The organism is Heyndrickxia sp. NPDC080065, from assembly GCF_050281185.1.
In the GTDB taxonomy this organism is placed as follows: Bacteria; Bacillota; Bacilli; order Bacillales; family Bacillaceae_C; genus Heyndrickxia.
This window is the reverse complement of sequence record NZ_JBNNWS010000004.1, coordinates 115,344-173,014: the sequence shown is the minus strand read 5'-3', so window position 1 is coordinate 173,014 and position 57,671 is coordinate 115,344. Positions and strand designations below refer to the sequence as shown.

Below are 57,671 nucleotides of genomic sequence, written 5' to 3'. Positions count from 1 at the left end.
ATAAAGTAAACCAGTTAATGAGTGAAGGACAGTACATTCAAGGAATAGGAGAGATGATATCAATCATTACTGCAATTCCGAAAGATAGTTTAAAGCAATTGAAACCTGAATTGTTTCAATTTGCAGCTAATACTGCCAATGTAACTGCAAGTAATGCCGAGCAAATGGATCTATCTATAGCAGATCTTAAAAATTTGGCTGATCTTAAAGAGAATATTCAGGATTTGATAACAAAATTAGAACAGTTAACAAATGGTATTCAAAATAAAAATGGGATATTACAAAATGCATTTAATAAATGGGAAGTTAATCAAAATGGCAAAGTACTGAATGCAGAAGGAAACAGAAAACAGCAAATTCAAGAAACCTTCAATCAATCGGTTCAAGCACAGCAGATCTCAAAGATTGAACAATTTGTACTACATGTGAGTAAAGATTCAAAAACAGTTGATTATCAGCAATTTGTTAAAGATTTTACTAATATATTAGGGAAGTCTCAATTTATAAAGGCAAATGGTGCAAATAAGCTATTAATAAAATTGTATCCTGAGCATCTGGGATCAATTAGAATTGAAGTGCTGCAAGATAAAGGCATGTTGACGGCTAGAATGTTGGCTTCCTCAGGTGCAGCAAAAGAAATACTAGATTCCCAAATCCATCAATTAAAAAATGCTTTTACACAGCAAAATATACAAGTAGACAAAATCGATGTGATATATGGAGAAGCTGAGGCTCAAAAGTTTGATCGTGGACAATCTGAGGAGCAATCGTTCAATCAGGATCAGCAGCAAAAAGATAAACATGAGAAAGAAAAGGAAAATTCAGTTCAATTTTTAGATGTTTTAAATGATCATTTATTAGAAGAGAAAATATAGGTGATGAAATGGCAAACACAATCGATCCTAGTTTACTGTATGAAAATGCGCAAAAAACTCAAAGAAAAACGGGTCAAGATATTCTAGGAAAAGATGATTTTTTAAAAATATTAATGGTTCAACTGCAAAATCAAGATCCATTAAATCCTATGCAAGATAAAGATTTTATTGCACAGATGGCTACCTTTTCTTCATTAGAGCAGATGACAAATATGAATAAGTCAATCGGAAATCTTGTGGCTATGGAGCAGCAAAATCAATTAGTGACTTATACACAATTTGTTGGAAAAGAAATTACATGGCATAAAATTGTTGAAAATAAAGATCCAAATAAGACCCCAGAGATTTCCCAAGGAAAAGGAGTAATCTCAGGCGTTCGTTTTGTTGATGATTCAGTTAAATTTATTCTCCAGGATGGAACAGAGCTTTCTCCTGCTAATATTTCTCAAGTTAACACACAAAGTAAGGAAAACTCTTTAATTCAAGCGAGTTATTTAATTGGGAAAAAGGTAACTTGGGTAGATGAAGAGAAAAATGAACAAACAGCTACTGTAAAATCAGTTTCAGTTAAAGATGGGAATACTTGGTTTACTCTTGATAATGAAGAAAAAATAAAAGCTGATCAAATAATGAAAATAGAAGGATAAGGAAGTGGTTTAATGGATCGACCTATGTTTAGTCAAATTCCATTACAACCAATTACGTCTAGAACGGTTCAAGGACCAAATAAACAAACGAAACAAATTCAAACATCTTTTACTAAAGCATTTAATCAAGCACTAGCAAATGAATCTAATCATTTAACGATTAGTAAGCATGCTAGTGAAAGGTTACGGCAAAGAGGAATTCACATTGATTCAAATCAATGGGGAAAAATTAGTGCGAAAGTGGCTGAAGCAAAAGATAAAGGTGTAACCGAATCACTTGTTATAGTAAAAAATGCAGCATTGGTTGTTAGTGCAAAAAATGAAACAGTTATTACAGCAATGAATTTACAAGAGGCAAGTGAGCAAATTTTTACAAACATTAATGGAGCTATCATTGTAAACTAAATAACTCGACTGGACCGTAGAGGAAGTCGATAGCTGTTGATTGACAGATACAGCTAAACCGATTTGAAAGGGGAAATTAACATGCTACGCTCAATGTATTCAGGAATTAGTGGAATGAAAAACTTCCAAACAAAACTGGACGTAATTGGTAACAATATCGCGAATGTAAATACGTATGGATTTAAAAAAGGCCGTGTCACTTTCAAGGACACAATGAACCAAATGATCTCCGGTGCAAGTGGGGCACAAAATAATCGCGGGGGTAAAAACCCGATGCAAGTTGGTTTAGGTTCTACCTTGGCATCCATTGATTTAATTGATACACAATCAAGCATGCAAACAACTGGACGTGCACTTGACCTAGGGATAGATGGAGATGGGTACTTTATTGTCAGCCAAGGAAATCAAAATTACTATACTCGTGCAGGGAACTTTTATTTAGATAATACAGGTACATTGGTTAATGCAGATGGGTTAAAAGTTCAGCAGTATGATGAAACAGGTCGTTTAAAAGACATTGTAGTTGATGTGAATTCAGTTTTGCCTTCTCAAAAAACAAAGGAAATCGAAGTTGTAGGAAATCTTCCTAGTAGTGTAAGTGGAAATACAGAACAAACTCAGCAGATTGAGGTTGTTGATGCAAATGGAAAAAAACATGTCCTTGACCTAAAAACATCTTCAAGTAATGGAACCACATGGACACTTACATTTGAGGACAAGACGTTAGATCCAGCTGTAACATTACCTGTTACATTAACATATGATTCTGTAAATAAAAAGTGGAATAATGATGGATCAACTATTACATTGCCAATTAATAGTGGAAATGGTACACCAAGTTATCTTTCAGTTAAATTAGATCTCTCCAAACTAACCTTTGGCGGGGAAGAACTGAAAGCAGTTGTCACTCCAGATGGACAGGAACAAGGCTCACTTGAAAGCTTTAATATTGGTTCAATGGGAGAAATAAATGGTGTGTATTCAAATGGTAAAGTCGTTGAAATCGGTAAGCTTGCCATTGCAAAATTCAGCAACCCAGCTGGATTACAGAAAGCAGGAAGTAATCTTTTGTTAGCATCTGTTAACTCAGGAACTGCAAATTATGGTGTACCAGGAAATGGACGTGGAACTTTGACACCAGGCGCTCTTGAAATGTCGAACGTTGATCTATCAGAGGAATTTACAGATATGATTGTTGCCCAACGTGGTTTCCAAGCCAATACGAGGATTATTACAACTTCTGATGAAATTTTACAAGAATTAATGAATTTAAAACGATAGTTAGGAGGGACAGGACTAAGTGATTATCCTTAGTCCTGGCTATAATCATGATTACCGTCACAAGATTAAATGGTAAGTCTTTTATGTTAAATGCCCTTTATATTGAAACAATCGAAAGTTTTCCAGATACAACCATTACATTAACAAATGGCCACCAATACATAGTACTAGATAAGATAGAACAGATTCATGAGCGTATTCAAGCATTCTATCAATCTATAAATTTATTTGGCAAAATGAATCAGGAGGTCACCCAACATGAAGAATAAAATGATTACTACGATGGTGTCCCTTTTATTAGTGATTTTGTTAGCCGGTGCAATTGCAATTATTATTATCATTTATAATGGCGATCATAAAGCTGGATCGGCACCTTCAATCGATGAAGTATTAAAAAATTCTGTAGATGTTCCCGAAATAACAACGAATTTAAAAAGTAATAATTACATTAAAATCTCTTTAAAAATTGAAACAGATAATAAAAAAGCAAAAAGTGAATTGGAGAAAAGAGATTTTCAAGTAAAAGATTCCGTTATTAAGGAATTATCCGAAACATCTGCATCTGAGATGGATGGTATAAAGGGGAAAGAAAAGTTAACAAATATACTCAAAAACAAAATTAACAGCTACATGCAAAATGGAAAAGTTATAGAAATATACATAACCTCCTATGTAATACAGTAAAAAAATCAATAGATCTTAAAGGAGGTGTATGCCTTGTCAGGAGAAGTATTATCTCAAAGTGAAATTGATGCCCTGTTAAGTGCTTTATCAACCGGTGAAATGAATGCGGATGATATTAAAAAGGAAGAAGAAATAAAAAAAGTAAAAGTTTATGATTTTAAAAGGGCATTACGTTTTTCTAAAGATCAAATAAGAAGCTTAACAAGAATACATGAGAATTTTGCAAGGCTTTTAACTACATATTTTTCGGCTCAATTACGAACGTATGTGCAAATTTCTGTGGCATCTGCTGATCAAATACCCTTTGAAGAATTCATACGTTCCGTTCCGAAAATGACGATATTAAATTCATATGATGTTCCTCCGTTGGATGGAAGAATATTAATGGAGATCAATCCTAATATCGCATATTCAATGTTAGATCTTGTACTTGGTGGAAAAGGTACCAGTGTTAATAAGGTGGATAATTTGACGGAAATTGAGAAAAAAATAATGTCAAATTTATTTGAACGTGCTTTTGAACATCTTTCAGAAGCTTGGGCAAACATTGCTGAGATTTCTCCGATTTTAGCAGACTTTGAAGTAAACCCACAGTTTTTGCAAATGGTATCACCAAATGAAACTGTCGTTGTCATTTCTATGAATACAGTGATTGGTGAAACAAGTGGAATGATTAATTTATGTATTCCACATGTAGTTTTAGAACCAATTATTCCAAATCTATCAGTTCATTATTGGATGCAAAATAATAATCATAAAGAAAAAGAGCCTATAGAAACTGAAAATATTGAGAAAACAATTAAGAATGCACGTATACCTCTTATAGCTGAGCTAGGAAGTACAGATATTACGATTGATGATTTTTTAACCCTTAATATTGGGGATGTTATCCCATTGGAACAAAAAATTCGCGACCCACTAGTCGTAAAATTAGAAGGTATCCCTAAATACCAAGCTCAAATAGGAAAAGTGGGTAAAAAAATGGCAATACAAATATTAAATGATGTGAAAGGAGGAGACGATAATGAATAACATGCTCTCACAAGATGAAATCGATGCTCTATTACGCGGCACAGCTGATGAGGAAGAGGAGAGTAATCAAATAGTAGTAGAAGATTATTTATCCTCTATGGAAAAAGATGCACTAGGTGAGATTGGTAATATCTCTTTTGGAAGTTCTGCAACAGCATTATCAACTCTTTTATCACAAAAGGTGGATATCACAACCCCAACGGTTTCAATTATTGAGCAATCAAAATTGAAAGACGAGTTTCCACATCCTTATGTAGCTATTCAAGTGAAATATACAGAAGGTTTTTCGGGAATGAATTTGTTGGTTATTAAACAATCGGATGCGGCGATAATTGCAGATTTAATGCTAGGCGGGAATGGAATTATTACTGAAACTATTTTGGATGAAATCCAACTCAGTGCAGTTCAAGAAGCGATGAACCAAATGATGGGTTCTGCGGCTACTTCGATGTCAACTGTGTTTAATAAGCGAGTAGACATCTCTCCACCTCTGATTGATTTCTTGGACCTTAAAGCTGGTGCAGGAGCGGAAAATATTCCAGTCCAAGATTTGCTAATTAAAATTTCTTTTCAATTAAAGGTAGGAGAATTGATAGATTCCTCAATTATGCAATTATTACCTTTAGAGTTTGGTAAAAGACTAGTAGAAGACTTATTCCATGCTAGTGAAACGGAAGAGACAAAGGCTTCGAAAAATAATGAACAAATTGAAGCTGGCCCAACATATGTCGATTCAACAGAAAAACCTATACCTGTAAATCATTCTGAAATATATGAAACAAATCAACCCCAAGTAAATCAGCATAGCAATCATTCAGATAGAAGTATTATGAATGAGAACAGGGGAAATAGTATACAAAATGTTCAGCCAGCTGTATTTTCTAATTTTGAAGAAGTATCAACAACAATTCCGGAAACAAGAAATCTGAATATGCTGCTTGATATTCCTCTTCAAGTCACTGTAGAGCTTGGAAAAACAAACCGCTCTGTAAAAGATATACTTGAGCTGGGCTCGGGCTCGATTATTGAATTAGACAAGCTTGCAGGGGAACCTGTGGATATATTAGTAAATAAACAGCTTGTTGCCCAAGGTGAGGTTGTTGTAATTGACGAAAACTTTGGTGTAAGAATTACTGATATTGTAAGTCAAAGAGATCGAATTAAAAAACTATAAAAATATTTGATGGAGGTTCGATAATAATGGCGAATAGAATACTAGTTGTAGATGATGCTGCATTCATGAGAATGATGGTAAAAGATATACTAACAAAAAATGGATTTGAAGTGGTTGCAGAAGCAGCAGATGGAGCTCAAGCAGTAGAAAAATATAAAGAACTAAAACCAGATCTTGTGACAATGGATATTACTATGCCGGAAATGGATGGTATCACTGCACTTAAGGAAATTAAGAGTATTGACCCAGATGCTAAAATCATTATGTGTTCTGCGATGGGACAGCAAGCGATGGTAATTGATGCTATTCAGGCGGGAGCAAAGGATTTTATTGTTAAACCATTTCAGGCTGACCGTGTTATTGAGGCAATCCAAAAAACACTAGCTTAATAGTTGATAAGAGGGTGTACTAAATTTGCAAAAATTTCTACTAAAAATAATGACACTCATTTTATTAATTACACCTCTGTGTGAGCAACAACTAGTGGCTCATGCAGAGTCCTTAAATGGGAATGTTCATGACTTTCTTGAGAATCAAAAAGAAATGAAAAAAGAAAATCCCCAAAGTGTAAAAAAAGCAGATAAGGTTGAAACAACAAATAGTTCTATCATTACTTTTTGGGATGGAGCTAAAATGGTTTTTGCACTTATATTTGTCATAGGGTTATTATACTTTTTATTGAAGTTTATAAATAAAAAAAGTCAATCTTATCAACAAAACCGATTAATTCAAAACTTTGGGGGAACTCCTTTAGGAGGGAATCGCTCATTACAAGTGGTTAAAGCGGGAAATCGTATTTTGATTTTAGGTGTAGGGGAAGACATCACCTTGCTAAAGGAAATTGAAGACAAAAAAGAAATAGATGAATTTATCCAATTTTATAAGGATCAATTAGATCATTCGCTTGAACCTAGAGATATCATTTCAAAGCTAACCAATCGAAATAAAAATAGTAAAAGTAATAATTTATCATTTCAAAATATATTAAATAATCAACTAGCAAACATGAAAAAGGATAGAAAAAATGTGATGAGTAAGTTTGACCAAAAGGAGCAAAAAACGGATGAATGATTTTATGCAGTTTTTTAATAATAGTTCACCTGACACTGTTTCGTCAGCAGTAAAGCTTCTCTTACTCCTAACAGTTTTATCCTTAGCACCAAGTATATTAATATTATTGACGTCGTTTACAAGGATTGTCATTGTCCTATCGTTTGTACGAACATCCATGGGAACCCAGTCGATGCCGCCAAATCAAGTAATTATAGGGCTTTCATTATTTTTAACCTTTTTTATCATGGCGCCAACTTTTAGTGAAGTAAATCAACAAGCATTGACACCTTTGTTTAACGATAAGATTACTTTAGAACAAGCATATGAGAAGGCATCTGTTCCTTTTAAAGATTTTATGAGTAAATATACAAGACAAAAAGACTTAGAGCTGTTTCTTGATTATTCACATGCGGAAAAACCAAAAAAGATAGAAGATATTCCTATTACAGCCTTAGTTCCAGCATTTGCTATAAGTGAAATTAAAACTGCCTTTCAAATCGGTTTTATGATATTTATTCCTTTTCTTGTAATTGATATGGTCGTTGCTAGTATATTAATGTCTATGGGAATGATGATGTTACCACCTGTAATGATTTCCTTGCCATTTAAAATATTACTATTTGTTTTGGTAGATGGATGGTATCTTGTAGTCAAATCATTATTACAAAGCTTTTAAAAGAAGGTGGATGAAAATGAATTCAGATATGGTTATTTCTCTTGCTGAAAAAGGAATATATATTACTTTAATTGTTGCTGGGCCACTTCTTCTAGTAGCTTTGATTGTTGGATTGATCGTAAGTATCTTTCAGGCAACAACACAAATTCAAGAACAAACTTTAGCGTTTATACCAAAGATTGTGGCGGTTTTAATAGGGCTTGTCGTTTTTGGACCATGGATGCTAAGTCATATATTGTCATATGCTACAGATATTTTTTCAAATTTAACACGATATGTAGGTTAAGTAAATGGAACATCTTATTCCATCTTTTTCAGTGTTTTTATTGATTTTTGTTAGAGTATCAGCATTTTTTGTGACAATGCCATTATTCTCATATCGAACGATTCCCGCTATTTATAAAATTGGATTAGCCTTCTTCTTAGCTTGGTTAATGTATTACACGATAGATATTCAAGGTTTTGAAATTAATGGGAAATATTTTATGCTGTTAATAAAAGAAGCGATGGTAGGTCTTTCTATTGGATTTATCGCCTATCTCCTATTATCAGCGATCCAAATTGCTGGAGGATTTATTGATTTCCAAATGGGTTTTGCCATTGCAAATGTCATTGATCCACAAACCGGAACTCAAAGCCCGTTAATGGGACAATATTTATATAGCTTTGCATTATTACTTTTACTCGCATTAAACGGTCATCATATTATTTTGGATGGTATCTTTTATAGTTATCAATTTATACCTATTGATAAAGCATTATTTTCATTCGGTGACGCAAATCTCATTGATTTCGTCATTCGTACATTTGGTAAAATGTTTGTTATTGCCTTTCAAATGTCGATTCCTGTAGTAGCTGTTATCTTTCTAGTTGATGTAGGTTTGGGAATTATCGCCAGAACCGTGCCGCAGCTAAATATTTTTGTTGTTGGTTTTCCGGTAAAAATAGCAGTCAGCTTTATTGTTTTATTCATCGTAATGGGGGTCATCTTTTTAGTTTGTCAGCAATTATTTGAATATATGTTTTATACAATGAGAGATGTAATGAAATTAGTAGGTGGGCAATGATGACTTGGATTTCGCTAGATTTACAGTTTTTTGCTGGAGAAAAAACGGAAAAAGCAACCCCGAAAAAACGTCAGGATGCTAGAAAAAAAGGACAAACCGCTAAAAGCTCAGATATAAATACGGCAATTGGTCTCTTAGCTGTTTTTCTTTTCTTAACTTTCGGTTCTTCTTTTATCGGAAGTCACATATTTAATTTTTTTCGCTATGCCTTTCAACATTATATGCTAATAGATTTAACAGAAAATAATTTGAAAATGATTGTTATTGAAGTATTAAAAGAAGTTGCCATTATTCTAGGACCAATTTTGCTCATTGCATTTATCGCTGCAATTGCTTCGAATTTTGCTCAGATTGGTTTAATGTTTTCAACGGAAAGTATAGCCCCTAAACTCGAAAAGCTTGATCCAATTAAAGGATTTAAACGTATTTTTTCGATGAGGGCAATTGTTGAAATGTTAAAATCAATCTTAAAGATTTCCTTTGTTGGAGCAGTTACCCTAATCGTTTTATGGACAAGAATTGATGAAGTATTGGGTCTATCGTTTAAGTCTGTCTCTAATTCAATCAAAATTATTGCTAATCTAGCATTGCAAATGGGTTTAGCTGCATCCGTTTCGTTACTATTCCTGGCCGTGTTTGATTATCTTTATCAGCGTTTTGATTTTGAAAAAAATATAAGGATGTCTAAACAGGATATAAAAGATGAATATAAGAACAGCGAAGGGGATCCATTAATAAAATCGAAAATAAAGCAAAGGCAAAGAGAAATGGCGATGCGGAGAATGATGCAAGAAGTCCCAAAAGCGGATGTTATCATTACCAATCCAACTCATTTTGCTATTTGCTTGAAATATGATGAAGAAAAGTATGATGCACCATATGTAATTGCTAAAGGTGTCGATTTTTTAGCAGAAAAAATAAAAAAAATTGGCAATGAACATGAAATTATTATGGTAGAAAATCGGCCATTAGCGAGAGCACTTTACGATCAGGCTGATATTGGTGATGTAGTTCCAGAGGAGTTTTTCAAAGTAGTAGCAGAAATATTAGCCTATGTCTATCGTATTAAAAATAAAATCTAGGAGCGAAAGAGTATGTCAACAAGAGATTTATCAGTTTTATTTAGTGTTATTTTAATAGTTGCGATGTTGATCATACCATTTCCGCCAGGGCTATTAAGTTTTCTTATCATTATTAATATTTCTCTAGCATTACTCGTCTTATTAACATCAATGAATATGACAGAGCCTTTGCAATTCTCAGTCTTTCCATCTCTATTATTATTACTAACTTTGTTTCGATTAGGATTAAACGTCTCAACAACAAGATCCATTTTATCGAGGGGAGAAGCAGGCGGAGTAGTTGAAACGTTTGGAACGTTTGTTGTCGGTGGAAATGTGATTGTAGGACTTGTTGTTTTTCTTATCTTAATTATTATTCAATTTGTTGTCATTACGAAAGGATCTGAACGGGTTTCAGAAGTTGCTGCCCGATTTACCCTTGATGCAATGCCTGGGAAACAAATGAGTATTGATGCAGATTTAAATGCTGGAATCATTTCTGAGCAAGAGGCTCGCCAAAGAAGGGAAAAGGTAAGTAGGGAATCAGATTTTTATGGTGCGATGGACGGTGCCAGCAAGTTTGTGAAAGGTGATGCAATTGCAGGGATCATTATCGTCCTTATCAATTTAATATTCGGGATTATTATAGGAATGACGCAGCAAGGTTTACCGATTGCTGAAGCAGCTACAAAATTTTCCCTCCTCACCGTCGGGGACGGAATTGTCAGTCAAATTCCTGCATTATTAATCTCAACAGCAACAGGTATTGTGGTGACTCGAGCAGCTTCAGATGGTAATCTTAGTCAGGATATTATCTCCCAGTTGCTAGCTTATCCCAAAATGCTATATATTGCTGCGGGAACGATCTTTTTACTAGGGATAGCCACTCCAATAAATGACTTAGTTACGATACCAATAGCTGCGGCACTGGCACTCGGTGGATATAGACTTTCTAGAGTTTCAAAAAATGTTGATTCCTCTATGGATGAAATAGAAGAAGAAGTTCAAACCGAGGAATTAAAAAGTCCTGAGAGTGTGATCAATTTATTAAACATTGATCCAATCGAATTTGAATTTGGATACGGATTAATTCCTCTTGCAGATGCCAATCAAGGTGGAGATTTACTCGATCGTGTAGTGATGATTAGACGTCAGCTTGCGTTAGAACTTGGTATTGTCATACCAGTAGTAAGAATACGGGATAATATACAACTACAGCCTAATGAATATGTTTTGAAGATTAAAGGAAATGAAATGGGGAGAGGAGAGTTACTGCTCGATCATTATTTAGCCATGAGTCCTGGTATAGGTGATGATTCTATAGAAGGTATAGAGACAGTAGAACCATCCTTCGGTTTACCTGCAAAATGGATTACAGAAAATACGAAGGAACAAGCAGAAATACTCGGTTTTACTGTTGTTGATCCTCCTTCAGTTGTTTCTACTCATATTACGGAAATATTAAGGACAAATGCTTATGAACTGTTGGGCAGACAAGAAACAAAGCAATTAATTGATCATATCAAAGAATCATATCCAATTTTGGTTGAGGAAGTAACACCTAACCCTCTATCCGTAGGAGAAATACAAAAGGTTTTAGCGAAACTTTTAAAAGAAAATGTATCGATTCGCAATTTGACTATTATTTTCGAAACACTAGCTGACTTTGGAAAAATGTCGACAGACACGGATTTATTAACTGAATATGTCCGACAAGCATTAGCAAGACAGATTACCAATCAATATACGGAAGACGGAGAAACATTAAAGGTAATTACCGTTTCGGGAAAAATTGAAAAAATCATTGCTGATGGCGTTCAACAGACAGAACACGGCAATTATTTATCAATTGACCCAAATGATTCACAAAATATATTGGAGGCTGTTGCAGCACAAGTGGAACAATTATCCTTAGTCGGTCATTCGCCTATTATTTTATGCTCTCCTGCAGTAAGAATGTATGTACGTCAAATGACTGAACGATATTTTCCTCGTGTTCCAGTTCTTTCTTATAACGAATTGGAAGCAAATGTTGAAGTTCAAAGTATAGGGGTGGTGAATGTTGAATGAAAGTGAAAAAATTTGAGGCATTGAATATGTCAGACGCGTTGGAACAGATTCGTAAAGAATTAGGTGACGAGGCTGTAATATTAAATTCCAAAGTCAAACATACAAGAGGTTGGTTTGGAATTTTTAAAAAGAAAAAATTAGAAGTTATAGCTGCCCTTGATACGGAGTTTAAACAAACGAAATTAGTTATGAAAGAAAAGAATCGAGTTTCACCACACCTCTCATTACATACAAAAAAAGAAGAATCCAATCATAATATGCAGGAAGATCTGTCGGAACTGAAGAGAATGGTTCAAGAAATTACGATAACAAATTCTATTCAACTTCAAAATTTTCCCGAACCTATACAGATATTTTGTGAAGGGTTAAAAAAACAAGAGGTAAGTGAGGATATTCTTTATTTTTTAAGTAGTGCTTTGCTGAAAGAATGGAGAAATAGTCCCGTTGAACCATCAATGAAACAAATAAATGATTGGGGAAAAAATTATCTTGTAGAAATACTGTCAGAGGTACAGCATGGCGGGATAAATATTCAAAAAAAATATGTGAATTTAGTTGGCCCGACTGGTGTAGGCAAAACAACTACACTAGCCAAAATAGCTGCAGGTGAGAAACTAGAAAAAAATAAAAAGATCGCATTTATTACAACAGACACATACAGAATTGCTGCCATTGAGCAATTAAAAACGTATGCTAATTTACTGAATGTACCAGTAGAAGTAGTTTACAAACTAGAGGATTTTCAAAAAGCGATCAAAAAGTTTGATGATTTTGATCATATATTTATTGACACAGCTGGCCGGAATTACCGCGAAATCAAGTATATTGAGGAACTTCAAAAACTAATTGATTTTAAACAAAATATAGAAACTTATTTAACACTTTCGATGACAATGAAAGAAAATGATTTAGAAGAAATTATTAAAAACTTTGAATCTATAAGTATAAACAAATTCATCTTCACTAAGTTAGATGAAACAACAACCTATGGTACGATTATCAATTTAGTAAAGCACTGGAAGAAAGGTGTAGCTTATCTAACATATGGACAAGATGTTCCAGATGATTTAGATGAAGGCTCACCAACAATAATAGTAGAACATCTTTTTGCGGGTATGAAAAAATGAGTGATCAAGCAGAAAAGCTACGAAAAATGCTAATGGAAAAATATTCAAAGACCGCTAGGACAATTGCTGTTGTCAGTGGAAAAGGGGGAGTGGGAAAGTCAAATATTACAGTAAATTCCGCAATATCAATTGCCCAAAGAGGAAAAAAAGTTCTGGTTTTTGATTTTGATATAGGTATGGGAAATATTGATGTATTGTTGGGAATCGATTCCCAAAACAATATTTCAAATTATATCAAAAATAACTTATCTATCAATGATATCGTATACACTGGTCCTTATAATATTTCTTATATTTCAGCAGGAAATGGCTTTGCGGAAGTGCTTGAATTAGATCAAACCTCTATTCGGAGATTACTAGCTGAATTAGAGGATTTACAACATTTATATGACTTTATTATTTTTGATATGGGTGCAGGAGCGACAAAAACAAATTTACAGGTATTATTGTCGGTTGAAGATATCATTGTTATTACCACACCCGAACCGACCTCTATTACAGATGCCTACTCGATGATGAAATATATATCTATAAATGCTCCTGAGAATAATTTGTTTTTAATTTGTAATCGAAGTGAAAGGGAAAAAGAGGGGAAATTAACACTTGAAAGATTACAATCAGCGATGAAAAAATTTTTAAATAAGGATATACATAGTCTAGGAATATTGCCTGAGGATTCCCATGTTCGCAAAGCAGTTATCCGTCAGGAGCCTTTCTATTCTGAATTTCCCCATTCACCTATTTCAGCAAAACTAGAACAAATTGTTCAAAATTACTTAGGTGAAAATAAAAAATACGATTTATCACAAACTAACCATTTTATTCGTAAACTACGTAGTTTTTTTGAAAGGTAGGGCGGGTTATGAAGTCAATTAATGTACTTGTGGTTGATGATTCTGCATTTATGAGAAAGTTAATAGTTGAATTTTTGCAAGAAGACCCGCAAATAAATGTTGTTGGAATAGCTAGAAATGGTCTTGACGCAATTGAAAAGGCGAGACGCTTTAGGCCAGATGTCATAACAATGGATATAGAAATGCCTATTATGAATGGTCTTGATGCTCTGGAAAGGATAATGAAGGAGAAACCAATACCGATTATTATGTTATCAAGCACAACAACAGTAGGGGCAGAAAATACGATAACCGCTATGCAAAATGGTGCCATTGACTTTGTGGCTAAACCTTCAGGTCCAATTTCTCTTGATTTAGAAAAAATAAAAATTGAATTAATAGATAAAGTAAAAAATGCCAGTTTGGTAAATATAACTAATATTCATAGGTTATCTGTTGCAAGAAATGATTTTATACATACAAAACAAAATATTGATTTAAATTGGGATAAAAATCGAAAAAAAATTATTTGTATAGGTTCATCAACCGGTGGGCCCAGGGCTTTGCAGGAAGTGATTTCTGCTTTGCCAAGTTCTATTCAAGCTCCAATTCTCATCGTTCAACATATGCCAGCTGGATTTACAAAATCGTTAGCTAATCGTTTAAATACTTTAAGTAATATTCATGTAAAAGAAGCTGAAGATGGGGATATTTTACAGAACGGCACAGCTTATATCGCACCAGGAAATTACCATATCACATTAAAAAAATACGGTTCGAATGTTTCTATTTGCCTGGATCAATCACCACCTATTAAGGGGCATAGACCATCAGTCGATTTTATGTTTTCCTCTGTCAGTAATTTAACTGATTACGATAAGATTGCGGTCGTTTTAACAGGTATGGGATCTGATGGATCGAAAGGATTGGTCGAACTCAAAAAGAACGGAAGAGTCAAAGCGATTGCAGAATCAGAAAATAGCTGTATCGTTTTTGGAATGCCGAAATCTGCAATAGCCACTGATTTAGTAGATGACATTAATGATCTTGAGCAAATTGCAAGTACAATAATGAAATATATGGAATAGAAGGGCGTGGGATCAATGGAAATGGGTCAATATTTAGAGATATTTATCGAGGAAAGTAAAGAACATCTACAATCCTGTAACGAACAGCTATTACTTTTAGAAAAGAGTCCACAAGATTTATCAATCGTAAATGAAATATTTCGTTCAGCACATACATTAAAAGGGATGTCTGCAACGATGGGTTTTGAAGATTTAGCAAATTTAACCCATAAAATGGAAAATGTTCTAGATGCCATTCGTAATGAAAAAATTGTTGTAACTCCGGAGATTTTAGATGTCGTTTTTTTAGCTGTTGATAACCTTGAAACAATGGTTGAGTCTATTGAAACCGGTGGAGATGGAAAAAAAGATGTTTCAGATGTTATTGAAAAACTTCACATCATAGAAGTCGGAGGAAGCGCGGAAGTAGAAAAAGCGATGCAAGAAGTTGCTGCTGCGGTTACAACTGATGGTCAGAAACTAATTAATAGTTATGACCCATATGAACAAACAATTATTCAGCAATCATTGGATCAAGGATATAAATGCTATGAGATGACCATTTCAATAAGACCTGATTGTTTACTAAAAGCAGCTAGAGTATATATGAGCTTTGAAGTTTTGGAAAAATGCGGAGAAATTATTAAATCAATTCCGACAGTAGATCAATTAGAAGCAGAACAGTTTGATCATTCCTTTTCGGTAACTATAGTTACAAATGAGTCATCTGAAGAAATTACAAAAAAAATCATGAAAGTTTCAGAAATAGAAGATGTTCAAGTAAATGAAATCAATCATGTGAATGGTTTTCAAGAAGAAAGTACAGACCCAAATATAATAGTAGAAAATCAAAAAACAGATAAAGATATATCATCATCGAAAAAACAAAAAGAAAATAAACAGGCTGCTTCGAATTCCGCAAGCCATAGTAAAACGATCAGAGTGAACATTGAAAGATTAGATAGTTTAATGAATTTATTTGAAGAGCTTGTTATTGATCGCGGAAGATTAGAAGAAATTTCGAAGGAGCTTCACCATTCGGAACTTGATGAGACAGTTGAAAGGATGACTCGAATTTCAAGTGATTTACAAAATATTATTTTGAATATGCGAATGGTACCTGTTGAAACAGTATTTAATCGATTCCCTAGAATGGTAAGGCAATTAGCAAGGGACTTACAGAAACAGATTAATCTAGAGGTCATTGGTGCAGAAACAGAGCTTGATCGAACAGTTATCGATGAAATCGGCGATCCACTCGTGCATTTGCTGAGAAATGCAATTGATCATGGTATTGAGACACCAGACAAAAGAAGAATCCAAGGTAAACCTGAAGAGGGAACAATAATATTAAAGGCATATCATAGCGGCAACCATGTCTTTATAGAAATTGAAGATGATGGCGCAGGCATTAATCGGGAAAAAGTATTAAGTAAAGCATTATCTAAAGGTATTGTTGGTGAAGAAGAGGCTGAGAATCTAACAGATAAACAAGTGTTCGAATTAATATTAGCTTCCGGGTTTTCTACGGCAGATACAATTTCGGATATTTCTGGGAGAGGTGTCGGTTTAGATGTAGTAAAAGCTACAATTGAATCGTTAGGTGGGACAATCAATATTGATTCCACCGAAGGGAAAGGATCGATATTCATCATCCAGCTGCCATTAACACTATCTATAATTTCTGTCTTGTTAGTGGAATTAGGTCAGGAAAAGTATGCAGTCCCGCTTTCTTCAATTATTGAAACGGCAATTATTAAACAAAGCGATATTTTGAATGCACATAATCAAAAAGTGATTGATTTTAGAGGGAATATTGTTCCACTTGTTAATTTAAAAGAGGTATTTCATGTTCCAGATATAGAAGATGAAAATGAGTATCTTTCTGTTGTAATTGTTAGAAAAGGGAATAAAGTAGCAGCATTAGTGGTGGATTCGTTTATCGGTCAACAAGAAATTGTTCTTAAGTCATTAGGAAACTATTTAACAAATGTATTTGCAATTTCAGGAGCAACAATCCTTGGTGACGGACAAGTCGCATTAATTGTTGATTGCAACGCATTGATAAAATAATTAATTTAAAGGCTTTTTTCTAAACTTTGTTGTTTTTAAACTAATAGCCATAGAAAAATCTACTTTGCATGAGAATAGATAAGAAAAATTTTTAGAAAAAATGCCACGTATTGTTGGTATATTAGAGTTTTGTTTTTTACGCAATAGAAACAATCTTTACGAAAACAGTCTTTTTAAAAAGAGGTTGATTCCTCTAACAGCGATTGGAGTGTAGGGAATGACAAGTACATTAGTAACGGAAAATGTTAAACTAGTTGTTTTTCGATTATTAGATAAAGAATATGCTATTCCTGTTCAACATATACGTTCAATAGAAAAGGTACAACATATTACTAGAGTTCCTCGAGCAGAAAGTTTTGTAAAAGGTGTAATTAATTTACGCGGTGTGGTTTTACCTATTATTGATTTGCAAAAACGATTAAATATAGGAAAAATTTTACCTAATGAGAATACACGGATTATTATTACAGTCATAGACAAAATGGAAGTAGGATTATTAGTAGATGCCGCAAATGATGTTATAGATATTTCAAAAGACATTATTGAACCACAGCCTGAAGTGGTTGATACGATTAAAGCAGAATATATTTCCGGTGTAGCAAAAGTGGATAAGCGACTATTATTATTAATCAATTTAGAACAAGTGCTAAGTCACTAAAATAGGAGTTAATGTCCCATGGAAACAAATGAAAGATTATCACAAACACATTTAGATATTTTAAAGGAAATTGGAAATATTGGAGCAGGCCATGCTGCGACTGCCCTTTCTACGCTTCTGAATAAAAAAATAGAGATGATGGTACCGAGCGCAAGAATAGTTCCTTTCGATGAAATGATGGAACTTGTTGGCGGATCTGAAAATGTAGTACTAAGTGTTTTTTTGAAAATTGAAGGTGACGCCAATGGGAATATGTTTTTTATTCTTCCTATTGAACAAGGAGAGCGTTTTATAAGACAAATGATTGGAGATCCATCATTTTCATTTAATGCAACTCCGCCATCTGAAATAGGGATATCAGCAGCTCATGAACTTGGAAATATCATGGCTGGGTCATATTTAACTGCTCTATCCGATTTTACCCAGCTAGATTTATTTCCCTCAATACCAGCATTAAGTGTAGATATGTTTGGAGCTATTATTAGTTATGGGTTACTAGAGATATCTCAAGTAAGCGATTTTGCTATTGTTATAGATACTGCTCTTTATGAAGCAGATTCATTATCAAGTGTAAACGGACATTTTTTTCTTCTCCCAAATCCAGAATCCTTTCAGATTATCTTTCAAGCGCTGGGAGTGAACTGATGATGGAAACTGTCATTAAGGTTGGGATAGCCGATTTGAATATCGTCCGTCCACCTAATACAATCCGAACAACTGGACTAGGATCATGTGTAGGCGTTATCCTTTACGATTCAACTGAACAATTAGCTGGCTTAGCACATATCATGTTACCTGATTCGAAAATCGCCAAAAATTCTCAAATGATAAATAAAGCAAAATTTGCCGATACAGCAATAAACGAACTTAAGTCTAAACTAATTAAAGAGGGGAGCAAACCGTATAGGCTTAAAGCAAAAATTGCTGGCGGAGCGGAAATGTTCTCTTTTTCTTCTTCAAATGAAACAATGAGAATTGGTCCAAGAAATGTAGCAGCTGTAAAATTAGCCTTACAAAAAGAAAATATTCAGATTGTAGCAGAAGATACTGGAGGAAATAGTGGTAGAACCATTGAATTTGATCCAGTAACATCGATTTTACATATTCGTACTGTAAACCAAGGAAAAAAAGATATTTAAAAAAATCGAACATTTCGAGGAGGGGAACTATGACATATAAAGAAACTACTGAAGAAAAAAAATATTGGGATTTATGGTTACTTTCCCGTGATACACACGCTGGTGATGTTTTAGTTAAAAAATATTTGCCGCTTGTTCAATATCATGTACATAGAATTGCAGTAGGACTTCCTCGAAACGTTTCAAAGGATGATTTGAAAAGTCTTGGAATGTTAGGATTATTTGATGCATTAAATAAATTTGATGCATCTCGTGATCTTAAATTTGATACATATGCCTCATTCCGAATTAGAGGAGCTATTCTTGATGGATTAAGGAAGGAAGACTGGCTGCCAAGAGGTACAAGAGAAAAGGCAAAAAGAATTGAAACGACCATTGAGCATCTAGAACAAGAATATATGAGGACCGTTTCTGCCGAGGAAGTTGCGGACTATCTTGGATTAACTGAGGATGAAGTGTATCAAACAGTAAACGAGCATTTTTTTGCCAACATACTATCGATGGATGAACAAGTAAATGAATTAGAGGATGTAGAAAGTAAAAGTTTTGTTTTAAAAGATGATAAAACACTAGGTCCAGAAGAACAGTTAGTAAAAAATGAACGGATAAAAGAACTAACAGAAGTCATTTCATTATTATCAGAAAGAGAGCAATTGGTATTAAGTTTATTTTATCATGAAGAATTGACCTTGACCGAAATTGGGGAGATTATGAGTTTATCCACTTCAAGAATTTCACAAATACATTCGAAAGCATTATTTAAACTAAAAAAATTAATAGAAAAACAATAGGGATCAATTATGACAACAATTATTCTTTTTTTCTCGGTTATTATAAACTTATTTACAATATTTGCGATTATTATACTATACTTACGTCAAAATCGATTTACAGCAATGGAGTTTTCACAAAAACAAGCCATGAAGGAAATGGAAGATGTATTTACAGCTTATCTAGAAGATTTAAAGGAAGAGAATGAACAATTTATTGAGAGATTGAATAGTTTTCAAAAAATACAGAGTACGATACAACCACTGAAAACGACTCAATCTAATACAACAAAGGCAGACAAACAAAAAGACAACATTGAAGAGATGATTCCTCATGCATATAAGCGACTAAATGCAGTAAAATCTTATAATAATAAAATAGATCTGAACAATGATTCCGCAATTTCTTCTGAACCAGAAACAAAAGAACTCAAGAGTACAGAACCGCTTTCCATTCAAGATCAAGTTGTTTCTTTATCTAAAAAAGGTTTAACCATCGACGAAATTGCTCAAAATTTAAATAAAGGAAAAACAGAAATCGACTTAATTCTAAAATTCATACAAAAAAATTCAGATTAACTTGATTGACACTCTTTTATATGCTATATTATTTCATGGTGTTATTACACACGCTTCAGGATTTAAATAGAGGGTGCTATTAGGAATAAGATCCGAAACTCGGCAAAATCCAATAGTCTTTATTTAGAAATGAATGAAGCGGAGGAAAACAAAAACCATTAGGAGGAAATAAAATGTCAGTAATTTCTATGAAGCAATTGCTAGAAGCTGGTGTACACTTTGGTCACCAAACTCGCCGTTGGAATCCAAAAATGAAAAAATATATTTTCACAGAGCGTAACGGCATTTATATTATCGATCTTCAAAAAACAGTTAAGAAAGTTGAAGAAGCTTACAACTTTGTAAGAGAGCTTGCAGCTGGCGGCGGAAACATTCTTTTCGTTGGTACAAAAAAACAAGCTCAAGAATCTGTTAAAGAAGAAGCAGAACGTGTAGGTATGTACTTCGTTAATCATCGTTGGTTAGGTGGTACTTTAACTAACTTTGAAACCATTCAAAAACGTATTGAGCGTTTAAAAGCCATTGAAAAGATGGAAGAAGATGGTACTTTTGAAGTTCTTCCGAAAAAAGAGGTTGTACAACTTAAAAAAGAACATGAACGTTTAGTAAAATTCCTTGGCGGAATTAAAGATATGAAAAAATTACCTGATGCACTTTTCATCATTGATCCTCGTAAAGAGCGTATCGCAGTTGCTGAAGCTCGTAAATTAAACATTCCAATCGTTGGTATTGTTGATACAAACTGTGATCCAGATGAGATTGATTATGTAATCCCTGCTAATGATGATGCTATTCGTGCTGTAAAGTTATTGACAGGTAAAATTGCTGATGCAATTATTGAAGTTAAACAAGGTGAAGAAGAAGAAACAACAGCTGCTGTTGCTGCAGAATAATAAATTTCTATTAGCGTAATGGTAAAATGTTTGGAAAAGGTGATAAGAAGGCTTCATCCTTATCACCTTTTTTTAAGAATTAGGTCGCAAAAATTATTTATTAGCTTACATATAATTAAAGGAGGAACATCTCATGGCAGTTACTGCACAAATGGTTAAAGAACTACGTGAAAAAACAGGTGCCGGTATGATGGATTGTAAAAAGGCCCTAACTGAAACAAATGGTGATATGGATCAAGCAATTGATTATCTTCGTGAAAAAGGTATTGCTAAAGCTGCTAAAAAAGCAGATCGTATTGCTGCTGAAGGTACTACTTATATTTCAAGTAACGGAAATGATGCTGTTATTTTAGAAGTTAACTCAGAAACTGATTTTGTTGCAAAAAACGAAGGATTTATTAATCTTGTAAAAGAACTTGCAGCACATTTATTACAAAACAAGCCTGCAACAGTTGAAGAAGCATTAGAACAAAAAATGGAAAATGGCGCAACTGTTGCTGATACTATTAATGCAGCTATTGCAAAAATTGGTGAAAAAATCACTCTTCGTCGCTTTGAAGTGAAAACTAAGTCAGATAATGGTGTTTTTGGCGAATACCTTCACATGGGTGGACGTATTGGTGTATTAGCTGTGTTAGATGGAACTGATGATCAAACAGTTGCTAAAGATGTTGCAATGCATGCAGCAGCGTTAAATCCTAAATACATTTCACGTGACCAAGTATCTCAAGAAGAAGTTGAACATGAACGCGAAGTTCTAACTCAACAAGCATTAAATGAAGGTAAACCAGAAAATATCGTTGCAAAAATGGTTGAAGGTCGTTTAAGTAAATACTTTGAAGAAATTTGTATAGTGGACCAAACATTTGTTAAGAATCCTGATCAAAAAGTTGGCCAATTTGTTAAATCTCATGGTGCAACAATTGTTGATTTGGTTCGTTTTGAAGTTGGCGAAGGAATTGAGAAGCGTCAAGATAACTTTGCTGAAGAAGTAATGAGTCAAGTTAAGAAGTAATATTTTTAAAAATAGGGAGCACTCTGTGTTCCCTATTTTTAAAGATGAAATATTACTGAATGAAAATATATTACATACTTAAAAAATTGGAGGTCCACGATGAGCACCCCAAAATATAAACGTGTAGTCTTAAAGCTTAGTGGTGAAGCACTAGCAGGTGAACAAGGTTTTGGAATTAACCCTGCAGTAATTAAATCTGTTGCAGAACAAGTGAAAGAACTTGCAGAATTAGGTGTTGAAGTGGCTGTTGTTGTTGGCGGGGGGAACATTTGGCGCGGTAAAATCGGAAGTGAGATGGGGATGGATCGTGCTACTGCTGATTATATGGGTATGTTAGCAACGGTTATGAACTCACTTGCACTTCAAGATAGCCTTGAACAAAATGGGGTTGAAACTCGTGTTCAAACATCAATTGATATGAGACAAGTTGCGGAACCATATATCCGTAGACGTGCAATCAGACATTTAGAGAAAAAACGGGTTGTCATTTTTGCAGCAGGTACAGGGAATCCTTATTTTTCAACAGATACCACAGCTGCATTAAGAGCAGCTGAGATTGAAGCTGAAGTAATTTTAATGGCAAAAAATAATGTGGACGGAGTTTATTCTGCAGATCCGAAATTAGATGAAAATGCTGTTAAATATGATACATTAACTTATTTAGATGTCATCAAAAATGGTTTAGCAGTAATGGATTCTACCGCTTCATCTTTATGCATGGACAATGATATACCTCTTATTGTCTTCTCAATTATGGAGAAGGGGAATATTAAACGTGTTATAATGGGAGAAAATATAGGTACAATTGTAAGGGGGAAAGAATAATGCCGAAACAAATCATTTCTAATACAAAAGAGAAAATGTCGAAAGCCATCTCAGCATATACTCGTGAATTAAGTTCGATTAGAGCTGGAAGAGCTAGCGCTTCTCTACTTGACAGGATTGTGGTTGATTATTACGGGGCACCAACACCGATTAATCAGATAGCTTCCGTATCTGTTCCTGAAGCAAGATTGCTTGTTATCCAGCCTTATGATAAATCGATTGTTGCTGATGTTGAAAAAGCTATATTAAAATCAGATTTAGGATTGACTCCAAATAATGATGGTACATTAATCCGTCTTGCTATTCCAGTGCTTACTGAGGAACGTCGTAAGGAGCTTGTTAAACAAGTGAAAAAGGAAGCTGAAGCAGCAAAGGTAGGAATTCGAAATATTCGTCGAGATGCTAATGATGATTTGAAAAAGCTCGAAAAAAACGGTGACATCTCTGAAGATGATCTTCGCGGCTATTCGGACGAAGTACAAAAAATAACGGATGAACATATAAATAAAGTTGATCAAATTACAAAAACGAAAGAAAAAGATATTTTAGAAGTGTAAAATAAAATAGACTGACCCTTAAATGTCTGACAATTGACTATTGGGTCAGCCTTTTTTATTTTAACTTAAAATCAAATGGCCAAAACATACATATAATAATGAAAAACTACTCAAACATGAATATATTATTTATAATAGAACTCGCAAATAGAACATATTTTTATGTAAATAAAGAAATTCGAGCATTTTTTTGTTATCATATTATATGAAGATTTTATAGTGTAGCATTCCAGTGGAGGGCCAAATATGTTAAAAAAATTGAAGTTGAGAAAAACTTCTAAAGGAACTCAAAATATTGAAGCAAGAATAGAAAACATAAAAAAACATGAATTGCCTAAACATATAGCAATTATTATGGATGGCAACGGTAGATGGGCTAGCAAACGTGCGATGCCCCGTATTGCAGGACATCATGAAGGAACGAAAAGGGTAAAACCGATTACACGTCTTGCCAATAAACTTGGAATTGAAGTTTTGACCCTTTATGCATTTTCAACAGAAAACTGGATCCGGCCTAAAATGGAAGTAGATTATTTAATGAAGCTTCCGCAAGAATTTTTCGGTACTTTTTTACCAGAGTTAGTTGAAGAAAACGTAAGGGTACAAATGATGGGTCATAAAGAAAGACTGCCTGAACATACATTGAATGTTGTTCAAAATGCAATAGACGATACCCGCAATAATACTGGTTTAGTTTTAAATTTTGCACTTAATTACGGCGGCAGGGATGAAATATTAAATGCAGTACAAAATATCTTACATGATGCCGATAGTGGTATAATTGATAAAGAAAGTATAACCGAAGAAAAATTTACTAATTACCTAATGTCAAACAAATACAAAGATCCAGATTTATTAATTCGTACAAGTGGTGAAATTCGGTTAAGTAATTTTATGCTCTGGCAATTGGCATATACTGAATTCGTTTTTACAGATGTGTTATGGCCGGATTTCAGTGAAGATGATCTATTGAATGCAATTGAAGAATATCAGCGGAGATCAAGAAGATACGGCGGTTTACAAAGTGAGGGAAATCAAAAGTGAAGCAAAGAATTATAACTGCAATTATTGCAGCAGCAATATTCATACCCATTGTAATATATGGAAATCTACCGTTAGTTATATTATCATATTTGATGGGGACAGTTGCCTTATATGAACTTCTAAAGATGAGGAAAATGTCAATTTTTTCATTTCAAGGAATCATTTCATTAATACTATTATGGATTATTTTAGTTCCTAAGCAATATATTAAAGTAATTGAGAATTTGGGATATACAAAATTAGAATATATATTTATAGCTATATTAATATTCTTAATCCTTACAGTTGTTACGAAAAATAAAACAACTTTTGATGATATATCCTTTTTATTGCTTACAATACTATATGTAGGTATGGGTTTTTATTACTTTGTTGAAACGAGATCTTCCGAGTCAGGTCTTACATATATTTTATATTCTTTATTTATCATATGGGCCACTGATTCAGGAGCATATTTTATTGGACGTGCAATGGGAAAAAACAAGTTATGGCCAGAAATAAGTCCAAATAAAACAATAGAGGGTGCATTAGGAGGAATTATCTGTGCAATTATTGTTGGAATTCTCTTCTTTATATTCTCTGACATCAATATCTCTATTATTAAGCTTCTCATTGTATCTGCAATTTTAGCGGTATTTGGACAATTGGGTGACTTAGTTGAATCTGCATATAAACGACATTATCAAGTTAAAGATTCAGGTACGATTCTTCCTGGTCATGGAGGAATTTTAGACCGTTTTGATAGCCTGCTATTTGTATGGCCATTAATCAATTTACTTCATTTAGTAAATTGATTAATCTAAAATAATATTTTTGTATAGGGTTTTATTTAGGAGTTGAACAAATGAAATATATTAGTTTATTGGGTGCAACTGGATCGATTGGAACACAAACATTAGATGTAATTCGAAATCATCCGGATAAATTCCGCTTAGTTGCTATGTCCGTTGGGCAAAATATTGCTCTAACCAGAAAAATTATTGATGAATTTAATCCAGAATTCGTAGTTGTTAAAAATCGAGACGATTATGAAAGCTTGAAATCAGAATTTGGCAGTGATATTCGTTTCTCTTACGGTGAAGAAGGTTTAGTAGAAGCAGCTGTCTATGGAAAGTCTGATGTATTAGTGAATGCTGTGATGGGAAGTGTTGGTTTATTTCCTACCTTACAAGCCATTAGTGCCAAAAAAACTATTGCTCTAGCGAATAAAGAAACTCTTGTTACAGCAGGACATTTAGTAATGAATGCAGCTAGAGAAAACGGAGTAAGTGTTCTTCCAGTTGATAGTGAGCATTCCGCTATTTTCCAATGTTTGCAAGGAGAAGAAAATAATCCGATTGAACGTCTTATCATTACTGCATCCGGAGGAAGCTTCCGTGATAAAAGTCGTGAGGAGTTAACAAATGTTACAATTAATGAAGCATTAAACCATCCTAATTGGTCTATGGGAGCAAAAATTACAATAGATTCAGCAACAATGATGAATAAAGGTTTAGAGGTTATTGAAGCGCACTGGCTTTTTAAACTTCCATATGAAAAAATTGATGTATTGCTACATCGAGAAAGTATTATCCATTCAATGGTAGAATTTCAGGATACAAGTGTTAAAGCTCAGTTAGGTTCACCTGATATGAGGGTTCCCATCCAGTATGCTCTTTCCTATCCTGAGAGGCTTCCATTACAAAATGGAAGTAGATTAAATTTAGCAGAAATAGGGAAATTACATTTTGAGGAAATGGATTTTAACCGTTTTTATTGCTTAAAATTAGCTTATGAGGCAGGTAAGGTAGGAGGAACTCTACCAACCGTATTAAATGCAGCGAATGAAGCAGCAGTAAGTGCATTTTTAAATCGGAGAATCTCATTCTTAAAAATTGATGAATTAATTGAAAATGCATTAGAAAGGCATACTGTGATTAAGCATCCCGATTTGGACACAATTAATAAGATTGATCAAGAAACTAGAGTATTTATAAACTCACTCTTCTAAAAAAGGTGGTTTTACAAATTGACTACTGTAATCGCGTTTATTATTATATTTGGCGCATTAGTGTTTTTTCATGAGGCTGGGCATTTTTATTTCGCTAAAAGGGCAGGAATTTTATGTCGTGAATTCGCGATTGGATTCGGTCCAAAAGTTTTATCTTTTAAAAAGAATGAAACACTTTATACGATAAGACTTTTGCCGATAGGCGGATACGTCCGAATGGCTGGAGAAGACCAGGAAATGATTGAATTAAAAGCGGGCCAGCGGGTCGGACTTCTCTTTAACGAAAAAGAACAAGTTGAAAAAGTTATCATAAACGGTAAAAATAGATATCCCAATATCCGCCTGTTTGAAGTGGAAGAGGCGGATTTTGATCACAAACTCACGATTAAAGGCTATGAAGAAGGGGATGAAGATAGCTTAAAAACCTTTTCTTTAACGAAAAACGCTGTAATTGTCGAAGACCAGACTGAAACTCAGATTGCCCCTTGGGATAGACAGTTTGCCTCAAAATCTTTAGGTCAGCGAGCAATGACTATTTTTGCAGGCCCATTAATGAATTTTGTATTAGCCATTGTTATATTTACAATTTTAGCAATCATTCAAGGTGTACCCGTAAATGATCCGATGCTAGGGAAATTGACAAATGATGGTGCAGCAAAATTGGCTGGACTGCATGCGGGAGATAAAGTAATTAGTATTGACAGTTCTGAAATCTCTAGTTGGGGAGATATTGTAGAGGTCATTCAAAAACATCCTGGAGAAGAATTGATGTTTACTATTGAAAGAAATAATAAAACGATGGATATTGCAGTTACTCCAAAACCTGAAAAAGTGGAAGGTCAAGAAATAGGGAGGATAGGTGTAAATAATCCAGTTGTTAAATCTCCTTTAAAAGTGGCAACATATGGGTTTGAACAAACTTATCAGTGGACAGTTGAAATCTTTCGGATGTTAGGTAAGTTAGTGACTGGTCAATTTTCAATTGATATGTTGTCCGGACCTGTTGGTATTTACAAATCAACCGAAGTAGTTGCTAAATCCGGAATTACGTATTTAATGAAATGGGCAGCACTTTTAAGTATAAATTTAGGAATAATGAACTTATTACCTATTCCAGCTTTGGATGGCGGCCGTTTACTATTCTTTGGTGTTGAAGCATTAAGAGGTAAACCAATTGATCGTCAAAAGGAAGGGATGGTTCATTTCATCGGCTTTGCATTGTTAATGCTGTTGATGATTATAGTCACTTGGAATGATATACAAAGATTTTTTCTTTAAAATAGTAGGAGCAATCGGAACATTTAGCCGGTTGCTTCTTATTCTTAAAAGGCTAATGGGAAAAATAGAATACAAAACATAAGGAAGGGAGAGGAAAACATGTCAAGTAATCCCGACGACAAAAAAGAAAGATTTCGTTTATTATTAGAACAGCTTAATATGACAGATGAGGAAGTACATCACTCTTTTTTAAATGCTGAAATAGAAAAACTTGTTGTGGAAAGGAAAACAAAGCGCTGGCATTTCTATTTTGTACTTGATAAGGTATTGCCTTTTGAGCTTTTCAGTCGTTTTTCTCTTCAGTTACAGCATACTTTCCATCATATTGCACAGATAGATTTTACTATCCGGGTACTGGATCCCTCTGTTTTGGAAGAGACAGTAGTGGATTATTGGAATCATTGTATTAAAAAACTTGATGGAATTTCTCCAATGCTCTTCTCTTTACTAAATGAACAAGTTCCACAATTAAAAGGAAATAAGCTGACTATTCAAGCAAGAAATGATACAGAAGCAAGGACATTGAAACAAAAGTATGGAGAAATGATTTCGAATATCTATCAAAATGTAGGGTTCTCTCAATTTATGCTTGATACAATCATTAGCCAAAATGCGGAAAATGATGAATATAAAAAATTTATTGAAGCAAAGCAAAAAGAAGATGAAGAGCGAGCAAAACAAGCAGTGATGGAAATGCAAAAACGAGATACTGAAACTAATGAATCACAGGTTCAAGATGGTCCAGTAATGATCGGTTTAACAATTAAAGAAGACGATACCTTCCGACGAATAGAAGAAATTTATGATGAAGAGAGAAGAATAACTGTTGAAGGTTATGTTTTTGCAGCTGAAACAAAAGAACTTCGAAGTGGTCGAACATTATTAACTTTTAAAGTTACAGATTATACTAGCTCTATCCTTGTAAAAATGTTTTCACGTGATAAAGAAGATGCCGCAATATTAAATCAGGTGAAAAAAGGTATGTGGGTCCGTGCAAGAGGCAGCATTCAAAATGATACCTTTGTCCGAGACCTCGTGATGATAGCAAATGATATTAATGAAGTTAAACCGAAGCTGCGAGTGGACAAAGCTCCCGAGAATGAGAAGCGTGTAGAGCTGCATCTTCATACACCAATGAGTCAAATGGATGCAGTGACACCAGTTAGTGATTTAGTTAGTCAAGCTAAAAAATGGGGTCATACTGCTATTGCAGTAACAGATCATGGAGTTGCACAATCCTTTCCTGAAGCATTTAGTGCTGGTAAAAAAAATGATATTAAAATTTTATATGGGGTTGAAGCAAACCTCATTGATGATGGCGTTCCAATCACATATAATGATGCGCATCGTTTATTAAGCGACGATAAATTTGTCGTTTTCGATGTAGAAACGACTGGACTATCTGCTGTTTATGATACGATTATTGAATTAGCTGCAGTTAAAATTCATAATGGTGAAATTATCGATCGCTTTGAATCATTTGCGAATCCTCACCATCGGCTATCAAATACAACCATCGAATTAACGGGAATTACAGATGAGATGGTAGAAAGCGCGCCGGATGTTGATATCGTTTTGCGGAAATTTCAAGATTGGGCGGAGGATGATATTTTAGTTGCTCACAATGCTTCCTTTGATATGGGATTCCTCAATGTTGGTTATCAAAAGATTGGCTTACCTAAAGCCACTAATCCTGTTATCGATACTTTAGAAGTTGCTAGATTACTATATCCAGAATTTAAAAATCATCGTTTAAATACTTTAGCGAAAAAATTTGATATTGAATTAACACAGCATCACCGTGCAATATATGATGCGGAAGCTACAGGCTACATTTTAATCAAATTATTAAAAGACGCAAATAATCAAGGGATAGAGTATCATGATCAATTTAATGAACATATGGGACAAGGTGGGGCGTATAAACGTGCACGTCCTTCGCATTGTACTTTGCTTGCTCAAACGGAAGCTGGGTTAAAAAACTTATTTAAGCTAATATCACTTTCACATATCGATTATTTTTATCGCGTTCCAAGAATTCCACGATCACAGCTTCAAAAATATCGAGAAGGTATTCTTGTCGGTTCTGCTTGTGATAAAGGAGAAGTATTTGAGGGAATGATGCAAAAAGCTCCAGATGAGGTGGAAGAGGTTGCGAAATTTTATGATTATTTAGAGGTTCATCCTAAAGAGGTGTATGCTCATTTAATCGAATTAGAGTTAGTTCGAGACGAAAAATCATTAGAGCTTATTATCTCAAATATTGTTAAGCTAGGTGAAAAACTAAATATCCCAGTCGTAGCAACAGGGAATGTTCACTATTTAAATCCGGAAGATAAAATTTACAGAAAAATATTAATTAATTCTCAAGCTGGAGCTAACCCACTTAATCGTCATAAGCTGCCAAATGTTCATTTTCGTACAACAGATGAAATGTTAGAAGCATTTTCGTTTTTAGGATCGGAAAAGGCAAAGGAAATTGTCATTACGAATACGAATAAAATTGCCGATATGATTGAGAAGATTAAACCGATTAAAGACGATTTATATACACCAAAAATTGATGGTGCAGAAGATGAAATACGCAGTATGAGCTATGAAATGGCACACAGCATTTATGGAGAAAATCTACCCGAAATAGTGGAAGCTAGATTAGAAAAAGAACTCAAAAGTATTATTGGTCATGGATTTGCGGTTATCTATCTCATTTCCCATAAGCTTGTAAAAAAATCATTGGATGATGGTTATTTAGTAGGGTCACGTGGATCTGTCGGTTCATCATTAGTCGCAACAATGACAGAAATTACCGAGGTTAATCCTCTACCTCCACATTATGTCTGCCCTAAATGTAAGCATTCAGAGTTTTTCAATGATGGTTCGGTGGGATCGGGATTTGATTTACCTGATAAAAATTGCCCTGAATGTGGTACAAAATATAAAAAGGATGGACATGATATTCCTTTTGAAACCTTCCTAGGATTTAAAGGGGATAAAGTTCCGGATATCGATTTAAATTTCTCCGGTGAATATCAACCGCGAGCACATAATTATACGAAGGTTCTTTTTGGTGAGGATTATGTATATCGTGCAGGAACGATTGGTACCGTTGCTGATAAAACAGCATATGGATATGTGAGAGGATATGCACAAGATAATAATTTAACATTAAGAGGTGCTGAAGTCGATCGTCTAGTTCAAGGATGTACCGGTGTAAAAAGAACAACAGGGCAGCATCCAGGCGGAATTATCGTTATTCCTGATTATATGGATGTGTATGATTTTACACCTATTCAATTCCCTGCTGATGATCGAGAATCGGAATGGAAGACCACACATTTTGATTTCCATTCTATCCATGATAATGTTTTAAAATTGGATATTCTCGGACACGATGATCCAACCATGATTCGTATGCTTCAAGATTTAAGCGGGATTGATCCAAAAACCATTCCGACTGATGATCCTGTAGTTATGAAGATATTTAGTAATACAGAATCATTGGGCGTAGCAGAAGAGCAAATAATGTGTAAAACAGGTACTCTTGGTATACCGGAGTTTGGTACAAGATTTGTTAGACAAATGTTAGAAGACACAAAACCAACAACATTTTCAGAACTAGTCCAAATTTCTGGGCTGTCACACGGGACGGATGTGTGGCTCGGAAACGCACAGGAGCTAATTCATAATGGAACATGTGCACTTCCTGAAGTAATTGGCTGTCGTGATGATATTATGGTTTATTTAATTTATCAAGGACTTGAGCCGTCCCTTGCTTTTAAAATAATGGAATCTGTACGTAAGGGTAAAGGTCTACAGCCTGAAATGGAAGAAGAAATGAGAAATCAAAATGTCCCTGAGTGGTATATAGATTCTTGTAAAAAAATTAAATATATGTTTCCAAAGGCGCACGCAGCTGCCTACGTTTTAATGGCAGTGAGGATTGCTTATTTTAAGGTTCATATGCCGTTGTTTTACTATGCAGCATATTTCACTGTCAGAGCCGAAGATTTTGATTTAGAGGCAATGGTACGCGGTACAAATTCGATTCGATCCCGAATAGATGAGATAAATGCAAAAGGTTTAGATGCTTCCACGAAAGAAAAAAGTTTGTTAACGGTATTAGAGATTTCTCTTGAAATGGTTGAGCGTGGCTTCCAATTTCAAAGGGTCGATCTTTATCGTTCCAAAGCGGCTGAATTTGTGATTGATGGGAACTCATTGATTCCACCTTTCAATTCTATTCCTGGCTTAGGTACGAATGCTGCATTTAATATCGTAAAAGCCCGTGAAGAAGGGGAGTTTTTATCAAAAGAAGATTTACAACAACGCGGAAAAGTTTCAAAAACCATTATCGAATATCTTGATAAGCATGGATGCTTAGAATCATTACCGGATCAGAATCAGTTGTCGCTATTTTAATTATGCCGGGGCAGACCAGTCGCCTTCGCTTTTCGTGATGTCCAGCTGCGGCTCCTAGCCCCTCGGGGTCAAATATCCTTCGACCAATGAAGTCAAAGAGCGGACTTCATTGGTTGAAGAACATTTGCCTGTCGGGGCAGACCAGTCGCCTTCGCTTTTCTAATAATTTGCATATTTTTATCGGTTATGGTATATTTTTATTGGAAATACTACTGATAACTCTTGGAAAGAGTGGGGCTTACCCACTCTTTCGTGTTTGTTACACATCTTTTTTGGAATTTGTTGCATCAATCATTTTCGTTTTTTAAGTCCAATTTTTGCTTCTATGATGCTTAAATTTATCTTTTAACTAATGCAACTTACCTTTGTTATTCAGGAGGATTATTATGAGCAAAGTTACGGACGTTGTAGAGGAACTCGTTACACCAATCATTCAAGATATGGACCTAGAACTTGTAGAAATTGAATATGTTAAGGAAGGAAAAAATTGGTTCCTTCGCATATTTATTGATAAAGAAGATGGGATTGATATTGAAGAATGTGGAATTGTAAGTGAACGTCTTGGGGAGAAATTGGATGAACTTGATCCTATCCCTAATAACTACTTCCTTGAAGTATCCTCTCCTGGAGCTGAACGCCCACTTAAAAAGGAAAAAGATTTTGTAAAGGCCGTAGGGAAAAATGTCAACATAAAAACCTATGAGCAAATTGATGGAGAGAAACAATTTGAAGGCAGACTTCTTGAATTTAATGGTGAAACATTAAAACTTGAAATCAAAATCAAAACAAGAGTAAAAGAGGTCGAAATTCCTTTTGAAAAAGTGGCAAAAGCCCGGCTCGCTATTTTATTTTAATTAAAATGTTAATTTTATTAACATACTTATCCCGTTCTAACGAAATGGTTAGAACCTAATCTTAAACTCAAAAAGTTTTCATTTATATCTGAGGGGGATGACGTTTTTATGAGCACAGAATTATTAGATGCTCTAAATATTTTAGAAAAAGAGAAAGGGATTTCTCGAGATGTAATCATAGAAGCAATTGAAGCAGCACTAGTTTCTGCTTATCGTAGAAATTTTAATCAAGCTCAAAATGTTCGAACTGATTTAAACTTAGAAAACGGAACAATGAGAGTATTTGCTAGAAAAGATGTTGTCGATGAAGTATTTGATTCTCGTCTTGAAATTTCAATAGAAGATGCAACAAAAATTAATCCTGCCTATGAGGTTGGCGATGTAGTAGAAATTGAAGTTACTCCAAAAGATTTTGGACGTATTGCTGCACAAACTGCAAAACAAGTAGTAACACAACGAGTTCGTGAGGCTGAAAGAGGTATTATCTACACTGAGTTTATTGATCGTGAAGATGATATTATGACTGGTATTGTCCAAAGACAGGATCCACGCTTTATTTACGTTAATCTTGGGAAAATTGAGGCATTACTTGCGCAAAGTGAACAAATGCCAAATGAGACTTACCGCCCACATGATCGTATAAAAGTGTATATCACAAAGGTTGAAAAAACAACTAAAGGCCCGCAAATTTTTGTATCTCGTACACATCCTGGTCTATTAAAACGTTTATTTGAAATCGAAGTTCCTGAAATATACGATGGAACAGTCGAAATTCGTTCTGTTGCAAGGGAAGCTGGTGATCGCTCGAAAATATCTGTTTATACTGATATGCCAGATGTAGATCCAGTAGGTGCTTGTGTCGGTCCAAAAGGATCGAGAGTTCAAGCAATCGTAAATGAGCTAAAAGGTGAAAAAATCGATATTGTCGAATGGTCAGATAACCCTGTTACATTTGTGGCTAATGCATTAAGCCCTTCTAAGGTTTTGGAAGTGATGGTTGATGAAGAAGAGAAGGCGACTACAGTCATCGTTCCTGATTATCAACTTTCCCTAGCAATTGGTAAGCGTGGACAAAATGCTAGATTAGCGGCAAAGCTAACAGGCTGGAAAATTGATATTAAGAGTGAATCAGAAGCTCGTGAAATAGGAATTTATCCACGTGAAAATTCGTCTTTATTCCTTGACGAGGACCAAGACGATGCTTTCGAAGATGATTTCGAATAGGGGTGATCTGAAATGGCTACTCAAAGAAAGATACCTTTAAGAAAATGCGTTGCTACAGGTGAAATGAAACCTAAAAAAGAAATGATCCGAATCGTACGTTCAAAAGACGGTGAAGTATCAATTGATCCGAACGGAAAAAAATCGGGAAGAGGAGCTTATTTATCCAAAGATAAGGAAGCGATTCTGCTTGCTAAGAAAAAGAATATTTTAGCGAATCATTTAGAAGCAACAATAGAAGATTCCATTTACGATGAGCTGCTCCATTTAGTTGAAAGGGAGAATCTTTAGTTTTATGACTGAATCTAAGGCATTATCACTCCTCGGACTAGCAAATCGAGCAAGGAAAGTAATATCCGGTGAAGAACTTGTAGTGAAGGAAATTAAAAATGGCCGTGCCAAGCTTGTATTGCTGTCTAAAGATGCATCTGAAAATACAGCAAAAAAAATACAAGATAAGTGTCAGTTCTATCAAGTTCCAATTAAATGGATAAGTAATAGAGAACTACTCGGAACTGCCATTGGAAAAGAATCGAGAGTTGTTGTGGCAATCATGGATTTAGGCTTTGCAAAGAAATTAGAAATATTGCTCTGCTAAAATCATTGTTGGGGGTGAACATATGAGTAAAATTCGTATCTACGAATACGCAAAAAAGCAAAATGTATCTAGCAAAGATATCATTTCAAAACTAAAAGAAATGAATGTTGAAGTAGCAAATCATATGTCTACAATTGATGGGGATGCTATAAATAAATTGGATAAGTTGTTTAATCAAAATAATAAGCAAACGAATTCCAATTCCAAAAGTGGTGGCGGGTCACATGGCCAACATCAAAATAAACAGCAGAATAAAAATAAACAAAAAGAAATGGAAGTTGAAGAGAGCCTCGTGAAAGAAACTATACAACCTAAACAAAAACCAAAACATAATGAAAAGAACAATAGTAAAAATGAAGCTATAAAAGAAAATAAAGGTTCAAACCAAAGAGGAAAACAAAAAAATAATAAAAATAATAATAGAAATAAACAAAAGTCGCAGCAACCAACTCAACCACCGAAGAAAAAAGAACTTCCAAGTAAAATTACTTTTAGCGGTTCATTAACTGTTGCAGAGCTTGCGAAAAAGCTTCACCGTGAACCATCTGAACTAATTAAAAAGCTATTTATGCTTGGTGTCGTCACGACTATAAATAATGAACTTGACAAGGATTCAATTGAATTAATTTGCAGTGACTATGGTGTTGAAGTTGAAGAAGAGATTCAAATTGATACAACTGATCTTGAGGTTTATTTTACTGAAGATACGGAAGAAAATCTAAATGAACGTCCTTCTGTTGTAACGATTATGGGGCATGTTGACCATGGTAAAACAACAACATTGGACTCTATTCGTAATACTAAAGTAACAGCTGGTGAAGCGGGTGGAATTACTCAACATATTGGTGCTTATCAGGTAGAAGTGAACGGCAAAAAAATCACTTTCTTAGATACACCAGGACATGCCGCATTTACAACTATGCGTGCACGTGGTGCACAAATAACTGATATTACGATTTTAGTTGTTGCAGCAGATGATGGTGTAATGCCTCAAACAATTGAAGCGATTAATCATGCGAAGGCTGCGAATGTTCCAATTATTGTTGCTGTAAATAAAATGGATAAGCCGACTGCAAACCCTGATCGTGTAATGCAAGAATTAACTGAGCATGGTCTTGTTCCTGAAGATTGGGGCGGCGATACCATTTTTGTTCCGATTTCAGCTAAAACTGGTGAAGGAATCGACAATTTACTTGAAATGATTCTTCTAGTAGGTGAAGTTGAAGAATACAAAGCAAACCCTAATAGAAATGCAATCGGTACGGTTATTGAAGCACAACTTGACAAAGGACGCGGATCTGTCGCTACTTTATTAGTTCAAAACGGTACTTTACGAGTTGGTGATCCAATAGTTGTGGGTTATACCTTTGGTCGTGTACGTGCAATGGTGAATGACCTAGGTCGTCGGGTGAAGGAAGCAGGTCCTTCAACACCGGTAGAAATTACAGGATTAAATGATGTTCCACAAGCTGGAGATCGATTTGTCGTATTTAATGATGAAAAAACTGCTCGACAAGTAGGGGAAGTACGAGCACAGCAAGCTGTACTAGCACAAAGAAACGAAACTGCCCGTGTTAGTCTTGATACCTTATTTGAGCAAATGAAGCAAGGCGAAATGAAGGACATCAATATTATCATTAAAGCAGACGTTCAAGGATCAGTTGAAGCATTAGCAGCTTCTTTACAAAAGATTGATGTTGAAGGTGTAAATGTAAAAATCATTCATACTGCTGTAGGTGGTATTAATGAATCTGACATCTCACTTGCAGCTGCATCGAATGCTATCGTAATCGGTTTTAATGTTCGCCCTGATGTAAATGCTAAACGTGCGGCTGAAGCTGAGAATGTAGATATTCGATTACACCGTATTATTTATAAAGTTATAGAAGAGATTGAGTCTGCAATGAAGGGTATGCTTGATCCTGAATTCTATGAAAAAATTATCGGCCAAGTAGAAGTACGTCAAACGTTTAAAGTATCAAAAGTCGGTACAATAGCAGGTAGTTATGTTACTGATGGGAAAATTACACGCGATAGCGGAATTCGTATTATTCGTAATAGTGTTGTGATTTTTGAAGGCGAAATTGATACATTAAAACGATATAAAGATGATGCAAAAGAAGTAAGCCAAGGCTATGAATGTGGAATTACCATTAAAAACTACAATGATTTAAAAGAAGGAGATATCATTGAAGCGTTTATAATGGAAGAAGTCGAGCGTGCATGATTGGCTATGTGGAATGTGAATTCCGCATTTTTGAAGCAAGATCGCTTAAAGATAAGAGAGCTGTCCTGCAAAGATCAATGACTCGTTTAAAGCAAAAATATAATGTTTCTGTAGCTGAGATTGGACATCAAGATATGTGGCAACGGACAAAGCTTGCAGTTGTCACAGTAGCTTCATCACAGCATGCTGCAGAAAGAGAATTGGAAAATACTCTAAAATTTTTAGATTCCTTTCCTGAATGGGAAAGATTAGAAACCATTTTTGAATGGTTGTAATGAGAGGTGTTATTCATGAGCCTGCGTGCAAATCGTGTCGGTGAACAAATGAAGAAAGAGCTTAGTGAAATAATCGGCCGTAAAATAAAAGATCCACGTATTGGCTTTGTTACTGTCACAGATGTACAAGTAACAGGAGATCTTCAACAAGCAACAGTTTATATTACTGTTCTTGGCGATGATAAACAAAAAGAAGGAACATTGAATGCTCTGGAAAAGGCGAAAGGGTTTATTCGTTCTGAAGTAGGTCAAAGAATTCGTTTGCGAAAAACACCGGAGCTTTCCTTTGCAATAGATGAATCTATTGATTACGGAAATCGAATTGAAACATTAATAAAAGAAATCAACACAGATAATTAAGTTCAGAATGGATAGACAACTTCGTCTATCCATTTTTTAAAGTTTTATAAAGCTCTTTTCTATAACTTAGTTGCTATTTGTAATAAAGTAAAAATCGGCAGTAGGATTTTTAAGGTTGTTTTTGCACTTATATAAAAAGTGTTGGATGAAGAAAAGAGCACGAAATCTATTTAATTAAGTATTGGAGCTATATACGAAAAGCAACAATCTTTACGAAAATAGCCTAAAAAGGAGTAATAAAATGGATGGTATTCTTCCTCTTTGGAAACCACAAGGTATGACTTCACATGATTGTGTTTTTAAAATAAGAAAGATATTGAAAATGAAAAAAGTAGGACATACTGGAACACTTGATCCTGATGTGACAGGTGTCCTGCCTATATGCTTAGGAAAAGCAACTAAAGTAGCTGAATATATTACGAATGCAGGAAAAGAGTATGTTGGTGAAGTTACCATCGGCTACTCAACAGCAACAGAGGATGCCAGCGGTGAAGTCATAGACGAAAAAACTATACAGAAACCGATTGATCGTAACCAAATAATAGAAACATTAAATTCACTTAAAGGTGAAATTCAGCAAACACCTCCAATGTACTCAGCAGTAAAAGTTAATGGGAAGCGATTATATGAGTATGCGAGAAAGGGAATTGAAGTAGAACGCCCAACAAGAGCTGTAAATATTTATGATATTGAATTACTTGATGATAGAACAATCTTTACAGGTAAAACAATTTCATTTCGTTTTCGTGTAAAGTGCAGCAAAGGAACATATATAAGAACCTTAGCTGTAACTATTGGTGAGAAATTAGGTTATCCCGCACATATGTCATTTTTGACGCGAATTTCCTCGGGATCTTTTACAAAAGATGATTGTTTAACATTTTCGGATATTGAAAATAGCATGGAAGAAGGAACTTTAGAGCATAAAATTTTGCCTATTGAAAGAGGACTTTTTTATTTGCCGAAACTAATGATTAATGATACATTAGCAGAGAAAGTGTTTAATGGTGCAGTTTTACCGAAGGACGATACATGGATTTACGGCAATCAAGAGGTTGCTTTCATCTATCAAAATCAAGTGATAGCTATTTACAAAATTCACCCGGAAAAACCCCATTTAATTAAACCTGTTAAAGTGCTCAGCAATTAATAGCAACTATTTTTGTGAAAACAGTTTGGATAACAGGAAGAAATAGGTGAGATAATTGAAGGTAATCACAATACATCATCCCCATACTTTTAAAAGTGAGGAATTTCCTCCTTTAGTCATTGCCCTAGGTTATTTTGATGGTATTCATTTAGGACACCAGAAAGTAATAAGCTCTGCTCGGCAAATTGCCGATCAAAAAAAATGGAAAAGTGCAGTTATGACTTTTGACCCGCATCCTTCTGTTGTTCTAAGTCAAAACCATAAACAAATTGAATTAATCACTCCATTAGAGGAAAAGAAAAATCTTGTTGAAGCAATGGGAATTGATTATTTATTTGTTGTTAGATTTACATCAAGCTTTGCTAATCTTTCGCCTGAAGAATATGTCGATCAATATCTTATTGGATTAAATGTCCATCATGTTGTAGCAGGCTTTGACTTTACATTTGGTAAATTTGGTAAAGGTACGATGGAAACATTACCTATATATTCAAAAGGCAAATTTACATGTTCCACTGTAGAAAAACTTGCAATTAATAGGGAAGAAGGAGAAGAAAAAGTGAGCTCAACGTTGACACGACAGTTATTAAATAATGGAGACATGAAAGAAGTTCGTCGTGTTCTAGGTCGATATTATCGAACAAAGGGCATCGTTATTCACGGTGAAAAAAGAGGAAGACAAATTGGTTTTCCAACTGCAAATATTAAGTTAAATAGCGATTATATCATTCCGAAACCAGGTGTATATGCAGTAAAAATAAAGGTAAATGGAACATGGTTTAACGGGGTTTGTAATGTTGGGTTTAAACCAACATTTAAAATGAAAGAAGACTATTCCTTAACGATTGAAGTACATATAATAAATTTTGATGATTCCATTTACGGTGAAGAAGTTTCGATTGAGTGGCATTTAAGAATTAGGGATGAAAAGAAGTTTGATGGTATTGACCAATTAAAGCAACAAATCGCAAAGGATACAGAGGAAACAATCAATTACTTTGAAAATATTGTGGAGTAGACTTGTTTTTTTTAGCAAAAAGTAGTATTCTATTACAGTGTAATGAACCTTTGCTTGGCAAGTCGAGTCACCGACGCTTGCTCAGTAACAGGGGATTATCTATTTTTTAGGAGGTGAAAAGGATGGCAATGACACAAGAACGCAAAAATGAAATTATTAATCAATTTAAAGTTCATGAAAGCGATACTGGATCTCCAGAAGTTCAAATTGCAATCCTTACAGAGGATATTAATAATTTGAATGAACATTTACGTACACATAAAAAAGATCATCATTCTCGTCGTGGTCTTATGAAAATGGTTGGTAAACGTCGTAACCTACTAACTTATCTACGTAATAAAGATGTTCAACGTTACCGTGAGTTAATCAACAAACTTGGCTTACGTCGTTAATTTAAAGCTGTCATTTAACAAAAGAAGCGGGATTTTTCCCGCTTTTTTGTTAGCATTAAAAGAATATCTATAGTTTTTCTGAAATAACAGTCATTTCAGGCAAAAAGTTACGGATAATAGTACATCTTTTTTGTTTACAATACATATTAAGTGAAAACATAAAAATAATAATTATTTTTAGTCAATATCGATGAAAAATTTTAATTTAAGCATTTTTTTATGAATGAAAAATGGATACATTAGACGAAAGGAGTTTTTATATGGAACAAAAGAAACAAGTTTTTTCCATTGATTGGGCTGGACGTGAACTTACTGTTGAAATAGGTCAACTTGCTAAACAAGCGAATGGTTCAGTTCTTGTGCGCTATGGAGATACAGCTGTTTTAAGTACTGCAACAGCATCTAAGGAACCAAAATCAGTAGATTTCTTTCCTTTAACCGTTAACTACGAAGAGCGTTTGTATGCTGTAGGAAAAATACCTGGAGGATTTATCAAAAGGGAAGGTCGTCCAAGTGAGAAAGCGATATTGGCCAGCCGATTAATCGACCGTCCAATAAGACCACTATTTGCAGATGGTTTTCGGAATGAAGTTCAAGTAGTAAGTATTGTAATGAGTGTAGATCAAGACTGCCCATCAGAAATGGCAGCAATGTTTGGTTCATCACTTTCATTATCTGTATCAAATATTCCATTTGAAGGACCGATTGCTGGAGTAATTGTTGGAAGGATCGATGGTGAATTTATTATTAATCCTACAGTTTCTCAAATGGAAAAAAGCGATATGCATTTAACTGTAGCTGGAACGAAGGATGCGATTAACATGGTGGAAGCTGGTGCCAATGAAGTACCAGAAGAAATCATGCTCGAAGCAATCATGTTTGGTCATGATGAAATTAAAAGACTAATCGCGTTCCAAGAAGAGATTGTATCAAAAGTCGGAAAAGAAAAAATGGAAGTAACTTTATACGAAATTGATGAATCATTGGAATCAGAAGTTCGCGCTATGTGTGAAGAAGATTTAATTAAAGCCATACAAGTTCAAGAAAAACATGCGAGAGAAGATGCGATCCAAGCAGTGAAAGCCCAAGTTATTGAGACTTTTGAAGGGCGTGAAGTGCTGGAAGAAGCTACATTAAAGCAAGTAAAAGAAATTTTAAATAAATTAGTTAAAGGTGAGGTTCGCCGTTTAATTACAGAAGACAAAATTCGTCCTGATGGTCGGAAGATCGATGAGATTAGACCTTTATCATCTGAAGTTAGTATCCTGTCAAGAACTCACGGATCGGGTCTATTTACACGTGGGCAAACTCAAGCTTTAAGTATTTGTACATTAGGTGCTTTAGGTGATGTTCAAATTTTGGATGGACTAGGAATCGAAGAATCTAAGCGTTTCATGCATCATTATAATTTCCCACAATTCAGTGTTGGGGAAACTGGCCCAATGAGAGGACCTGGTCGCAGAGAAATTGGCCATGGAGCATTAGGAGAGAGGGCACTTGAACCGATAATTCCAAGTGAACAACAATTTCCTTATACGATTCGTTTGGTTTCTGAGGTACTTGAATCTAATGGTTCTACATCTCAAGCAAGTATTTGTGCAAGTACATTAGCAATGATGGATGCAGGTGTTCCAATTAAGGCTCCTGTCGCTGGAATTGCAATGGGGCTTGTGAAATCAGGTGAACATTATTCCATTTTGACAGATATTCAGGGAATGGAAGATCATTTAGGTGATATGGACTTCAAGGTTGCAGGAACTTCTAAAGGTGTTACTGCTCTTCAAATGGATATTAAAATCGAAGGATTATCCAGACAAATTTTGGAAGAAGCATTACAACAAGCTAAGCAAGGACGCATGCAAATATTAGAGTCTATGATGGCTACTATTTCTCAGCCTCGTAGCGAGTTATCAACGTATGCACCAAAAATTCTTACTATGACTATTAATCCTGATAAAATTAGGGATGTAATAGGACCTAGTGGAAAACAAATTAATAAAATTATTGAAGAAACAGGCGTAAAAATTGACATCGAACAAGACGGAACCATCTTTATTTCAGCGACAGATGAAGAAATGAATAAAAAAGCGAAAAAGATTATTGAAGACATCGTCCGAGAAGTTGAAGTTGGACAAATTTACCTTGGAAAAGTCAAACGCATTGAAAAATTTGGTGCTTTTGTTGAAATTTTCAGTGGAAAAGATGGACTAGTTCATATTTCAGAGATTGCTGAGGAACGAGTTCGCAAGGTAGAGGATGTTTTGAAAATCGGTGATGAAATTCTCGTAAAAGTTCTTGAAATTGATAATCAGGGTCGTGTGAATCTTTCTCGGAAAGCTGTTTTAAAAGAACAAAAAGAAAACCAAGAGTAAGGCTCGTTTTACATTATTTTAAATAACAATATTCCAAAGGGTAAAAAGCCCAGAGTAAAGTCAGGAAATTACCTGGCTTTTTTAAATTCTCTCCAGATAGAAAATAGATATTATTGTTCTACCCTGTCCTTCTGATTCATATTTTTTAGAAGAGGGAGGATACGAGTGTGAATAAAATAAAAAACTTGATTGGATTAAGTTTGATTGCTATCCTTACATTGTTAATCGTTAATAATCCATTAACTGAAAGATATCTTTCTCAATTAAAAGCAGATTCTGGTTACATAGCCGCAGGACAAAACGTTTTATATAATCAAATTGTACAAGCGGCAGAAAAGTATTCGATTAAACCTCAGGATGCTAAAATTGATAGGGTTTGGAAAGCAATTCCGGGCTATAATGGTGTAAAGGTGGATATAAAGGCTTCATACAATAATATGAAAAAAGATAAGAACTTTGATGAAAATAAATTAGTATTTGAACAAATACCACCGAAAATACATTTAAAAGATTTGCCTCCTTCACCCTTATATCGTGGAAATCCTGATAAACCAATGGTTAGTTTTCTTATTAATGTTGCTTGGGGAAATGAATACTTGCCTTCAATATTAAAAACATTAAAAGAGAATAATATTCATGCAACATTTTTTCTTGAAGGCAGGTGGGTGAAAGAAAATCCTGAATTAGCAAGAATGATTGTTGATTCTGGCCATGAAGTAGGAAATCATTCATATACTCATCCTGATATGAAAACTCTTTCATCAGAGCGTGTACGTGAACAATTAATCAATACAAATCAAGTGATAAAGGCTACGACAGGTAAACAGGTTTATTTATTTGCGCCACCTAGCGGCGGTTACCGTGATGAAGTTGTGGATATCGCTCATTCGATGAATCTTCGTACTATTATGTGGAGTGTTGATACAATTGATTGGCAAAATCCAACTCCGGAAACGATCATAAATCGGGTAATACCAAAAGTACATCCTGGGGCATTAATTCTTATGCATCCAACTGAATCAACTTCAAAAGCATTAAAAACACTCATTATGGAAATAAAACGAAAACAGCTTAGAATTGGAACGGTATCAAAGTTAATGGATGAAGAACGGATTATTAAAGTGAATGATGGAAAAATAAATTTAGGAAAAGATAAAGATACTGAATAAGAAGTACCCGAAATAGCTTAAAGGTGCAAATACACCTAGCTTAGGAGGATAAACATTGATTAAGAAATATACATGTCAAAACGGACTAAGAATCGTACACGAAGAAATCCCAACTGTTCGCTCAGTTGCAATAGGAATATGGATTGGAACAGGTTCAAGAAATGAAGGGATAGAAATTAATGGGATATCCCACTTTTTAGAACATATGTTTTTTAAGGGAACTAAAACTAGAAATGCAAGAGAAATTGCTGAAGCTTTTGATTCAATTGGTGGACAAGTAAATGCTTTTACTTCAAAAGAGTATACATGCTATTATGCAAAAGTGTTGGATAACCATGCACAATTTGCACTTGATACTCTAGCAGATATGTTTTTTAATTCTACATTTGTAGAAGATGAACTAATTAAAGAAAAAAATGTTGTTTATGAAGAAATTAAAATGTATGAGGATACACCTGATGATATTGTACATGATCTTTTAAGTAAAGCGATTTATGAAAATCATCCATTAGGCTATCCTATTTTAGGAAAGGAAGAAACATTAGAGACTTTTACAGGACAAACATTAAAACAGTATATGCATGATATGTATACACCAGATCAAGTGGTTATTTCTGTAGCTGGAAATGTTAAAGATTCTTTTATTCAACAAATAGAATCATTATTTGGATCATATAGTGGCGGCAATAAAACAAGAACCGAAAATATTCCAACCTTTCACAAAAGTCATTTAGTTAGAAAAAAAGAGACTGAGCAAGCACATTTGTGTTTAGGTTTCGAAGGTTTACCTATTGGACATTCCGATATTTATGATTTAATTGTTCTAAATAATATTTTAGGTGGAAGTATGTCCTCAAGATTATTTCAAGAAGTTCGTGAACAAAGAGGTCTTGCCTACTCCGTCTTTTCATACCATTCGTCATTTAAAGATACGGGTTTAGTAACAATATATGCTGGAACTGGTGCGAAACAATTGAATCAATTATTTGAAACCGTCGAATCGACTTTGGACAGTTTAAAAAGAACTGGCGTAACAAGTAAAGAGGTACAAAATTGCAAAGAGCAGCTAAAAGGAAATTTAATGCTCAGCCTAGAAAGTACAAATAGTAGAATGAGTCGAAACGGTAAAAATGAATTGTTGTTAGGGAAGCATCGTTCACTTGATGATATTGTGGAAGAAATTGATAACGTGACAATTGATAATGTTAATCGTTTATCCCAGAAAATATTTACCTCCAAATTTTCAGTAGCCTTAGTAAGTCCAGATGGAAAATTACCAAAAAATTTAATTTAGTCCCGAATCCAGGGACTTTTTTTATTTTATTTTTTTACAGTGCCACTTTTCTAATCTTCTATGTTTATAAGCCTACGTTCTAAAAATAACTGACAAGCGTACATTGTTAATAGGAAGAGAAAAGGGGGCTCATTCATGCGGTTAAGTGAATTAAGCGGCAAGGAAATTGTAGATTTTAAAAAAGCAGAAAGATTAGGCGTTTTAGGTCATACTGACTTAGAATTTAACGAAAAATCTGGACAAATTCATTCATTGATCATTCCTACAGGAAAATGGATGAGAAAACAAAGCAATGAAATCAGAGTGCCTTGGCAACAAATTCGTACAATTGGTTCGGAAATGATTATTCTGGAAGTACCTGAAAATAATTATTAATGGCTCTTTTTTGAAACATTGCTGCTTTCTGCAACAAAGTAAAAATCGGCTGAGATTTTACGAAGTAAATATCTAGTAGGATTTTTACGGTTATTTACTACTTTCATAATGAGTATGGGATGATGAAAAGAGCACGAAGCCTATTTATATAAGGATTGTAGCTATTTACGAAAAGCAACAATCTATGCGAAAACAGCCTTATTAATAAAGTCTATTTTAATTCACATACAAACTATTTCCTCTAAGATTGGCTCTTTGCCAATCTTTTTTTATTTTATGGATAAATCACCTAATCCTCGTGTCTTACATAAGATGTGAAAGTGATAACCGTAATCATCATTAAAGAAGGTGACGATATTGATGTTGACAGGATTGCAGATTGCCGTAATTGGAGGAGATGCTCGTCAGCTAGAGGTAATCCGCAAGTTAGCAGAATTAGACGCAAGACTGTCTTTAATTGGTTTTGAACAATTAGATCATGTGTTTTCCGGAGTTTATAAAGAAAAGCTTAGTGAAATTAATTTTAGTGAAGTTGATGCAATTATTTTACCTGTAACAGGTACAAATCCCGAAGGACAGGTAGATACAATTTTTTCAAACGAGGAAGTTATTTTAACAGAAGATATTATATTAAAAACTCCTGCCTACTGTACGATTTATTCAGGCATTAGTAATCCTTATTTAGACAATATAACGAAAAAAGCCAATCGAAAATTAGTGAAATTATTTGAACGTAATGATGTAGCTATCTATAATTCAATCCCTACTGTTGAAGGAACCATCATGATGGCTATACAGCATACAGAGTTTACTATACATGGATCCAATGTTGCCGTACTCGGTTTAGGAAGAGTTGGAATGAGTGTAGCAAGAGCCTTTCATCATTTAGGTGCAAAAGTAAAAGTAGGGGCTAGGAAAACAGAGCATCTCGCCAGAATTGCAGAGATGGGTTTAAAACCATTCCATTTAAACGATTTAGATATTGAAGTAAAAGATTTGGATATATGTATCAATACTGTACCACATTTAATCGTAAATGCGGCTATTATACAAAAAATGCCACCACATACATTAATAATAGATTTAGCATCTAAGCCGGGAGGAACAGATTTCCGCTATGCAGAGAAGAGGGGAATTAAAGCATTGTTGGCGCCAAGCCTGCCAGGAATTGTCGCACCAAAAACTGCAGGTCAAATCCTTGGAAATGTTCTTACACAGTTGTTAGAAGATGATGTTTTAAAAAGGAAGGAGAAATGAAAATGAGCTTAGAAGGAAAAAGAATTGGTTTTGGATTAACTGGATCTCATTGTACGTATGATGCTGTTTACCCAGAAATAAAAAAATTAGTAGCGGTAGGTGCAGAGGTAATTCCAGTAGTAACCTTTACTGTAAAAAATACCGAAACAAGATTTGGAAAAGGTGAAGATTGGATTGCCAAAATTGAAGAGGTAACAGGTAGAAAAGTGATTGATTCAATTGTAGATGCGGAGCCGCTAGGTCCAAAGCTCCCACTTGATTGTATGGTGGTTTCACCTCTCACCGGAAACTCGATGAGTAAAATGGCTAATGCACTAACTGATTCTCCTGTATTAATGGCGGCTAAAGCGACATTGAGAAATTCAAAACCAGTAGTTTTAGGAATTTCTACAAATGATGCACTCGGATTAAATGGGGTTAATTTAATGAGATTAATGGCAACAAAAAATATATTTTTCATTCCATATGGGCAAGATGATCCTGTAAATAAACCGAATTCAATGGTTGCAAGAATGTCAGCTTTACAAGATACGGTGGAAGCAGCCATTGAAGGAAGACAGTTCCAGCCCGTCATAGTTGAACGATTTAGAGATGAATAGGTAGCAAGAAAGCATAATTTGTTACTAATGGTAGATGGGTTAAGAAAGGTCATCATGGATTGAGGGGATTGGCAAATCGTCCGATATCTTCCAATCCTATTTCACATCGAATTTCTTAGAGCCAGTTACATCCTCCTCTTTTACTAATTTAATAGAAAAAAGTATAGAAACAGCTATATATATGATAAAATAAAGTTTATCATTGTATAGATGATTGGCTAGGTTATTTGTAAATTTGGAAGGGGAATGTTTTATGGCAACAACAGGTTTTCATATTGCTGTAGTAGGTGCAACTGGTGCAGTTGGCCAACAAATGATTCGTACATTAGAAAAAAGAGACTTTCCTATACGGAAGCTAACACTTTTATCTTCATCACGATCTGCAGGCAGTGTATTAAAATATAAAGGTGAAGATATTGTTGTCCTTGAAGCGAAGCCTGAAAGCTTTGAAGGTGTGGATATTGCCCTTTTTAGTGCGGGTGGAAATATTTCGAAATTATTTGCTCCTGAAGCCGTAAAACGTGGAGCAATTGTCATAGATAATACTAGTGCATATCGCATGGATCCTGAAGTACCACTAGTAGTACCAGAAGTAAATGAAGAGGATTTAAAGCTTCATAATGGAATTATCGCAAATCCTAATTGTTCTACAATTCAAATGGTCGTAGCATTACAACCAATCCGAAAGGCTTTTGGGCTGCATAAAGTGATTGTATCCACATATCAAGCGGTTTCTGGAGCAGGAGCTGCAGCCATTGAGGAATTAAAAAATCAAACTAAATCAATTATTGATGGAAATCCTTTCGAACCTAAAGTATTGCCTGTAAAAGGCGACAAAAAACATTATCAAATTGCTTTTAATGCTGTTCCTCAAATTGATAAATTTGAAGAGAACGGTTATACATTTGAAGAAATGAAAATGATAAATGAAACAAAGAAAATCATGCATATGCCTGACTTAAAAGTTGCCGCTACTTGTGTAAGATTGCCAATAAAAACTAGTCATTCAGAATCTGTGTACTTTGAACTAGATAAAGAAGGTATAAATGTAGATGGCATTCGTACAGTATTAAAAGATGCTGAAGGAGTTACTCTACAAGATAATCCAGAAGAGCAGCTATACCCAATGCCTGCAATTGCTGTTGGGAAAAGTGATGTTTTTGTAGGAAGAGTACGCAAAGATTTGGATGATGAAAAAGGCTTTCATATGTGGGTTGTATCGGATAATTTATTAAAGGGTGCTGCATGGAATTCAGTACAAATTGCTGAAAGTTTAATAAAGCTCGGATTAGTAAAATAAATACATTATTTTTATGTAACTTCAAGAGGTGCTAAGATGAAACTGATTGTGCAAAAATTTGGTGGTACATCAGTACGAGATGAAGAAAGTCGATTATATGCTTTAAAACATATTGAGCATGCTTTAAATGATGGATACAAAGTTGTTGTAGTAGTATCGGCAATGGGTAGAAAAGGCGACCCATATGCAACAGATACATTATTATCAATGGTAAATGGTTCCAATACTCAACTGAATAAAAGAGAACAGGATTCGTTGTTGTCTTGCGGTGAGCTCATTTCAAGCTTGGTATTTTCGAATATGTTATTGGAAAAAGGGATCAAGGCAACAGCACTAACGGGTGCGCAAGCAGGTTTCAAAACAAATTCGGAACATACCAATGCAAAAATTATCAATATGAAATGTGACCGTGTAATTCGAGAACTAAAATTATATGATGTTGTCGTTGTTGCTGGATTTCAAGGGGCCGCACCTAACGGCGATATGACTACAATTGGACGTGGTGGAAGCGATACATCTGCGGCAGCATTAGGAGTGGCATTAAATGCCGAATGGATTGATATTTTTACTGATGTAGAAGGGATCATGACCGCAGATCCGAGAATAGCTCATAATGCACGACGTTTGCCAGTGGTTACTTATACTGAGGTATGCAATATGGCTTATCAAGGAGCTAAAGTGATCCATCCTCGTGCGGTAGAAATCGCAATGCAAGCTAAAGTGCCAATTAGAATTCGTTCAACCTACTCTGACGATTTAGGTACGTTAGTAACATCTGTTAATCGCCAAAATAATGGAACTGATTTAATAAGGGAACGCCTTGTAACAGGTATTGCTTATTTACCGAAGGTTTCACAAATTAAAGTAATAGCTAAAGACGGTCAATATAACTTGCAATCCGAAGTGTTTAAAGCAATGGCGAATGAAAATATTAGTGTTGACTTTATCAATATTTCGCCAACAGGTGTCGTTTATACAGTTGCTGAAGAGTTAATCGAGAAGGCTGTCTTTGTTTTAAGGGAACTTGGACATGAACCAATGATTGAACGTGATTGTGCAAAGGTATCTGTAGTAGGAGCAGGAATTTCTGGTGTCCCAGGTGTTACCTATAAAATTGTCTCTGCACTGTCTGAAAAGGGAATACGAATACTTCAGTCTGCAGATAGCCATACAACCATATGGGTTTTAGTTAAAGAAGAAGATTTAGTTGAAGCAGTCAATGCATTACATGATGCATTTAACCTTCAGGAAGAATTATCAAGTGTTAAGTAAGGAGTGAGAAAATATGACTCATTTTGGCCGAATTTCAACCGCAATGGTCACCCCTTTTGATAATAAAGGGAATATTGATTTTCAGAAAACTAGTCAATTGGTTGAGTATTTAATTGAAAATGGAACAGATTCACTCGTCGTTGCAGGGACGACTGGTGAATCTCCTACTTTAACAACAGAGGAAAAAGTTGCTCTTTTTAAACACGTTGTAAAAATAGTAAATGGTAGAATTCCTGTAATTGCAGGTACCGGCAGCAACAACACATATGCATCTATTGAATTAACGAAAAAGGCTGAGAGTGCCGGTGTAGATGCAATTATGATTGTTGCTCCTTATTATAATAAGCCAAATCAGGAAGGGATTTTTCAACATTTTAAAATGATTGCAGAATCCACTTTATTGCCAATAATGGTTTATAATATTCCTGGTCGTTCCGTTGTAAATATTCTTCCTGAAACGATCATAAGACTTGCTGAGATTCCAAATATTGTTGCCGTTAAAGAAGCAAGTGGTGACTTAGATGCAATGACCGAAATTATTTCTAAAACGAGTGATGATTTTAAATTGTACAGCGGAGATGACGGTATAACATTGCCGGTATTATCTATAGGAGGACAAGGAATCGTATCTGTTGCTTCCCATATTATTGGGAATGATATGCAAGAAATGATACAAGCATTTTTTGACGGAAGTCCTGAAAAAGCAGCTAAAATTCATCAAAAGCTCTTGCCAGTTATGAAAGGTTTATTTAAAGCACCGAATCCTGTTCCAGTTAAAACGGCACTACAATTAAAAGGGATGGATGTAGGTTCTGTTAGACTTCCGCTAATCCCACTTACAGAAGAGGAACGAAATATACTTTCAAATTTAGTGAGAAGTATATAAACCATTAGGACTGATAAAAAAAATCAGTCCTTTTTTCTTAGGAATTGTTCAAATTTCTGAAAATAATGGTAATATAGATACATATAGGTAGTTTTCGAATAAATTGATAAAATCTTAATGACGATTTTTTTACATATTTTTAATAACAATATAGTTTACGAAAAAAGCGTACATATAATATTGTAGAGGAAGATATTTTTGCAAACGGTTTTCATTTACATTATGGCATATATTTGCGGGCAAATTTTATCCGCCCATATTGTTGGAAAAATTTTTTATCAAAAGAATGTTTTTCAAGAAGGCAGCGGTAATCCAGGAGCAAGAAATGCAGGAAGGTCCTTCGGAAAATTAGGATTTTTACTCGTTTTAGTCGGAGATATGTTAAAAGCATTTTTAGTTTGTTGGTTAACGGATTTGTATGGTTTTGACATACTTGGACAAACAATCGCTTTTGGTTTAGTAATTATAGGTCATATGTTTCCGTTTATCTATAAATTTAAAGGGGGAAAAGGGGTAGCTTCCTTTATTGGAGGCTTGTTATATATATCCCCTTACACAACTTTTAGTTTTATTGGTGTGTTTTTAATAATATTCCCATTCATTAAGTCATTTACTAAATCTGGTCTTATTTCTATTATGACAGTACCGTTTTTTTTATATTTATTTGAAAGCAATATACGGGTAAGCATGATTATTGCCATAATTGCAATCATGATTATTTTGAGACATAGAGAAAAAAAGTAATTGTGGGGGATGAAAATGAGTTTTATTGTTAAAATGGCTAGAGATAAAGAGGAATTTGACCAAATATTTGATTTAAATTATGAAACGTTTGTAGAAGAAATTCCACAGCACCAAATGAATGACAAAAAAAAGCTTTTAGATCGTTTTCATTCTGAAAATGAATATATTATTTGTAAAGAAAATTCTGAAGTAATTGGCATGATGGCCGTTCGTGACGTTCGTCCCTTTTCATTAGATGAAAAACTAGGTACGATTGAGTTGCATTTAGACATTACATTTTCCAAACCTTGTGAGGTTCGATTGTTAGCGGTTAAGAAAAACTATCGTAATGGACGAGTTTTTGCCTCACTAACTGGTGGATTAATTCGTTATTGTTTACAAAAAGGACATGATATCGCTTTTATTTCTGGCACAACACGTCAAAGCAAATTATACCGCCATTTAGGCTTCACGCCTTTTGCCCATTTGGTTGGTAAAGGAGATGCTTTGTTTCAACCTATGTATTTAACAAAAGAAACATTTTTAACTAGTGAAAATTTAAAAGCGATTTCCCATCTTTCATCGTTTTTACCTGGTCCAGTCACTATAGATGATAATGTACAAGCCGCTTTCGATTACCAACCAATTTGGCACCGTTCAGAGGAGCATAAATCCGTTGTTGATTCGGTATATAAGAAATTAAAAGAAATGACAAATACTAATCATGTTGTCGTTCTTACTGGAACTGGAACATTAAGTAATGATGCAGTTTCTGCCCACTTAGCCGGATTAGGAACAAACGGCTTAATTTTATCTAATGGAGAATTTGGTGAGAGATTAGTTGACCATGCAAAGCGATTTCAACTACAATTTGATCATCTGTCTTATAAGTGGGGGAATACATTCCAATTAAAAGAAATTGAAGAAAAATTAATAAGCAAAAAATATGATTGGTTATGGTTTGTTCATTGTGAAACATCAACAGGAATGCTTAATGACTTTGAAGCCATTCAGGAATTAGGAAAACGATACTCTATCAAAATATGTGTTGATGCAATTAGTTCTATTGGTGCAGTTCCTTTAAATTTTGAATCGATATATTTAGCTACTGGTGTATCTGGAAAAGCTATCGGAGGTTATACAGGTTTATCTTTTGTCTTTTTTTATAAATTAGAAAATACTTTATTCCCTGTTCCTAGATATCTTGATATCATGTACTATCAAAAAAGCATGGGGATTCCGTTCTCCCAAAACTCGAACTTATTTTATGCTTTAAACAATGCTCTTAACAAATTTTCTAATCCTGATTATTTAGATGAAAGAAAATCTTTCTTTATGCAAGCATTCGAGCTTTTTAAGAATAAGGACTTTTCATTTGTCGTTGATGAACAACATTCTTCTCCATGTGTTATTACAATAAAATTACCGGAGAATTTCTCCTCACTTGCATTTGGAGAAGATTTATATTTAAATGGTTATTTAGTACATTATCGAAATCGGTATTTAGTTGAAAAAAACTGGCTTCAAATTGCTTTAATGAATTCAAACAATGATATAAAGGAATTACATAAGTTAATATATTTAATGGAGCTGTTACAGAAAGATCAATTTATTTCCATTAATTAAAATAGATTCTTTTCATATCAACACGAAAACAGCTTTAATAAAATATATACCTTCTAAGATGAGGGTGTCCCAAAAGTAAGCATTAGACACCAGACTTCAATTTATAGGAGCTATCGTTAGAAGTTGAAACCTATATATTGAAATTGACTGTGGTGCAAGATGCTTTGGGGGCACCCCTATATTTTTAATAGTGGTATTAGCAACAGGAAGGATCGAACTCAGTTTTAATTGGCATAAAAACTTCCCTATTAAATAAACAGGGAAAAATATTTACGACATAAACGTTACAATAGATTGATGTATAAATTCATCTTCGATTATAATGAAGATAACTGATGTAGATCGGAAATACAGCATGGGAGGAACAAGATTTGGAAAAGAAAAAAAATGAATTGATAAAAATTATACCCCTTGGAGGAGTAGGGGAAATTGGAAAGAATATGTATGTAATTGAGGTAGACGAAGACATATTTGTAATTGATGCGGGACTGATGTTTCCAGAAAATGAAATGTTAGGAATCGATATTGTCATCCCTGATAGTACATATTTGGAATATAATAAAGATCGGGTTAAGGGAATATTTCTAACACATGGACATGAGGATGCTATTGGTGCACTTCCATATATTTTAATGAAGATAAACGTTCCAGTATATGGAACGAAGTTGACGGTTGCTTTAGCTAAAGAAAAGTTAAAAGAGGTGAAAATTAAGCGTCAAATTGAATTTGTCACCATTCATTCTGATACAGTTTTGCAATTTGATTCGGCTGAACTCAGCTTTTTTAAGACAACCCATAGTATTCCTGATTCAGTTGGTGTTTGTATCCATACATCTGAAGGAAATATCGTTCATACCGGTGATTTTAAGTTTGATCAAGGTGTTCAAGGCCCCTATCAATCTGAAATTGGAAAAATGGCTAACATCGGAAACGAGGGTGTGCTTTGTTTACTATCAGATAGTACTGAAGCGGAAAGTCCAGGCTATGCAATATCTGAAACAGTGGTTGCTAATCATATGTCTACTGCCTTTCATTCTGCGAAAGGGAGAATTATATTAGCGTGTTTTGCTTCAAATTTATTACGTATTCAGCAGGTGTTCAAGGCTGCTCATGAGAATGGCAGAAAGGTAGCAGTTGTTGGTAAGAGCTTAGAAAGAATATATGATATTGCTTTAAAACTTGGATATTTACAAATTGAATCAGAAGATTTAATTATACCAGTACAGGACATCGATCAATATGAAAGCGATAAAATTGTTATACTTGCAACTGGAAATCAAGGCGAACCATTTGTTGTATTGCAAAAAATGGCAAAGCGATCTCATAAGCATGTTAATATTGAAAAAGGTGACACAGTAATTATTACTGCTAGTCCTTCTCCAGGTTTAGAATTATATATGTCGAAAACGATAGATATGCTTTATCGTGCAGGGGCAACTGTATTATCAGGCTCAAATAAAGTACATGTTACTGGGCATGGCATGCAAGAAGATTTGAAATTAATGTTGAATTTAATGAAACCAAGATACTTTATCCCTGTTCAGGGAGAATACCGTATGTTAATTGCACATGGAAAGCTTGCCACACAAGTAGGCATATCGCAAGATCGCATCTTTATCCCTGGTAAAGGGGATGTAATTGAATATAAAAATGGGAAAATGAGCATAGGTGGAAGAGTTCCTTCTGGTAATGTATTAATTGATGGGATCGGTGTTGGCGATGTCGGCAACATAGTCTTACGAGATCGTAGACTATTATCTCAAGATGGAATTCTCATTGTCGTTGTTACATTAAACAAAGTAAAAAAATCCATCGCATCAGGTCCAGAAATCATATCGCGCGGCTTTGTTTATGTAAGAGAATCAGAACAATTAATGGGTGAATCAACGAAGCTTGTCCGTGAAATTGTTGAAAGAAATATGTCAAAGGATGCATTCGATTGGTCTAGTATTAAACAAGATATACGTGATCAATTAAATTACTTCTTATATGAAAAAACGAAACGTCGGCCAATGATACTTCCAATCATTATGGAGGTATAAAAAGAAATAAAAGAGAAAACAGGTGTTCCTATTAAAGGACACCTGTTTTTTGCTTATAATGCATTCTAATAAATGAATGAAAAAAGCCTGACAGTGGATACTATTAATAAACTATTTAATAAGCAATTAGAAATTGTATTTCCAATAATTTGTAAATTGCAATTAATAAAGGAGATTTGAGATGGAAAAAGATATTCGAATGGAGCAGCCATCACCTGAAAAGCAAGATGAGAATAAGGAAAATAAATCTGAAATAATTGATAAAATACAACAGCTGGGCCAAACAAATGTCCCACAATTATCACAAGATACAAATATACACTGTTTAACAATTGTGGGACAAATTGAGGGACATATTCAACTGCCGCCTCAAAATAAAACGACTAAATATGAGCATGTCATTCCTCAAATCGTTGCAATTGAACAAAATCCTAAAATAGAAGGCCTTCTAGTCATATTAAATACAGTTGGAGGAGATGTAGAAGCGGGACTAGCTATATCAGAAATGCTTGCCTCCTTATCTAAACCAACAGTTTCTATTGTGCTTGGAGGGGGGCATTCTATTGGTGTACCAATTGCAGTATCCTGTGATTATTCATTTATTGCTGCGACGGCTACAATGACGATTCATCCGATTCGTTTAACAGGACTAGTGATCGGTGTACCTCAAACCTTTGAATATCTTGATAAAATGCAAGAAAGAGTAATAAACTTCGTTAAACAACATTCGAAAATTGACGAAGAAGTATTTAAGGAATTAATGTTTGCTAAAGGAAATCTAACAAGAGACATTGGGACAAATGTAATTGGGGACGACGCTGTAAAATCGGGATTAATCGATGAAGTGGGAGGAGTAGGGAAAGCATTGAAAAAATTAAATGAATTAATAAAGCTAAATAAAACTCAAAACAGTTCGGAAGGTATTATTCAATGATTCTATATACTATAATCCCACATGATTTGGTTTTCCCAATAGACAGCAGTGAATTCTCTAATTATAAGGAAATTATGTATAATGGTATTCCAATACTAGTGGAACAAATGGAAAATAATTATCGAGTAGTACGAGTATTAAGCAGTAATCCCGTCGATTTCTTGAGGGGCGACATAACTCCTGGTCAGATGATATCATTTTACTAGAGAAATTCCCGTTCGATAGAAGGTTATGCTATAATAAGGAAAAAAGTAAGCAGCCAGTATTGGCTGCTTCCTTCTTATTTACATTAATTTAAGGTATTCGTGAGGGTGAAATAAATGGCGAAAAGAAAGAGGCGGAGCAAGAAATCTGAGCAAATAAAAACAAATATCCGATTTGAATTAGTAGGGATAATATTAATCGCTCTTAGTTTAATTTCAATTATTAAGCTTGGAGCAGTTGGTAAAGCATTTGTGTACTTTTTTCGTTTTTTTCTTGGAGAATGGTACATGATCGCTTTAGTCTGTTTGATTTGGTTAGCTGTTTATTTAATGATTAAGAGAGGCTGGCCGTACTTTTTTGGACGAAGGTTATGTGGAATATATATTTTTATTATAAGCTTATTACTATTAAGTCATGTAAAGTTATTCGAATTATTAACTCGCTCGGGACATATAAAAAATCCAAGTGTAATTCAGAGTACTTGGGAACTTTTTTGGCAAGAAGTAAGAGGAGAAACCTCATCTCCAGATATGGGAGGTGGAATAATTGGTGCTGTTCTTTTTGCTGTTTCCCATTTTCTATTTGATTCATTAGGTACAAAAATCCTATGTATTGTTTTAATGATGATTGGGTTTGTCCTCATTACCGGAAAATCATTTGGAGTTCTATTTGAAAAAATAGGCCATCGAATGAAGGAGTTTGCAAATCAGCAGTGGGAAGCATCAAAACAAGATTTACAAGGCTGGAAAAATGATCGAAAAGAAAAAAGAGAAAAGAAACGATTAGAAGCAAATATACATAATAAAGCTGAACAGAATCATTCTTTAGTAGAACCGGAAAAAGAAAAAGAATTAAAACCTATTATCTCCAGTTTTACTGAAAGAACATTTACTCCTAATGAAGAAGAAAAAATAATTCAACTACCTGAAGATAACCCAAAAGTAACTCCGCAAACAAATCATAAAGCAATTGAAGATGATGGTGCTCCAAATATTACTTTTACAGAGGTGGAAAATGAGGCATATCAACTACCTCCAATCACTTTATTAAAGAGACCGAAGGCAACCGATCAAAGTAGTGAGTACAATTTAATTCATGCAAATGCAGCAAAACTTGAGCGTACCTTTCAAAGCTTTGGAGTGAAAGCTCGGGTTACTCAGGTACATCTTGGTCCAGCAGTAACAAAATATGAGGTACATCCAGATGTTGGGGTTAAGGTAAGTAAAATTGT

Annotated in this window: 58 protein-coding genes (2 of these 58 cut by a window edge); all 58 read left to right on the top strand. The window is 34.5% G+C overall.

Going from position 1 to position 57,671, the window contains the following annotated elements; genetic code table 11:
• Positions 1-875, top strand: partial view of a flagellar hook-length control protein FliK gene (locus tag ACQKP0_RS05900; protein WP_427404886.1) — the 3' portion only. Its footprint begins 367 nt before the window's first position; 875 of the gene's 1,242 nt are visible here — the last part of the coding sequence; its start codon lies off the left edge, out of view; it ends in the stop codon at positions 873-875.
• A gap of 8 nt (positions 876-883) precedes the next feature.
• Positions 884-1,522 carry a flagellar hook assembly protein FlgD gene (gene flgD / locus ACQKP0_RS05895; protein ID WP_427404885.1) on the top strand — a complete coding sequence of 213 codons (639 nt, stop codon included), beginning with the start codon at positions 884-886 and terminating at the stop codon, positions 1,520-1,522.
• A 12-nt stretch (positions 1,523-1,534) separates the two neighbouring features.
• Positions 1,535-1,927 (top strand): TIGR02530 family flagellar biosynthesis protein, encoded by a 393-nt coding sequence (locus ACQKP0_RS05890; RefSeq protein WP_427404884.1) that lies wholly within the window; start codon positions 1,535-1,537, stop codon positions 1,925-1,927.
• 81 nt (positions 1,928-2,008) lie between these two features.
• Entirely contained in the window at positions 2,009-3,208 is a 1,200-nt protein-coding gene (locus ACQKP0_RS05885) for a flagellar hook protein FlgE (RefSeq protein ID WP_427404883.1), read from the top strand.
• Between the two features lie 47 nt (positions 3,209-3,255).
• Positions 3,256-3,477, top strand: coding sequence for a flagellar FlbD family protein (locus ACQKP0_RS05880; RefSeq protein WP_427404882.1), 222 nt, complete (start codon positions 3,256-3,258; stop codon positions 3,475-3,477).
• Positions 3,467-3,892, top strand: coding sequence for a flagellar basal body-associated protein FliL (fliL, locus tag ACQKP0_RS05875; RefSeq protein WP_427404881.1), 426 nt, complete (start codon positions 3,467-3,469; stop codon positions 3,890-3,892). Before ACQKP0_RS05880 ends, fliL begins: the two co-directional genes overlap by 11 nt.
• Positions 3,893-3,925: 33 nt before the next feature.
• On the top strand, positions 3,926-4,924 hold the full coding sequence (gene fliM / locus ACQKP0_RS05870) for a flagellar motor switch protein FliM (protein WP_427404880.1): 999 nt from the start codon (positions 3,926-3,928) through the stop codon (positions 4,922-4,924).
• Positions 4,917-6,098, top strand: coding sequence for a flagellar motor switch phosphatase FliY (gene fliY, locus ACQKP0_RS05865; RefSeq protein ID WP_427404879.1), 1,182 nt, complete (start codon positions 4,917-4,919; stop codon positions 6,096-6,098). Before fliM ends, fliY begins: the two co-directional genes overlap by 8 nt.
• A 26-nt stretch (positions 6,099-6,124) precedes the next feature.
• Positions 6,125-6,487 carry a response regulator gene (locus ACQKP0_RS05860; RefSeq protein ID WP_427404878.1) on the top strand — a complete coding sequence of 121 codons (363 nt, stop codon included), beginning with the start codon at positions 6,125-6,127 and terminating at the stop codon, positions 6,485-6,487.
• Between the two features lie 154 nt (positions 6,488-6,641).
• Entirely contained in the window at positions 6,642-7,169 is a 528-nt protein-coding gene (locus ACQKP0_RS05855; protein ID WP_427404877.1) for a flagellar biosynthetic protein FliO, read from the top strand.
• Positions 7,162-7,827 (top strand): flagellar type III secretion system pore protein FliP, encoded by a 666-nt coding sequence (fliP, locus tag ACQKP0_RS05850; protein WP_427404876.1) that lies wholly within the window; start codon positions 7,162-7,164, stop codon positions 7,825-7,827. Before ACQKP0_RS05855 ends, fliP begins: the two co-directional genes overlap by 8 nt.
• Before the next feature lie 16 nt (positions 7,828-7,843).
• Positions 7,844-8,113, top strand: coding sequence for a flagellar biosynthesis protein FliQ (gene fliQ, locus ACQKP0_RS05845; protein ID WP_427404875.1), 270 nt, complete (start codon positions 7,844-7,846; stop codon positions 8,111-8,113).
• Positions 8,114-8,117: 4 nt separating this feature from the next.
• A complete protein-coding gene (fliR, locus tag ACQKP0_RS05840) occupies positions 8,118-8,894 on the top strand; it encodes a flagellar biosynthetic protein FliR (RefSeq protein ID WP_427404874.1) in 777 nt (258 codons plus the stop codon).
• Positions 8,894-9,976, top strand: coding sequence for a flagellar biosynthesis protein FlhB (gene flhB, locus ACQKP0_RS05835; RefSeq protein ID WP_427404873.1), 1,083 nt, complete (start codon positions 8,894-8,896; stop codon positions 9,974-9,976). Before fliR ends, flhB begins: the two co-directional genes overlap by 1 nt.
• Positions 9,977-9,988: 12 nt before the next feature.
• Positions 9,989-12,025 carry a flagellar biosynthesis protein FlhA gene (flhA, locus tag ACQKP0_RS05830; protein ID WP_427404872.1) on the top strand — a complete coding sequence of 679 codons (2,037 nt, stop codon included), beginning with the start codon at positions 9,989-9,991 and terminating at the stop codon, positions 12,023-12,025.
• Positions 12,022-13,152, top strand: coding sequence for a flagellar biosynthesis protein FlhF (gene flhF, locus ACQKP0_RS05825; RefSeq protein ID WP_427404871.1), 1,131 nt, complete (start codon positions 12,022-12,024; stop codon positions 13,150-13,152). The genes flhA and flhF overlap by 4 nt, the downstream gene beginning before the upstream one ends.
• The gene (locus ACQKP0_RS05820; RefSeq protein WP_427404870.1) at positions 13,149-14,006 is read left to right on the top strand and encodes a MinD/ParA family protein; all 858 of its coding nucleotides are present in this window, start codon (positions 13,149-13,151) and stop codon (positions 14,004-14,006) included. The genes flhF and ACQKP0_RS05820 overlap by 4 nt, the downstream gene beginning before the upstream one ends.
• A gap of 8 nt (positions 14,007-14,014) precedes the next feature.
• Positions 14,015-15,073: a protein-glutamate methylesterase/protein-glutamine glutaminase gene (locus tag ACQKP0_RS05815; RefSeq protein WP_427404869.1), complete on the top strand. Its 1,059-nt coding sequence runs from the start codon at positions 14,015-14,017 to the stop codon at positions 15,071-15,073.
• Between the two features lie 15 nt (positions 15,074-15,088).
• Complete coding sequence (locus ACQKP0_RS05810) at positions 15,089-17,125, top strand: chemotaxis protein CheW (RefSeq protein WP_427404868.1); 2,037 nt, start codon at positions 15,089-15,091, stop codon at positions 17,123-17,125.
• A 217-nt stretch (positions 17,126-17,342) separates the two neighbouring features.
• The gene (locus tag ACQKP0_RS05805) at positions 17,343-17,783 is read left to right on the top strand and encodes a chemotaxis protein CheW (protein ID WP_427404867.1); all 441 of its coding nucleotides are present in this window, start codon (positions 17,343-17,345) and stop codon (positions 17,781-17,783) included.
• 18 nt (positions 17,784-17,801) lie between these two features.
• The gene (locus tag ACQKP0_RS05800; RefSeq protein WP_427404866.1) at positions 17,802-18,428 is read left to right on the top strand and encodes a chemotaxis protein CheC; all 627 of its coding nucleotides are present in this window, start codon (positions 17,802-17,804) and stop codon (positions 18,426-18,428) included.
• 2 nt (positions 18,429-18,430) lie between these two features.
• On the top strand, positions 18,431-18,922 hold the full coding sequence (locus tag ACQKP0_RS05795; protein WP_427404865.1) for a chemotaxis protein CheD: 492 nt from the start codon (positions 18,431-18,433) through the stop codon (positions 18,920-18,922).
• A gap of 29 nt (positions 18,923-18,951) precedes the next feature.
• Positions 18,952-19,713: a FliA/WhiG family RNA polymerase sigma factor gene (locus tag ACQKP0_RS05790; protein ID WP_427404864.1), complete on the top strand. Its 762-nt coding sequence runs from the start codon at positions 18,952-18,954 to the stop codon at positions 19,711-19,713.
• 9 nt (positions 19,714-19,722) lie between these two features.
• The gene (locus ACQKP0_RS05785; RefSeq protein ID WP_427404863.1) at positions 19,723-20,271 is read left to right on the top strand and encodes a hypothetical protein; all 549 of its coding nucleotides are present in this window, start codon (positions 19,723-19,725) and stop codon (positions 20,269-20,271) included.
• Between the two features lie 173 nt (positions 20,272-20,444).
• A complete protein-coding gene (gene rpsB / locus ACQKP0_RS05780) occupies positions 20,445-21,164 on the top strand; it encodes a 30S ribosomal protein S2 (protein WP_427404862.1) in 720 nt (239 codons plus the stop codon).
• Between the two features lie 133 nt (positions 21,165-21,297).
• On the top strand, positions 21,298-22,179 hold the full coding sequence (gene tsf / locus ACQKP0_RS05775) for a translation elongation factor Ts (RefSeq protein WP_427404861.1): 882 nt from the start codon (positions 21,298-21,300) through the stop codon (positions 22,177-22,179).
• Between the two features lie 99 nt (positions 22,180-22,278).
• Positions 22,279-23,004: a UMP kinase gene (pyrH, locus tag ACQKP0_RS05770; RefSeq protein ID WP_427404860.1), complete on the top strand. Its 726-nt coding sequence runs from the start codon at positions 22,279-22,281 to the stop codon at positions 23,002-23,004.
• On the top strand, positions 23,004-23,561 hold the full coding sequence (gene frr, locus ACQKP0_RS05765; RefSeq protein WP_427404859.1) for a ribosome recycling factor: 558 nt from the start codon (positions 23,004-23,006) through the stop codon (positions 23,559-23,561). Before pyrH ends, frr begins: the two co-directional genes overlap by 1 nt.
• 246 nt (positions 23,562-23,807) lie before the next feature.
• Positions 23,808-24,605, top strand: coding sequence for an isoprenyl transferase (locus tag ACQKP0_RS05760; RefSeq protein WP_427404858.1), 798 nt, complete (start codon positions 23,808-23,810; stop codon positions 24,603-24,605).
• A complete protein-coding gene (locus ACQKP0_RS05755) occupies positions 24,602-25,399 on the top strand; it encodes a phosphatidate cytidylyltransferase (protein WP_427404857.1) in 798 nt (265 codons plus the stop codon). The genes ACQKP0_RS05760 and ACQKP0_RS05755 overlap by 4 nt, the downstream gene beginning before the upstream one ends.
• Positions 25,400-25,449: 50 nt before the next feature.
• Positions 25,450-26,595: a 1-deoxy-D-xylulose-5-phosphate reductoisomerase gene (gene dxr / locus ACQKP0_RS05750; RefSeq protein ID WP_427404856.1), complete on the top strand. Its 1,146-nt coding sequence runs from the start codon at positions 25,450-25,452 to the stop codon at positions 26,593-26,595.
• Positions 26,596-26,613: 18 nt separating this feature from the next.
• Entirely contained in the window at positions 26,614-27,873 is a 1,260-nt protein-coding gene (gene rseP, locus ACQKP0_RS05745) for an RIP metalloprotease RseP (RefSeq protein ID WP_427404855.1), read from the top strand.
• Positions 27,874-27,972: 99 nt separating this feature from the next.
• The gene (locus ACQKP0_RS05740) at positions 27,973-32,292 is read left to right on the top strand and encodes a PolC-type DNA polymerase III (RefSeq protein ID WP_427404854.1); all 4,320 of its coding nucleotides are present in this window, start codon (positions 27,973-27,975) and stop codon (positions 32,290-32,292) included.
• Between the two features lie 386 nt (positions 32,293-32,678).
• Complete coding sequence (gene rimP / locus ACQKP0_RS05735) at positions 32,679-33,146, top strand: ribosome maturation factor RimP (RefSeq protein WP_427404853.1); 468 nt, start codon at positions 32,679-32,681, stop codon at positions 33,144-33,146.
• Positions 33,147-33,254: 108 nt separating this feature from the next.
• Positions 33,255-34,370 carry a transcription termination factor NusA gene (gene nusA / locus ACQKP0_RS05730; RefSeq protein WP_427404852.1) on the top strand — a complete coding sequence of 372 codons (1,116 nt, stop codon included), beginning with the start codon at positions 33,255-33,257 and terminating at the stop codon, positions 34,368-34,370.
• Between the two features lie 12 nt (positions 34,371-34,382).
• Complete coding sequence (gene rnpM, locus ACQKP0_RS05725; RefSeq protein ID WP_427404851.1) at positions 34,383-34,658, top strand: RNase P modulator RnpM; 276 nt, start codon at positions 34,383-34,385, stop codon at positions 34,656-34,658.
• Positions 34,659-34,662: 4 nt separating this feature from the next.
• On the top strand, positions 34,663-34,965 hold the full coding sequence (locus ACQKP0_RS05720) for a YlxQ family RNA-binding protein (RefSeq protein WP_427404850.1): 303 nt from the start codon (positions 34,663-34,665) through the stop codon (positions 34,963-34,965).
• A 22-nt stretch (positions 34,966-34,987) separates the two neighbouring features.
• The gene (gene infB / locus ACQKP0_RS05715; RefSeq protein WP_427404849.1) at positions 34,988-37,192 is read left to right on the top strand and encodes a translation initiation factor IF-2; all 2,205 of its coding nucleotides are present in this window, start codon (positions 34,988-34,990) and stop codon (positions 37,190-37,192) included.
• Positions 37,189-37,467: a DUF503 domain-containing protein gene (locus ACQKP0_RS05710; protein ID WP_427404848.1), complete on the top strand. Its 279-nt coding sequence runs from the start codon at positions 37,189-37,191 to the stop codon at positions 37,465-37,467. Before infB ends, ACQKP0_RS05710 begins: the two co-directional genes overlap by 4 nt.
• A 15-nt stretch (positions 37,468-37,482) precedes the next feature.
• Positions 37,483-37,827 carry a 30S ribosome-binding factor RbfA gene (gene rbfA, locus ACQKP0_RS05705; protein WP_427404847.1) on the top strand — a complete coding sequence of 115 codons (345 nt, stop codon included), beginning with the start codon at positions 37,483-37,485 and terminating at the stop codon, positions 37,825-37,827.
• A gap of 241 nt (positions 37,828-38,068) precedes the next feature.
• Positions 38,069-38,977 (top strand): tRNA pseudouridine(55) synthase TruB, encoded by a 909-nt coding sequence (truB, locus tag ACQKP0_RS05700; protein ID WP_427404846.1) that lies wholly within the window; start codon positions 38,069-38,071, stop codon positions 38,975-38,977.
• Between the two features lie 55 nt (positions 38,978-39,032).
• Entirely contained in the window at positions 39,033-39,995 is a 963-nt protein-coding gene (gene ribF, locus ACQKP0_RS05695; RefSeq protein ID WP_427404845.1) for a bifunctional riboflavin kinase/FAD synthetase, read from the top strand.
• Between the two features lie 122 nt (positions 39,996-40,117).
• Entirely contained in the window at positions 40,118-40,387 is a 270-nt protein-coding gene (gene rpsO, locus ACQKP0_RS05690; RefSeq protein ID WP_427405023.1) for a 30S ribosomal protein S15, read from the top strand.
• Positions 40,388-40,647: 260 nt separating this feature from the next.
• Complete coding sequence (gene pnp, locus ACQKP0_RS05685) at positions 40,648-42,759, top strand: polyribonucleotide nucleotidyltransferase (RefSeq protein ID WP_427404844.1); 2,112 nt, start codon at positions 40,648-40,650, stop codon at positions 42,757-42,759.
• Between the two features lie 176 nt (positions 42,760-42,935).
• Positions 42,936-43,928, top strand: a complete 993-nt coding sequence (locus ACQKP0_RS05680) for a polysaccharide deacetylase family protein (protein ID WP_427405022.1) — start codon at positions 42,936-42,938, stop codon at positions 43,926-43,928.
• Between the two features lie 55 nt (positions 43,929-43,983).
• On the top strand, positions 43,984-45,222 hold the full coding sequence (locus ACQKP0_RS05675) for a M16 family metallopeptidase (protein ID WP_427404843.1): 1,239 nt from the start codon (positions 43,984-43,986) through the stop codon (positions 45,220-45,222).
• Between the two features lie 135 nt (positions 45,223-45,357).
• The gene (locus ACQKP0_RS05670) at positions 45,358-45,597 is read left to right on the top strand and encodes a YlmC/YmxH family sporulation protein (protein ID WP_427404842.1); all 240 of its coding nucleotides are present in this window, start codon (positions 45,358-45,360) and stop codon (positions 45,595-45,597) included.
• 360 nt (positions 45,598-45,957) lie between these two features.
• Positions 45,958-46,854 carry a dipicolinic acid synthetase subunit A gene (gene dpaA, locus ACQKP0_RS05665; RefSeq protein WP_427405021.1) on the top strand — a complete coding sequence of 299 codons (897 nt, stop codon included), beginning with the start codon at positions 45,958-45,960 and terminating at the stop codon, positions 46,852-46,854.
• 2 nt (positions 46,855-46,856) lie between these two features.
• The gene (gene dpaB / locus ACQKP0_RS05660; protein WP_427404841.1) at positions 46,857-47,453 is read left to right on the top strand and encodes a dipicolinate synthase subunit B; all 597 of its coding nucleotides are present in this window, start codon (positions 46,857-46,859) and stop codon (positions 47,451-47,453) included.
• Positions 47,454-47,706: 253 nt separating this feature from the next.
• Entirely contained in the window at positions 47,707-48,753 is a 1,047-nt protein-coding gene (gene asd, locus ACQKP0_RS05655) for an aspartate-semialdehyde dehydrogenase (protein ID WP_427404840.1), read from the top strand.
• Positions 48,754-48,789: 36 nt separating this feature from the next.
• On the top strand, positions 48,790-50,025 hold the full coding sequence (dapG, locus tag ACQKP0_RS05650) for an aspartate kinase (RefSeq protein ID WP_427404839.1): 1,236 nt from the start codon (positions 48,790-48,792) through the stop codon (positions 50,023-50,025).
• A 13-nt stretch (positions 50,026-50,038) separates the two neighbouring features.
• Positions 50,039-50,911, top strand: a complete 873-nt coding sequence (dapA, locus tag ACQKP0_RS05645) for a 4-hydroxy-tetrahydrodipicolinate synthase (protein WP_427404838.1) — start codon at positions 50,039-50,041, stop codon at positions 50,909-50,911.
• 222 nt (positions 50,912-51,133) lie between these two features.
• Positions 51,134-51,655 (top strand): glycerol-3-phosphate acyltransferase, encoded by a 522-nt coding sequence (locus tag ACQKP0_RS05640; protein WP_427404837.1) that lies wholly within the window; start codon positions 51,134-51,136, stop codon positions 51,653-51,655.
• 15 nt (positions 51,656-51,670) lie between these two features.
• On the top strand, positions 51,671-53,260 hold the full coding sequence (locus tag ACQKP0_RS05635) for an aminotransferase class V-fold PLP-dependent enzyme (RefSeq protein WP_427404836.1): 1,590 nt from the start codon (positions 51,671-51,673) through the stop codon (positions 53,258-53,260).
• A gap of 371 nt (positions 53,261-53,631) precedes the next feature.
• On the top strand, positions 53,632-55,302 hold the full coding sequence (locus tag ACQKP0_RS05630; protein WP_427404835.1) for a ribonuclease J: 1,671 nt from the start codon (positions 53,632-53,634) through the stop codon (positions 55,300-55,302).
• A gap of 199 nt (positions 55,303-55,501) precedes the next feature.
• Positions 55,502-56,236 carry a ClpP family protease gene (locus tag ACQKP0_RS05625; RefSeq protein ID WP_427405020.1) on the top strand — a complete coding sequence of 245 codons (735 nt, stop codon included), beginning with the start codon at positions 55,502-55,504 and terminating at the stop codon, positions 56,234-56,236.
• Positions 56,233-56,442, top strand: a complete 210-nt coding sequence (locus tag ACQKP0_RS05620) for a YlzJ-like family protein (protein WP_427404834.1) — start codon at positions 56,233-56,235, stop codon at positions 56,440-56,442. The genes ACQKP0_RS05625 and ACQKP0_RS05620 overlap by 4 nt, the downstream gene beginning before the upstream one ends.
• 114 nt (positions 56,443-56,556) lie before the next feature.
• Positions 56,557-57,671, top strand: partial view of a DNA translocase FtsK gene (locus ACQKP0_RS05615; protein ID WP_427404833.1) — the beginning only. Its footprint extends 1,213 nt past the window's final position; the window shows 1,115 of its 2,328 coding nt (coding positions 1-1,115); it begins with the start codon at positions 56,557-56,559; its stop codon lies beyond the right edge, outside the window.

Bases quoted from the DNA above. Each gene is read 5' to 3' on its own strand.
- rbfA (WP_427404847.1), top strand. From the start codon at position 37,483: ATGAGCCTGCGTGCAAATCGTGTCGGTGAACAAATGAAGAAAGAGCTT.
- fliQ (WP_427404875.1), top strand. From the start codon at position 7,844: ATGAATTCAGATATGGTTATTTCTCTTGCTGAAAAAGGAATATATATT.
- rpsB (WP_427404862.1), top strand. From the start codon at position 20,445: ATGTCAGTAATTTCTATGAAGCAATTGCTAGAAGCTGGTGTACACTTT.
- pyrH (WP_427404860.1), top strand. From the start codon at position 22,279: ATGAGCACCCCAAAATATAAACGTGTAGTCTTAAAGCTTAGTGGTGAA.
- fliY (WP_427404879.1), top strand. From the start codon at position 4,917: ATGAATAACATGCTCTCACAAGATGAAATCGATGCTCTATTACGCGGC.
- tsf (WP_427404861.1), top strand. From the start codon at position 21,298: ATGGCAGTTACTGCACAAATGGTTAAAGAACTACGTGAAAAAACAGGT.
- infB (WP_427404849.1), top strand. From the start codon at position 34,988: ATGAGTAAAATTCGTATCTACGAATACGCAAAAAAGCAAAATGTATCT.
- ACQKP0_RS05620 (WP_427404834.1), top strand. From the start codon at position 56,233: ATGATTCTATATACTATAATCCCACATGATTTGGTTTTCCCAATAGAC.
- pnp (WP_427404844.1), top strand. From the start codon at position 40,648: ATGGAACAAAAGAAACAAGTTTTTTCCATTGATTGGGCTGGACGTGAA.
- ACQKP0_RS05885 (WP_427404883.1), top strand. From the start codon at position 2,009: ATGCTACGCTCAATGTATTCAGGAATTAGTGGAATGAAAAACTTCCAA.
- dpaA (WP_427405021.1), top strand. From the start codon at position 45,958: ATGTTGACAGGATTGCAGATTGCCGTAATTGGAGGAGATGCTCGTCAG.
- ACQKP0_RS05635 (WP_427404836.1), top strand. From the start codon at position 51,671: ATGAGTTTTATTGTTAAAATGGCTAGAGATAAAGAGGAATTTGACCAA.
- dxr (WP_427404856.1), top strand. From the start codon at position 25,450: ATGAAATATATTAGTTTATTGGGTGCAACTGGATCGATTGGAACACAA.
- flhB (WP_427404873.1), top strand. From the start codon at position 8,894: ATGACTTGGATTTCGCTAGATTTACAGTTTTTTGCTGGAGAAAAAACG.
- ACQKP0_RS05710 (WP_427404848.1), top strand. From the start codon at position 37,189: ATGATTGGCTATGTGGAATGTGAATTCCGCATTTTTGAAGCAAGATCG.
- fliP (WP_427404876.1), top strand. From the start codon at position 7,162: ATGAATGATTTTATGCAGTTTTTTAATAATAGTTCACCTGACACTGTT.
- ACQKP0_RS05795 (WP_427404865.1), top strand. From the start codon at position 18,431: ATGGAAACTGTCATTAAGGTTGGGATAGCCGATTTGAATATCGTCCGT.
- ACQKP0_RS05810 (WP_427404868.1), top strand. From the start codon at position 15,089: ATGGAAATGGGTCAATATTTAGAGATATTTATCGAGGAAAGTAAAGAA.
- ACQKP0_RS05815 (WP_427404869.1), top strand. From the start codon at position 14,015: ATGAAGTCAATTAATGTACTTGTGGTTGATGATTCTGCATTTATGAGA.
- ACQKP0_RS05790 (WP_427404864.1), top strand. From the start codon at position 18,952: ATGACATATAAAGAAACTACTGAAGAAAAAAAATATTGGGATTTATGG.
- dpaB (WP_427404841.1), top strand. From the start codon at position 46,857: ATGAGCTTAGAAGGAAAAAGAATTGGTTTTGGATTAACTGGATCTCAT.
- rpsO (WP_427405023.1), top strand. From the start codon at position 40,118: ATGGCAATGACACAAGAACGCAAAAATGAAATTATTAATCAATTTAAA.
- fliL (WP_427404881.1), top strand. From the start codon at position 3,467: ATGAAGAATAAAATGATTACTACGATGGTGTCCCTTTTATTAGTGATT.
- ACQKP0_RS05855 (WP_427404877.1), top strand. From the start codon at position 6,642: ATGAAAAAAGAAAATCCCCAAAGTGTAAAAAAAGCAGATAAGGTTGAA.
- ACQKP0_RS05880 (WP_427404882.1), top strand. From the start codon at position 3,256: ATGATTACCGTCACAAGATTAAATGGTAAGTCTTTTATGTTAAATGCC.
- ACQKP0_RS05760 (WP_427404858.1), top strand. From the start codon at position 23,808: ATGTTAAAAAAATTGAAGTTGAGAAAAACTTCTAAAGGAACTCAAAAT.
- ACQKP0_RS05820 (WP_427404870.1), top strand. From the start codon at position 13,149: ATGAGTGATCAAGCAGAAAAGCTACGAAAAATGCTAATGGAAAAATAT.
- ACQKP0_RS05785 (WP_427404863.1), top strand. From the start codon at position 19,723: ATGACAACAATTATTCTTTTTTTCTCGGTTATTATAAACTTATTTACA.
- ACQKP0_RS05625 (WP_427405020.1), top strand. From the start codon at position 55,502: ATGGAGCAGCCATCACCTGAAAAGCAAGATGAGAATAAGGAAAATAAA.
- truB (WP_427404846.1), top strand. From the start codon at position 38,069: ATGGATGGTATTCTTCCTCTTTGGAAACCACAAGGTATGACTTCACAT.
- ACQKP0_RS05805 (WP_427404867.1), top strand. From the start codon at position 17,343: ATGACAAGTACATTAGTAACGGAAAATGTTAAACTAGTTGTTTTTCGA.
- ACQKP0_RS05670 (WP_427404842.1), top strand. From the start codon at position 45,358: ATGCGGTTAAGTGAATTAAGCGGCAAGGAAATTGTAGATTTTAAAAAA.
- ACQKP0_RS05740 (WP_427404854.1), top strand. From the start codon at position 27,973: ATGTCAAGTAATCCCGACGACAAAAAAGAAAGATTTCGTTTATTATTA.
- fliR (WP_427404874.1), top strand. From the start codon at position 8,118: ATGGAACATCTTATTCCATCTTTTTCAGTGTTTTTATTGATTTTTGTT.
- frr (WP_427404859.1), top strand. From the start codon at position 23,004: ATGCCGAAACAAATCATTTCTAATACAAAAGAGAAAATGTCGAAAGCC.
- dapG (WP_427404839.1), top strand. From the start codon at position 48,790: ATGAAACTGATTGTGCAAAAATTTGGTGGTACATCAGTACGAGATGAA.
- ACQKP0_RS05890 (WP_427404884.1), top strand. From the start codon at position 1,535: ATGGATCGACCTATGTTTAGTCAAATTCCATTACAACCAATTACGTCT.
- asd (WP_427404840.1), top strand. From the start codon at position 47,707: ATGGCAACAACAGGTTTTCATATTGCTGTAGTAGGTGCAACTGGTGCA.
- flhA (WP_427404872.1), top strand. From the start codon at position 9,989: ATGTCAACAAGAGATTTATCAGTTTTATTTAGTGTTATTTTAATAGTT.
- dapA (WP_427404838.1), top strand. From the start codon at position 50,039: ATGACTCATTTTGGCCGAATTTCAACCGCAATGGTCACCCCTTTTGAT.
- flgD (WP_427404885.1), top strand. From the start codon at position 884: ATGGCAAACACAATCGATCCTAGTTTACTGTATGAAAATGCGCAAAAA.
- flhF (WP_427404871.1), top strand. From the start codon at position 12,022: ATGAAAGTGAAAAAATTTGAGGCATTGAATATGTCAGACGCGTTGGAA.
- rnpM (WP_427404851.1), top strand. From the start codon at position 34,383: ATGGCTACTCAAAGAAAGATACCTTTAAGAAAATGCGTTGCTACAGGT.
- ACQKP0_RS05640 (WP_427404837.1), top strand. From the start codon at position 51,134: ATGGCATATATTTGCGGGCAAATTTTATCCGCCCATATTGTTGGAAAA.
- ACQKP0_RS05860 (WP_427404878.1), top strand. From the start codon at position 6,125: ATGGCGAATAGAATACTAGTTGTAGATGATGCTGCATTCATGAGAATG.
- rimP (WP_427404853.1), top strand. From the start codon at position 32,679: ATGAGCAAAGTTACGGACGTTGTAGAGGAACTCGTTACACCAATCATT.
- nusA (WP_427404852.1), top strand. From the start codon at position 33,255: ATGAGCACAGAATTATTAGATGCTCTAAATATTTTAGAAAAAGAGAAA.
- ACQKP0_RS05720 (WP_427404850.1), top strand. From the start codon at position 34,663: ATGACTGAATCTAAGGCATTATCACTCCTCGGACTAGCAAATCGAGCA.
- ACQKP0_RS05800 (WP_427404866.1), top strand. From the start codon at position 17,802: ATGGAAACAAATGAAAGATTATCACAAACACATTTAGATATTTTAAAG.